This is a genomic window from Allobosea massiliensis (assembly GCF_042655245.1).
Classification (GTDB): Bacteria; Pseudomonadota; Alphaproteobacteria; order Rhizobiales; family Beijerinckiaceae; genus Allobosea; species Allobosea massiliensis.
This window is the reverse complement of the sequence record NZ_JBHSLU010000051.1, coordinates 1,924-56,501: the sequence shown is the minus strand read 5'-3', so window position 1 is coordinate 56,501 and position 54,578 is coordinate 1,924. Positions and strand designations below refer to the sequence as shown.

Genomic DNA, 54,578 nt, shown 5'->3' with positions numbered 1-54,578 from the left:
ATGATGCAGACGAAGATGCCGGCGAAGAGCTTCGCGACCTCCTTGATCGGCCCCCAGGTGAACTCGTTGCCGGCCCGCACAGGGTTTGGCGTCAGTTTCAGCGAAAGGGCTGCCAGGGCCAGAAGCACGATATCCCGCACGACATTCTGAAGCTCGACCTTCGAGCCGAGAATGTCGAAGACGATGCCCGGCTTCCAGCTCGCCGACATCAGGATCGCGGCGATGACGCCACCGAGCAGGATGAAGTTGACCTTGCCATAGAGCTTGATGTCGCGGTCGGGCGTGGGGTCCTTCAGCGGGGGCATGCCTTCTTCGCGGCGATAGAACCAGCTGTCGAGCGCGTAGAACAGCGCCAGCAGGATCGCGACGGCGAGCAGGGTCTCGGGCAGCAGATGGGTCGTGGTCCAGAAGAAGCTCACACCGCGCAGGAAGCCGAGGAAGAGCGGCGGGTCGCCGAGCGGCGTCAGCGAGCCGCCGATGTTCGAGACGAGGAAGATGAAGAAGACCACGACATGGACGTTGTGGCGGCGGCTGTCATTGGCGCGCAGAACGGGCCGGATCATGATGATCGAGGCGCCCGTCGTGCCGACGAAGCTCGCCATCAGCGTGCCGATCGCCAGCAGAGCAGTGTTCGTGGCCGGGTTGCCGTGCAGGTTACCCATGATCAGGATGCCGCCGGCGATCGTGAACAGGGCGAAGAGCAGGATGATGAAGGGGATGTATTCGAGCAGCGCGGTGTGGGCCAGCGCCCCCAGCGCCGGTTCGAAGCCGCGCAACGCAACCAGCGGGATCAGCACCAGCGCCGCCCAGAAAGTTGCGAATTTGCCGTAGTTCAGCTCCCAGAAATGCGGGAACAGGATCGGGCCGAGCGCGATCGACAGCAGCATCCCGGCGAAGGGCAGCGCCCAGAGCACCCCCATCGAAGCGCCGTCGATGCCGGTGGCGGCAAGGGCCGGGCCGGCGGGCAGGCAAAGCAGGATAGCAGCGGCGAGTCCCGCCAGACCGGTGTTCTTGGCCATCCCCCGCCCCGCTCGTCTCATGCCGTCGCCATTGGTTCCGGCACGGTTATACGATGGTCATGCCCCCCGCAACCGGGCCGAAAGTGGCGGATCGGGGTTTGCCTGCCTGGCGATTCGAGAGAATAATCTTCTGCATGCGGCGCTGGCCGCCCGCGATTCGGACCCTCCCATGTGTCGCTTCCTGGCCTATTCCGGCGCCCCGGTCTTCCTCGAGGATCTCGTCGCGGCGCCGTGCCATTCGCTGATCCACCAGTCGCTCCATGCGACCGAGGCCAAGACCGGTACGAATGGCGACGGTTTCGGCGTCGGCTGGTATGGCGACCGGCCCGAGCCCGGCCAGTATCGCGAGGTGCGCCCGGCCTGGTCCGACGAGAACCTGCTCTCGATCGCGCGCCAGGTCCGCTCCCCGCTCTTCTTCGCCCATGTGCGCGCCGCGACCGGCACCGCCACAACGCGGGCGAACTGCCATCCCTTCGCCCATGGCCGGCATCTCTTCATGCACAACGGCCAGATCGGCGGCTATGGGCTGATCCGCCGCCGCCTCGAGGGGCTGATCCCCGATTCGCTCTATGCGGCGCGGGTTGGGACGACCGATTCGGAGGCGTTGTTCCTGCTGGTTTTGGCGCGCATCGAGGCCGGTATGGCGCCGGGCGCCGCATTGGCGGCAGCGCTCGGCGACGCGCTGGCGCTGATGCAGCAGGCGGGCACGTCCGAGCCGCTGCGCTGCGCCGCCGCCCTGTCCGACGGCGAGACGATCCATGCCGTGCGCTGGGCTTCCGACGGCAAACCGCCGAGCCTTTATGTCTGCCAGCGGCCCGACAGCGTCGTGGTCGCGTCGGAGCCGGTCGATGCGGCGCGCGAATGCTGGCAGCCGCTGGCCGGCAGCGCACTGGTGACGGTCAGGGCCGGGACGGTCGCCATCGCGCCGTTCGAGGTCGGCCTCGCCGCGGCCGCCTGATCCGGTCGGTTGTCAACGAGACGGATGAACCCGGAGGGGGGCTCGCGCGATTAAGGAGAGGTCGCTCGCATCGCGGCTGAACACCCCGCCGCCCCGACCTTCCCCTCCCAAAGGCCGTCGGGGCGGCGATCCCGGCCAGCGATTCGCCGCAAGGAGCCAAGGACGGAGCTCAAGCGGCCAAATCGAGGGATGTCGGACGACCGAGAGAGAAGCGACCGGACATGCGATCGCATCCGATCGGCGCGGTGGTGGTCAGGATCGGAACTCTGAGAGGGGAGATGGTGGAGCCAGGCGGAATCGAACCGCCGACCTCTTGAATGCCATTCAAGCGCTCTCCCAACTGAGCTATGGCCCCACTCTCAGCCGGCGGACATGGGGGTCGGCCGGGGTCTTGTTCGGTTCAGGAGCACCGGGCTTTCGCCTCGGACGATCCCGGAACCGGGCGCCGCGTCAGCGGCGAAGCGCTCTATAGGCGGGAGCGGAGGAAGACTCAAGCACCGATTGTCGCTCGATCGTCATTCTTTTTCGCCGCCCCGGCGGGAGGGGTTCAGACGTCCTCGTCGCCCTCGATGTCGCCATCGATCAGGTCGGCGACGTCGTCGTCGCCTTCCTCGTCCTCTTCCAGGAAGGTGTCGTCATCGGGCGCGACGTCGTCCTCGACCTCGATGTCGTCCTCGCTGGTGACGACGGCGTCCTTCTCGGTCGCCTCGGCGTCGGCCTCGTCGAGCGAGACAAGCTCGACCGCGCTGTCGGCGGCCTCGACCTCATCCTCGTCCTCGTCGGGCTTGGCCGCGGCGGCTGCCGCCTTGGCCTGCGGCTCGAACATCGAGCGCGGATAGGACTGTCCCGTGTAAGGCGAGACGATCGGGTCCTTGTTCAGGTCGTAGAATTTGCGCCCCGTCGTCGGGCAAACGCGCTTGGTGCCAAGTTCCGGTTTCGCCACTGCGTCGGACCTTCAATCATTCATGTTCTGAAAAGCAGGCGCGTCCGTTAGTCGGGGTGGCCCGCCCTGTCAAATGCTGATTCGTTCCCGAGGTGCAGGAACGGTGCCGCAGCCGGCAGCACAAGGCTGCCCGTCCCGGACGTGACGCCTGCCGGACAGGCATGCTAGGCCACGCCCTGCCCGATCGACCAGCCTGCAGAAGAACACGCCCGTGGCCCATTCTCACACCCCCGTTCCCGTCACCGCCCGCCGCGGCGGCCCGCTGCGCGGCCGCGTCCGCGTTCCAGGCGACAAGTCGATTTCCCACCGCGCGATGATCTTCGGCCTGCTCGCGATCGGCGAGACGACGGTGACCGGGCTGCTCGAGGGCGAGGATGTGATGCGCACCGCCGCGGCGGCGCGGGCGCTGGGCGCCACCGTCCATCATGACGGGCCGGGCTCCTGGCGCGTGCGCGGCGTCGGCGTCGGCGGGCTGCGCGAGCCGGCCGGCACGCTGGATTTCGGCAATGCCGGTACGGGCTCCCGGCTTATGATGGGTGTCTGCGGCTCGCACCCGATCACCACGACCTTCGACGGCGACGCCTCGCTGCGGAAGCGGCCGATGCGCCGCATCCTCGATCCGCTCGAGCAGATGGGCACGGTCATCGTCTCGCAGGAAGAGGGCGGGCGCGTGCCGCTGACGCTGCGCGGGCCGAAGGAGGCGCTGCCGATCGTCTATCGGACGCCGGTCGCCTCGGCGCAGATCAAATCCGCCGTGCTGCTCGCCGGCCTCGCCGCGCCGGGCGAGACGACGGTGATCGAGACGGAAGCGACGCGCGATCACACCGAGAAGATGCTGACCCATTTCGGCGCGCAGGTGACGGTCTCGCCCGAGGGCGAGCATGGCCGGCGAATCGTGCTGAAGGGCCAGCCGGAGCTGCAGGCGGCGCCGATCGTGGTGCCGGCCGACCCTTCCTCCGCGGCCTTCCCGCTGGTCGCGGCGCTGATCGTGCCGGGCTCGGACGTGCTGATCGAGAGCGTGATGACCAACCCGCTGCGCTCGGGACTTCTGACCACGCTGCGCGAAATGGGCGCCGACATCACGATCGAGAGCGAAGCCAATGAGGGCGGCGAGGCGGTGGCGACGCTGCGGGTCCGCGCCGGATCGCTGAAGGGCGTGACCGTGCCGCCAGAGCGGGCGCCCTCGATGATCGACGAGTATCCGGTGCTGGCGGTGGCCGCCTCCTTCGCGACCGGGACCACGCGGATGCGTGGCCTGCAGGAGCTGCGGGTCAAGGAATCGGACCGCCTCGCGGCGGTCGAAGCCGGGCTGAAGGCGGCGGGCGTGACCTGCGCGATCGAGGGCGACGATCTGGTCGTCGAGGGCTCGGGCGGCTCCGTTGCGGGCGGCGGCACCGTCGCCACCCATCTCGATCACCGCATCGCCATGAGCTTCCTCGTCATGGGGCTGGCGACGGACAAGCCCATGCAGGTCGATGACGGCGCCATGATCGCGACGAGCTTCCCGAGCTTCGTCGCCCTCATGAACGGGCTCGGGGGCGAGATCGGATGAGCGCTTCCCCCGCCGGGCTCGTCATCGCGGTCGATGGGCCCGCCGCCTCCGGCAAGGGCACGCTGGCGCGCCGGCTCTCGGCACATTACGGCCTGCCCTATCTCGACACCGGGCTGCTCTACCGGATGGTGGCGCGCGCCATGCTCGAGGCCGGTCACGACATCCGCGACGCGGCGGCGGCCGGCGAGATCGTTTCCCGCTTCGATCAGGGCGCCTTCGACGAGGACACGCTGCGCGGCCGCGAGATCGGCGAGGCCGCCTCCGTGGTCGCCGCGATGCCGGCCGTGCGCAGCGGGCTGATCGAGCGGCAGCGGCGCTTTGCCGGGCAGCCCGGTGGCGCCGTGCTCGACGGGCGCGACATCGGCACGGTGATCTGCCCGCAGGCGCGGGCCAAGCTCTTCGTCACCGCCACGCCCGAGGTGCGCGCGGCGCGACGCCACAAGGAACTCGCCGGCCGCGGCGAAGAGGCCACCTTCGACAACATCCTCGCCGATATCCGCCGGCGCGACGCGCGCGATTCGGGCCGCAGCGATGCGCCGCTGAAAGCCGCCGACGATGCCGTCATCCTCGACACCTCGGCGCTGACGATCGAGGAAGCGCTGGCGGCCGCGATCGCGATCGTCGATCGGCGGCGGTCCGCACAACCGGAACGTATTCTCACGGAGCGGTGACCGCCCGGTTTTGGGGCTTGGACAGAATCAAAAGCAGGCGCACAGTTTCGTCACGATGGGATGACGGAGGTGGCGATGCGGCGTTGGCTGTACGGTCTCTTGAGTCTGGCGGCCGCGGGATGGTTTTCCGCCGCCGCCCGTGCCCAGCCGGCCGCCGGCCCGCCCGAAGAGGTCGATGTCGCGCTGGTGCTGGCGGTCGATGTCTCCTTCTCGATGGATCTCGACGAGCTCGCGCTGCAGCGCAACGGCTATATCGAGGCCTTCCGGTCCAAACCGCTGCACGACGCCATCGCCAAGGGTGCGATCGGCAAGATCGCCGTGACCTATTTCGAATGGGCGGGCGGGCATTTCCAGCATGTCGTCAAACCCTGGACGATCATCGACACGCCCGCCTCGGCCATCGCCTTCGCGGAAGAACTCGGCGAGGCGCAGACGCGGCGGGGGCGGCGCACCTCGATCTCGGCGGCGATCGACACGGCCGTGCAGCTGCTCGAGCAGGCCAATGTCACGCCGATGCGCAAGGTGATCGATATCTCCGGCGACGGGGCCAACAATGACGGACGGCCCGTGACGGTCGCGCGCGACGAGGCCGCCGCAAAAGGCATCAGCATCAACGGGCTGCCGGTGATGCTGAAGCAGGCGAGCTATTTCGACATCGACAATCTCGACGTCTACTACAAGGACTGCGTCGTCACCGGGCCGGGCGCCTTCGTCATCCCGATCCGCGAGCGCACCCAGTTCGTCGACGCGACGCGCACGAAACTGATCCGCGAAATCGCCGAAATGCCGCGCGAGGGCGAGGCGGTGGTGCAGAAAGCGCAATCGACCGGCAGCAACGCCAGCTGCCTCGCCGGCGAGCGGCAATGGCGCGACCGGATGGGGAATTGAGAGGCCTCAGGCCGTCATGCTCGGGCTTGACCCGAGCATCTCTCCGACCGGCGCCCTTCCTTCGCGAGATTCTCGGGTCTGCGCTTCGCTCCGCCCGAGAATGACGGCCAATCTCTCACGTCCCGCGCGGCTTGGCCCGGGTCGTGGGCGGGGCGGCTGCGGGATCGTCCGGCCAGGGATGGCGGGGGTAGCGGCCTTTCATCTCCGATTTCACGGCCGCCCAGGACCCGCGCCAGAAGCCCGGCAGGTCGCGGGTGATCTGGACCGGCTTGTGGCCGGGCGAGAGCAGTTCCAGCACCAGCGGCACCCGCCCGCCGGCCAGCGCCGGATGCTTCGACAACCCGAACAGTTCCTGCACGCGCACCGAGATCGTCGGGCCGGCCTCGGCGCCGTAGTCGACCGCGAGGCTGGAGCCGGTGGGCGCGGTGAAATGCGTTGGCGCCTCGGCGTCAAGCCGTCGCTTCAGCTCCCAGGGCAGCAGCTCGCTTAGCGCCCCGTCGAGATCGCCAGGCTCGATGGCCGCCAACGATGCCCGGCCGACGAGATGCGGCGCGAGCCATAGCGCAGCATCAGCCGCCAGCCCTTCGTCCGACAGGTCCGGCCAGGCCTCCGTCGCACCGGCCTCCAGCGCGGCCCGCCGCAGAAACCCGACGCGCTCGCGCAACTGCCGCTGCGCCTTCGTCCACGGCAGCAGGCCGATGCCGAGCGCGGCGATGCCCTCCGCCAGAACGGTCGCGTTCGCCAGTGTCGGCTCGGCCGGCAGCGGCCGCTCGGCGAGGCTGAGGGCGCCATAGCGCCGCACCGCCCGCACGCGCAGCGCACGGGCGGTCCGGTCGAAGCTCGTCTCGCTGCGGTCCTCGATCGCGAAGGGCGAGAATCCCTCGGCGACCAGCCAGGCGATGTCGGCCTCGGTAAAGGACGCAGCCGAGAGGATGCGCGCCTGCTGGGCCGCGCCGGTCATCTCCGCGATCACAAGATGGGTCTCGCGGGCGAGCCGCTGGGACGCCTCCAGCGTTGCGCCGCGGCCATTGGCGAGGAGATATTGCCCTGAACCGGCGCTGCGTGCCTTGGCGATGCGCTCGGGATAGGCGAAGGCGAGGAGAAGCCCGACCGAGAGGGCATCGCGGGGTCTGGACGGGCCTGCGGCCCGCTCCGCGGCGCGGGCCCAGCCCTCGGCGAGGCGGCGCATATCGGCGGCGCGGCCACCTCTCTCGCGTTCCAGCCGGTCGAGCCGCTCCGACAGGTCGATCGCGTCACCCCCCAGTCCGCGCTCGACCAGAAGCGCGGCGAGCTGGGCGGCCGGACCAGCCTGTCCGTAGCGCGCCGCGACCACGACCATGCGGGCGAGCCGCGGCGGCAGCGGCAGGGTCTGGAGGGAGCGACCTTCCGGCGTGATGCGGCCATCGTCATCGAGCGCGCCGATGCTGTTCAGAAGGCTGCGCGCCTCCTTCAGGGCCGGCGCCGGGGGCGGATCGAGGAAGGCGAGGCTGGCGGGGTCCGACACGCCCCAGGCGGCACAGTCGAGCAGCAGCGGGGCGAGGTCCGCCGAGAGAATCTCGGGGCGGGCAAAGGCTTCGAGCGCGCCGTTGCCAGCCTCTTCCCAGAGCCGGTAGCAGATGCCCGGCTCGGTGCGCCCGGCGCGGCCACGGCGCTGGTCGCTGGCGGCGCGGCTGGCACGGCGGGTCTCGAGACGCGTCACGCCGAGATCGGGCTCGTAGACTGGCACGCGGGCGAGCCCTGAATCGATCACCACCCTGACGCCCTCGATCGTCAGCGAGGTTTCGGCGATGGCGGTGGCGAGCACGACCTTGCGACGGCCAGGCGGCGCCGGCAGCACGGCGCGGTCCTGCTCGGCCTGGTCGAGCGCGCCATAGAGCGGCGCGATCTCGACATCCCTGTCGCGAATGCGCTCGCGCAGCCGTTCCTCGACCCGCCTGATCTCGCCCTGGCCGGGCAGGAAGACGAGCTGCGAGCCGGGCTGCTCGTTCAGCGCCAGCAGCACCGCATCCGCGACCTGATCCTCGATCCGTTTCAGCGGGTCGCGGCCGAGATAGCGGGTCTCGACCGGGAAGGCGCGGCCCTGGCTCTCGATCACCGGCGCCTCGCCGAGCAACCCGGCGACGCGCGCGCCGTCCAGCGTCGCCGACATCACCAGAATGCGCAGATCCTCGCGCAGGCCTCCCTGCGCATCCAGCGCGAGCGCCAGCCCGAAATCGGCATCGAGCGAACGCTCGTGAAACTCGTCGAAGAGCACGGCGGCAACACCGTCCAGCGCCGGATCGTCGAGGATCATCCGCGCGAAAACGCCTTCGGTGACCACTTCGATGCGCGTCTTGGGGCCGATCTTGGATCCCAACCGGACACGCAGGCCGACCGTCTCGCCGACGCGCTCGCCCAGCGTCTGCGCCATGCGAGAGGCCGCGCCGCGCGCCGCCAGCCGGCGCGGCTCCAGCACGATCAGCTTGCCGCCCTGCACCCAGGGCTCGTCGAGCAAAGCGAGCGGCACGCGCGTGGTCTTGCCGGCGCCCGGCGGCGCGACGAGGACGGCATTGGACCGGTTGCGCAGGGCGGCCGCAAGATCGCCGAGCACGGCGTCGATCGGGAGGGGCGTGTCGAAGGCGCGCATGGAGGCCGGATGTGACCCACGCGCGCCGCGTACGCAAGCGCCCCTGCGCAAGCCTCTCGCCAGTGCGCGCGCGCCATGCTAACCGCTCGGGCCATGACCGATATCCAGACCGCCACCGGCCAGGCTCGCATCCAGGCCCGTTTCCAGGCCTGCGCTGCCGAGGGCCGCGCCGCGCTCGTGACCTTCGTCACCGCCGGCGACCCCGACCTCGCCACCTCGGCCGCGATCCTGACCGCCCTGCCCGCGGCCGGCGCCGACATCATCGAGCTCGGCGTGCCCTTCACCGACCCGATGGCCGACGGCATCCCCGTCCAGCTCGCCGGGCAGCGCGCGCTGAAGGCGGGGCAGACGCTGAAGAAGACGCTGGCGATGGTCGCGGAATTCCGGGGCGCCGGGCACGACACGCCGATCGTGCTGATGGGCTACTACAACCCGATCTATGTCTACGGCGTCGAGCGCTTCCTGCAGGATGCGCGGGAAGCGGGCGTCGACGGTCTCATCGTCGTCGATCTGCCGCCGGAGGAAGACAGCGAGCTCTGCCTGCCGGCGCTGGCGGCGGGCGTGAGCTTCATCCGCCTGGCGACGCCGACGACCGACGACCGGCGCCTGCCCAAGGTGCTGCAGAACACCTCGGGCTTCGTCTACTACGTCTCGATGACCGGCGTGACCGGCGGCGCCATCACCAATTACGACGCGGTCGGCGATGCGGTGGCGCGGATCAAGCGCCATACCGATCTGCCCGTCGCCGTCGGCTTCGGCGTGAAGACGGCGCAGGACGCCGAGACCATCGCGCGGGGCGCCGACGGCGTCGTCGTCGGGTCGGCGCTGGTCGAGCGCGTGCGCCTCTCGCTCGACGCCGAGGGCAAGGCCACGGAAAAGACGGTTTCGGCTGTCACCTCGCTGGTCTCCGAACTGGCGGCGGGCATCCGCTCGGCCGCGAAGGCGGCGGCCTGAGGCCCCCGGCCTCGCCCGTCCTCCGCGCCAGAACCGCAAGGGTCGATCCATGAACTGGATTTCCGAAGTCGTCCGGCCACGCATCAAGACGCTGTTCAAGCGCGAGAGCCCGGAGAATCTCTGGATCAAATGCCCGGATTCCGGGCAGATGGTGTTTCATAAGGATGTCGAGGCCAATGGCTTCGTCATTCCCGGCTCGGACCACCATATGCGCGTCACCGCGCAGGACCGGCTGAAGATGACCTTCGACGAGGGCAAGTGGCTCGACGTGCCGCTGCCCGAGGTCGCCGCCGACCCGCTGAAGTTCCGCGACGAGAAGCGCTATATCGACCGGCTGAAGGATGCCCGCGCCAAGACCGGTGCGAACGATGCCTTCAAGGTCGGCTATGGCCGGGTCAAGGGCTTCGCCCTGACCATCGCGGTGCAGGACTTCCATTTCATGGGCGGCTCGCTCGGCATGGCGGCGGGCGAAGCCTTCATCAAGGGCGCGCAGACCGCGATCGAGAAGAAGACGCCTTATGTCGTCTTCGCCGCCTCGGGCGGGGCGCGCATGCAGGAGGGCATCCTGTCCCTGATGCAGCTGCCGCGGACCACCGTCGCAGTGCGGATGCTGCGCAAGGCCGGCCTGCCCTATATCGTCGTGCTGACCAACCCGACCACCGGCGGCGTCACCGCCTCCTACGCGATGCTGGGCGACATCCACATCGCCGAGCCTGGCGCCCTGATCGGCTTCGCCGGGCCGCGCGTGATCGAGCAGACGATCCGCGAGAAGCTGCCCGAGGGCTTCCAGCGCGCGGAATATCTCAAGGATCACGGCATGGTCGACATGGTGGTCCACCGCCACGATCTGCCGGAGACGCTCGCCCGCCTCGGCCGCCTGCTGACGAAGCAGCCGGCGGCGGGCCAGGACGCCAAGCCTGCGGTGCCCGCCGCGCCGGTCGCCGAAGCCGTCTGAGTCGGCGTTCGGCATCATGGGGTCGTCCGATACGGTTCTGGCGCGCCTGCTGGCGCTGCACCCGAAGCTGATCGACCTCTCGCTCGGGCGCATCCTGACGCTTCTAGAGCGGCTCGGCGACCCACAGAAGCGCCTGCCGCCGGTCATCCATGTCGCCGGTACCAACGGCAAGGGATCGACCATCGCGTTCATGCGGGCGATCCTGGAGGCGGCGGGGCTCTCCGTCCATGTCTACACCTCCCCGCATCTCGTGCGCTTCCACGAGCGCATCCGGCTGGGAGCGCCCGGCGGCGGCCGTTTCGTCGACGAGACGGTCCTGGTCGAGGCGCTGGAGCGCTGCGAGCGGGCCAATGCCGGGGATGCGATCACCTTCTTCGAGATCACGACCGCCGTCGCGCTGCTCCTGTTCGCCGAGCATGAGGCGGATGTGGTTCTGCTCGAGGTCGGCCTCGGCGGGCGCTTCGATGCTACCAATGTCATCGCCAACCCTGCCTGTACGGTGGTGACGCCGGTCTCGCTCGATCATGCCGAATATCTCGGCGACACCGTCACCAAGATCGCGGGCGAGAAGGCCGGCATCTTCAAGCGCGGCGCGCCCGCCGTCATCGCCCCGCAGGAACCCGAGCCGACGGCGGTTCTCGAAGCGACCGCCGAGCGGGTCGGCGCGTCCAAAATCCTGATCGGCGCGCAGGACTTCTCGGTCCACGAGGCCGGCGGCCGGCTGGTCTATGAGGATGGCGACGGGCTGCTCGACCTGCCGCTGCCGAAGCTCGCGGGCCGCCACCAGCACGTCAATGCCGGGACCGCGATCGCCGCCCTGCGCGCGGCCGGCTATGGCGGCCTGCCGAGCTCCGCCTTCGAGCAAGGCATGCTCAATGCCGACTGGCCGGCGCGGCTGCAGCGCATCGCGCGCGGCAAGCTCGCGGAACTGGTGCCGGGCCGGGCCGAACTCTGGCTCGATGGCGGCCACAACCCCGATGGCGGCCGCGTGCTGGCCCAGGCCATGGCCGATCTCGCCGACCGCAATCCGGCGCCGCTGGTGATGATCGCCGGCCTGCTCTCGACCAAGGATGCGGGCGCAACGCTCGGCCATTTCAAGGGGCTGGCGCAGCTGCTGTTTGCCGTCCCGATGCAGAACCAGCTCGCCGCCCGTCCGGCCGAGGAGGTGGCGGAGCTCGCCCGCGCGGCTGGTCTCACCGCCGAGGTCGCGGGCTCGGTCGAGCAGGCGCTGCGCGAGATCGCCGCGCGCGACTGGTCGGCCCCGCCGCGCATCCTGATCTGCGGCTCGCTCTATCTCGCGGGCGAGGTGCTGTCGGCGAACGGAACGCTGCCGGCGTGATCGCGCCTCATGGCGCGTACAGCCACGGGTTGAAGACGGGTACGCCGCAGGCTTCAAAATCCCTGACGTTTCGCGTTGCAACCGTCAGACCATGAACGGATGCCGTCGCCGCTATCATGCTGTCTCGATCCGGCTTCGGATCGGGCACGTGCATTGCAGCACAGCGCAAAGCGACAACGGTATCGAAGGCCAGCACTCGCGCCTCGAACCGGGGCAGGAACTGTTCAGTCATCCATGATCGGAGAGAATTGGCCTGCCGACGATCATGGCGCCCCACGAGGAGAATTCCCTGTTCGATCTCCATCACCGTGACGACCGACACATAGAGGCTTTCGAGGGGAACGGCTTGCGACCACGCGTAGACGTTTGCATCGAACCGGTTCTTGCGACGCAATTCCGAGATCACATTGGTGTCGAGCAGGAACATCACTCGAAATCAGCCGGCTTGAAGCTGAACCCGCGTAGCCTCGGGGGATCGAATTCGAAATCCGCTTCAGGCCTCGGATCGGCAATCGCTTCGGCCAGTGTCATCCCCTTCGACGAGAGCTTGCGGTAATCCTCGATCGACAGCAGCACGTGAGAAGGTCGGCCCCGATCCGTGATGAATACGGGTCCGTCTTGGGCGGCCTTCTTGGCCCGACCCGTGTCGTGATTGAACTCTCGGCTGGACAACGTCGTTGGCATGCTAGCCTCCCGAACATCCCTCATCGCCATGGCGATTGTAGCAATGTTCCTACATTTTGGCCAGCGCCAGCATAGGCTCTTGCTGGGAAAAGGAAGACCGTGATGACACCGTTCGGATCAACTGGCCGCGAAGTGCCCGCCATCGGCCAGGGCAGCTGGTACATCGAGCGGGGCGACCGGGCCGAAGCCGTCGCGGCGCTACGGCGCGGGCTCGATCTCGGCCTGACGCATCTCGACACGGCCGAGATGTATGGCGACGGGCGCTCGGAGGCGATCATCGGCGAGGCCATCGCCGGATGGCGCGAGGAGGTCTTTCTCGTCTCGAAGGTGCTGCCGCACAACGCCTCGAAGGCGGGCGTGCGCGCCGCTTGCGAGCGCTCGCTTCGCCATCTCAAGACCGACCGGCTGGATTGCTATCTGCTGCATTGGCGCGGGCCGCACCCGCTGGCGGAGACCTTCGCCGCCTTCGAAGACCTCAAGGCGCAGGGCAAGATCCTGTCCTGGGGCGTCAGCAATTTCGACGAGGACGATCTCGACGAGGCGCTGGCGGTGGCGGGGCCCGGCAAGATCGCCTGCAACCAGGTACTCTACCATCTGCGCGAGCGCGCGATTGAGCATGCTGTCATCCCCTGGTGCGAGCGCAACGGTGTCGCCGTGACCGCCTACAGCCCGTTCGGGCATGACGGTTTCCCGACCACCGGCAGCCCGGGCGGCCAGGTCCTCGGCGAGATCGCCAGCGCGCATGGCGCGAGCCCGCGGCAGGTCGCGCTCGCCTTCCTGACACGGCGCCCGAGCGTCTTCGCGATCCCGAAGGCCGGGACGCAAGCCCATGTCGAGGACAATGCCGGCGCGCTGCGGCTCAGGCTGACGGAGGGCGACCTCGCGCGGATCGACGCAGCCTTTCCGCTGGGGCGGAAGCCGTCCTCGCTGCCGATGCTCTGACGGCGGCTGCGCTCAGGCGGCGCGCGCCAGCCGCTCCAGCGCGGCGGCCGGGTCGATGCGGCCGTCATAGAGCGCGCGGCCGGTGATGGCCCCTTCCAGGATCGCGGCATCCGGCGCCATCATCCGCTCGATATCGGCCATGGAGGCCAATCCGCCGGACGCAATGACGGGGATGGTCAGCGCCTTCGCCAAGGCGATGGTGCCGTCCCAGTTGATGCCCTGGAGCATGCCATCGCGGGCGATGTCGGTGTAGACGATCGCCGCCACGCCGGCATCCTCGAAGCGCCGCCCGAGATCGGCGGCCGCCAGCGTCGAGGTCTCGGCCCAGCCTTCGACGGCAACATATCCGTCGCGCGCATCGATGCCGACCGCGACCTGCCCCGGAAAGGCCTTCGCCGCCTCGCGGACGAAACCGGGATCGCGCACCGCAGCGGTGCCAATGATGACGCGGCGGATCCCCTTGGAAAGCCAGCCCTCGACGGTCTTCATGTCGCGGATGCCGCCGCCGAGCTGCACCGGGAAGGCGACCCGCGCCAGAATGGCCTCGACCGCCGCCGCATTCATCGGCTTGCCGGCGAAGGCACCGTCGAGATCGACGACATGGAGCCAGCGGAAACCCTGCGACTCGAAGGCGGCGCCCTGTGCAGCCGGATCGTCGTTGAAGACCGTCGCCTGGTCCATGTCGCCCTGTTTCAGGCGCACGCACTGGCCGTTCTTGAGGTCGATGGCGGGAAAGAGGATCACGGCTTCCACCTCAGGAAGTTGGCGAGCAGCCGAAGCCCGAGCGTCTGGCTCTTCTCCGGGTGGAACTGGGTGCCGGCGATATTGTCGCGCCCGACCATGGCCGTGACGGGCCCGCCATGGTCGGTGACGGCGATCACCTCCTCGGCATGGGCCGCCGCCAGAGCGTAGGAGTGGACGAAATAGGCGTGCAGGCCGGTCGGGCCGGTCTCGATGCCGTCCAGAAGCGGGTGAGCGTGGCGCGCCTCCAGCGTGTTCCAGCCCATATGCGGGATCTTGAGACCCTCGCCCTGCGGCACGATCAGCGAGACATCGCCCTCGATCCAGCCGAGGCCTTCGGTGACGGTGTATTCGAGCCCGCGCGAGGCCAGCAGCTGCATGCCGACACAGATGCCGAGGAAAGGGCGCCCCTTGCCCCGCACGACCTCCTCCAGCACCTCGACCATGCCCGGCACGGCATCGAGCCCGCGGCGGCAATCGGCGAAGGCGCCGACGCCGGGCAGGACGATCCGATCCGCCGCGCGGACCGCATCGGTGTCGCTGGTGACGGCGATGGTCGAGGCGATCCCGGATTCGGCCGCCGCACGCTCGAAGGCCTTGGCGGCGGAGTGCAGATTGCCCGAGCCGTAGTCGATGATGACGACCGACTGGCTCATCGACCCTGCGCCTCGGGAAACAGCCCGATCACGGGGACGGGGCTCGTCGGCTGGCTGCGCAGCGGCGTCGCCGGGGCGATGCGCGGCGGCACCGTCTCTCCGGCCAGCGCCCGCTCGAAATAGCGCCGCTCGGCCTCGGACAGATCGCGCGCCTCGACCACATCGGCCAGGCGCCAGCCCTGCCGCGCGAGCTTGCGGGCCAGAAGGTTGTGGCCCTCCAGACCGAGAAAGAGCGCGATCGTCCAGTGGGCGATCAGCATGGCGCCGCTGGTCAGGCCGAACCGGCTGCTCGCATAAAGCAGCGCGCCCCACAGCAGGACATAGAGCAGCGTGGCCAGCCAGAGTCGCTTGCCGAGCAGCCAGAAGCCTCCGAAGACGAAGGCGGGCCAGGCGAAGGTCTCGGGCAGGAGCTGCGCCTGCTCGATCTCGTCACGCGCGCCGCCCGAGCCCGGCGGCGGAATCATCACCGTGTAGAATGCCATGCTGCGATCCTCTCAGAGCGCGCCCTTGGTCGAGGGCACGCGGCCGCCCTCGCGCGGATCGACCTCGAGCGCGTGACGCAGCGCCCGCGCCAGCCCCTTGAAGCAGCTCTCGGCGATGTGATGGGCGTTATCGCCATAGAGCGTCTCGACATGCAGGGTGATGCCGGCGTTCATCGCGAAGGCCTGGAAGAACTCGCGCACCAGCTCGGTGTCGAAGGTGCCGATCTTCTGCGCCTCGAAGCGGGTGCGGAAGACCAGGAAGGGCCGGCCGGAGACATCGACGGCGACGCGCGTCAGCGTCTCATCCATCGGGAGATGGATGTCGGCATAGCGGCGGATGCCCTTCTTGTCGCCGAGCGCCTGCCGCAGGGCTTCGCCCAGCGCGATGCCGGTGTCCTCGACCGAATGGTGGTCGTCGATATGGGTATCGCCCTTCACCGCGACCTTCAGGTCGATCAGGGAATGGCGGGCGAAGAGGTCGAGCATGTGGTCGAAGAAGCCGACGCCCGAGGCGATCTCGGCCTTGCCGGATCCGTCGAGAACGAGCGAGACGGCGATGTCGGTCTCGTTGGTGCGGCGCTTCACTTCGCCAGAACGCATGACGGCCTCGGTTTCCTCACGAAATTCGGCCCCGCTTTAGCAGGAGGGCGGAGCGAAGGCCATCATGGAACAGCCTGGTGCCGAACCTCTGCGTCATTCCGGACAAGCCGCGTCAGCGGCGCCGATCCGGAATCCATCGAAGGACGGCCGGCTCTACGATGGATTCCGGGACTGCGCTTCGCTTGCCCGGAATGACGGCCCAGCTGCTTGAGGGGCGCGACTCCCTGCGACGCTCATATCCCCGCGAGCGCCCGCTCCAGATCGGCGACGAGATCGTCGGCATGCTCCAGGCCGGCGGAGAGGCGTATGAGGCCTTCGGAGATGCCCATGCTGGCCCGGATCTCGGGCGAGAAGCGCTGATGGGTTGTCGTCGCCGGGTGGACGATCAGGCTCTTGGCGTCGCCCAGATTGTTGGAGATGCGGATCAGTTTCAGCCCGTTGAGGAAGCGGAAGGCGGCGTCCTTGCCGCCCTCGACCTCGAAGGCGACCAGCGTCGAGGGGCCCGTCATCTGGCGGGCGATGATCTCGGCCTGGGGATGGTTCTTCGCGCCCGGGAAGATGACGCGCGACAGGCCGGGACGGCTGGCGAGCCATTCGGCAATGATTGCGGCGTGTCGGGCCTGCTGGCGCACGCGCAGCGGCAGGGTCTCCAGCGCCTTCAGCATCACCCAGGCGTTGAAGGGCGAGATCGCCGGGCCGGTCTGGCGCAGGAAGGTCTGGACATGGGTCTCGATGAAATCCTGCGAGGCGAGGATCAGCCCGCCGAGACAGCGGCCCTGCCCGTCGATGTGCTTGGTCGCCGAGTAGACGACGCAATCGGCGCCGAGCTCCAGCGGGCGCTGGAAGAGCGGCGTGGCGAAAACGTTGTCGACGACGAGCGTGGCGCCGACCTCTTTGGCCAGCGCGGCAACGGCGGCGATATCGATGACCTCCAACGTCGGGTTGGAGGGGCTTTCCAGAAAGAAGACCTTCGTCTGCGGCGTGACGGCCGCGCGCCAGGCGGCGATGTCCGTGCCGTCGACCAGCGTCGAGGTCACGCCATAGCGCGGCAGATGCTCCTCGACGACATAGCGGCAGGAGCCGAACAGGGCGCGCGAGGCGACGACATGATCGCCCTGCCGGACCTGGCCCATGATCGCTGCGGTCACGGCGGCCATGCCGGTGGCCGTGGCGCGGCAGGCCTCCGCCCCCTCGAAGGCGGCCATGCGCGCTTCCAGCATCGCCACGGTCGGGTTCGAGAAGCGGGCGTACTGGAAGCCCGGGTCCTTGTTCAGGAAGCGCGCCTCGGCCTGCTCGGCGCTGTCATAGACGTGGCCCTGCGTCAGGAAGAGGGCCTCGGAGGTCTCACCGAACTGCGAACGCAGCGTGCCGGCATGGACGAGACGGGTTTCGGGGTGGAACCCGACCGTCCGCTCGGTTCTGTTGGACATGACGAAAACTCCGAAGCGTTCTTTTTACAGAACCCCGCCTAACATCGGCATCGGCATCGGTAAAGAAAAAGACGACGGAGCCCACCGCTTCGGAGAATGATTTTCTCCGTGCGAGGCAGGAACGTCAGCCCCGCGCCAACGGTGTCAGGAAGCCGGTCAGATCGGAGGTGACATGGTGGACATGGCCGGCCTCGACCGCCGCCTGCTCCCAGGCCTCGCGGAAAGGGTCGGGCGTCTGCGGGATGATCAGCACGGTCTTCATGCCGAGTTCGCTCGGCACAAGGAGGTTCTTCTCGATGTCCTCGAACATCGCGGCGCGGCCGGGATCGACGGCATGCTTGGCGAGGAACAGCTCGTAGGTCGAGCGTTCGGGCTTGGGCGTGAAGCCGGCCGCGACGATGTCGAAGACATCCTCGAAATGGTCGATGATGCCGAGCTTGCCGGCGACGTTGCGTGCATGAGCGACGGAGCCGTTGGTCAGGATCAGCTTGCGCCCCGGCAGCGCCGCAATCGCCGCTCCGAGCGCCGGATCGGGCTCGAGCAGGCTGAGGTCGACATCATGGGCGAAGTCGAGGAAATCGTCCGGCTCCACCCCGTGCTCGGCCATCAGCCCGTTCAGCGTCGTGCCATAGCGATGGTAGTAGTAATTGCGCAGCGCGTGGGAGGAGAGCCCGTCGAGCCCGAACAGCTCCTGCAGGAACAGGGTGATCCGCTGGTTGACCTGCGGCCAGACCTGGCTCTCATGCGAATAGAGCGTGTTGTCGAGGTCGAAGATCCAGTGATCGACATGCGCGAAAGCCTCGATCTGGAGCGGAGGCGTCGCGACGGGTGAAGCGGCGTTCGTGGTCATCGTGGTCTTGCGCCAGGGCGGCTCCGGGATGTGGGGCTGCGAGCCTGACATGCAAGTCCTCACGCTCTCCTTACCAGCCGATCAGCTTGGGCAGCCCCGTCGCGAGACCGGGAATCAGAAAGACGATCAGCACCGCCAGGATCTGCATCCCAACGAAGGGAATGACGCCGCGATAGATATCGGCGGTGCTGACCTCGGTCGGCGCCACGCCGCGCAGATAGAACAGGGCCCAGCCGAAGGGCGGCGTCAGGAACGATGTCTGCAGCATCACGCAGATCAGCGCCGCGATCCAGACCAGGTCCGTTCCCGCGTTCTGGAAGACCGGCAGGAAGAGCGGCACGGCGATGTAGCAGATCTCGATCCACTCGATGAAGAAGCCGAGCACGAAGACGATCGTCAGCATGAACCAGACATCGGCGCTGGTCCCGCCCGGCAGGATCGCGAACAGATCCTCGACCAGCCTTTCGCCGCCCAGCCCGCGAAAGGCGATGGCGAAGATCTGGGCACAGATCAGGATGAACATCATCTGCGCGGTGATCTTGGTGGCATCGTAGACGGCCTCCCTGATGATCTTCAGCGAAAAGCGGCCGCCGATGGCCGTGACGAGCAGGGAACCGAGCGCGCCCATGGAGGCGGCTTCCGTCGGCGCGGCGACGCCGCCGATGATCGAGCCGAGCACGCAGCCGACAAGCCCGAGCGGCGGGAGCGCCACCCGCAGGAGCTTGGTCAGCAATTCGCGCCGGCCCATGGCGTCGCGCTCGGCCTGAGGCACGGGCGGCACCATGTCCGGACGCACCAGCCCGAGCCCGAGGAGATAGGCGATGTAGATGGCTGACAGCAGGAGGCCCGGCAGCACGGCGGCTGCGAACAGCGTGCCGACCGACTCGTTCATGATGTCGGCGAGCAGGATCAGGATCAGGCTCGGCGGAATGATCTGGCCCAAGGTGCCCGAGGCACAGATGACGCCGCAGGCGAGGCCCCTGTCATAGCCGCGCTTCAGCAGGCTCGGCAGGGTCAGCAGCCCAAGCGTGACCACGGTGGCGCCGACGATGCCGGTCGTCGCGCCCATGACGATGCCGACCAGGATGATGCCGACGCCGAGCCCGCCTCGGGTATTGCCGGCCAAATGGCCGACCACCTCCATCAAATCTTCGGCCAGCCGCGATTTTTCCAGCATCACGCCCATGAAGACGAAGAGCGGGATGGCGAGCAGCGTATAGCCCGCGACGACGCCGTAGATCCGGCTCGGCAAGAGATTGAACAGGCCTGCGCCGAAGCCGAGATAGCCAAAGACGAAACCCGACAGCGCCAGCGTCAGAGCGACCGGAAAACCGACCATGAGGAAGCCGAAAAAGGCGACCAGCATCGCGATCGCGTAGATCTCGTTCATCGGCACGGGGAAGGGCTTTCCAGACGGCGGGAGGGTATAGGGTGCCAGGGATGGCCGGTCATCGCCGGCTCAGGCAGCGAGGCGACGCAGTCGCGCTAGATGGCGCAGGCTTTCGGCAAGCATCTGGAGCAGCAGCAGGGCGAAGCCGAGCGGCAACAGGCTCTTCAGCGCCCAGCGATAGGGAATACCGCCCGGATTGGCCGAACCTTCGCCCTGCGCATAGGACTGCCCGACATAGCGCAGACTGAGCCAGATGATGATGCCGGTCAGCGCGGTGAAGGCGAGCGCGCAGCCGAGATCGATCACAGCCTTGGTGCGCTCGCCGAAGCGTGCGTAGAGGATGTCGACCCGGACATGGTCACCATGCAGCAGCGCGAAGGACATACCGAGCAGGCAGATCGGCACGAAGAGGTGCCATTCCAGTTCCTGCGCCCAGACCGAGCCGAGCGAGAATCCGTAGCGGAGCAGGACATTGGCCGCCATCACCAGGACGAGTGCAAACAGGCACCACGCACCGAGGCGACCGCCGACATCGACGACCCGCTCGAGACGGGCCGCCGCCTGTTCCAGCCGGCTCATCAGAGCCTGACCTTGCTGTGGTAGACGCCCTCCGACAGAGCGGTCCAAGGCTCGTATTTCGCCTTGAAGGCGAAGTAGCTGTCATGGACCTTCTTCGCCACCGGGTCCTTGGCGATCGCCTCTTCCAGCACCTTCCCCGTGATGTCGCGCAGCGAAGCGACGACCGCGTCAGGCAGCGGCGCCGCGATGACACCCTGGTTCTTGACGAGGTCCTCGAAGGCTTCGGAGTTGTTCTTCTGGCACCAGGCCTCGCTCACGCCATTACAGGCATCGGCCGCGCTGGTCACGATCGCCTGGAGGTCCTTGGGCAGGCTGTCCCAGGCCTTCTTGTTGATGACGAGTTCGGAGACGGTCGCGGTCTCGTGCCAGCCGGTCGTGTAGTAATATTTCGCGACCTTCTGAAGCCCGAGCTGGCGATCGAGGAAGGGGCCCACGAACTCGGCCGCATCGATGACGCCGCGCTCCAGCGCCGGGAAGATCTCGCCACCGGGCAGCAGGCGCACATCGACGCCGAGCTGCTGGTAGACCCGGCCGGCGAGGCCGGGAATGCGCATCTTCAGCCCCTTGAAATCCTCGATCGTCTGGATCGGCTTGCGGAACCAGCCGGTCATCTGCACGCCCGTGTTGCCGCAGGGCAGCGGCACGAGGCCGAAGCGGTCATAGACCTCGCGCCAGAGCTGGAGACCGCCCCCCTCATAGAGCCAGCCATTCATGCCCTGGAAGTTCAGGCCGAAGGGGACGGCGGTGAAGTACTGCGCGGCGAAGCTCTTGCCGGTCCAGAAATAGGAATTGCCATAGTTCATCTCGACGGTGCCGGCGGAGGCCGCGTCGAAGCCCTCGAAGGCCGGGACGAGTTCGCCTGCGCCGAAGAACTGGATCTTGAGCCGACCGCCGGACATGTCGTCGATGCGCTTGATCAGGTCGGTGGCACTGCCGGGTCCGACGGAATAGAAGGCCGCGCGCGAGCCATAGGCGCTGGTCATCTTCCAGCTGAAACGGCTCTGCGCCCGCGCGACGGCCGGCGCGGCGATCGTGGCGGCCGCGGCCAGCCCACCTGATTTCAGCAATGTCCTGCGGTCCATTCTCGCTCTCCACGCTTTGCGGTTCGCAAGGCGGCCAGCAAGCGCTGTGCCATCGCGAGGCGGCAGCCGGATCACAGATTGGTCAGGGCAGGCGAACGGCAGGCGCGTGTCCAACGAAAAGCCCCGCCTCGATGGGAGGCGGGGCGGGAGCCGGGCGGCTGTGGAAGCTCGCAGTCAGCGGCGGATGATGGTACCCGAGCCGGTGTCGGTGAAGAGCTCGATCAGAGCCGCATGCGGCACCTTGCCGTCGAGGATGACGACGGCCTCGACGCCCTTTTCCAGCGCGTAGATGCAGGTCTCGATCTTCGGGATCATGCCGCCCGAGATCGTGCCGTCGGCGATCAGGCGGCGGCACTCCTCGACCGTCAGCTCCGGGATCAGCTGCTTGTCCTTGTTCAGCACGCCGGGCACGTCGGTCAGCAGCAGCAGACGCTTGGCGTTGAGCGCGCCTGCGATGGCGCCGGCGAAGGTATCGGCATTGACGTTGTAGGTCTGTCCGTCGGCTGCGGCGCAGACCGGGGCCAGCACCGGGATCAGCTCCGCCTTGAGCACGGAATCGAGGACGGAGGTGTCGACGCGATCCGGCTCGCCGACGAAGCCGAGATCGAGGATCTCCTCGATCTTGGAATCCGGATCGACGACGGTGCGGGTCACCTTGCGGGCGGTGACCATGTTGCCGTCCTTGCCGCAGAGGCCGATCGCCTTGCCGCCCTCGCGGGAGATGTAGCCGACGATCTCCTTGTTGACCGATCCGGCGAGAACCATCTCGACGACATCGACGGTCGCCGCGTCAGTGACGCGCAGGCCCTGCTTGAACTCGGATTTGATGCCGAGCTTGTCGAGCATGCGGGCGATCTGCGGGCCGCCGCCATGGCAGACGACCGGCTTCAGGCCGGACTGCTCGAGCAGCACGATGTCCTCGGCGAAATCCTCGGCGGTCGCGGCATCGCCCATGGCGTTGCCGCCATATTTGATCACGATGATCTCCTGATCGTAGCGCTGCATGTGCGGCAGCGCCTGGACGAGCAGGTCGGCGGCCTGCGACGGCGTCAGATGGGCGGCGGGATTGATCATCGGTCGAGGCTCCGCGACGGCGCGCGAGGCATCCGCGCCGGGTGCGGCTTCTAGAGGAAGAAGCTGGCGCAAGGAAGCGGGCAAACGACGCGCATTCAGCTGCGGCGCGCGGCCTTCCGGATCGCCTCGGCCATCCTCGCCCGCCAATCCGCCCCTTCGTTACGATAGGCCTCGATCAGGCTGGGTTCGAGACGCAGCGTCACGACCTGCTTGGCCGCGTCGAGCCGCGGCCGGCCGGGACCGCGCGTGAGCGCGCCCTGGGCCGGACGGATCACCTTATCCCCGATCGCAAACTCGGCGCGGGCGATCTGGTCGTCGGTCCATTCCGGCCCATCATCGGGGTCAACGAAGGGCCGGGAGGACACGCTGTGCTTCGCGTTCATGACAATGCCTCATCGAAATCACATGTCGCGCCTCGCCGCGCGGTGTCCAGACCACCATCACGAGACGGCCGGCAAGGAGTCCGTAAGTCAGGAAGCGCTCTTCGCCATAATCGAACCGATCGTCTTGCAGGGTCAGAATCGGCCCGGCAAAAAGGATCGCCGCATCGGCGAAATCGAGTCCGCGCGCTTCCAATGTCGCGTCACGTTTCGCGTCGTGGAAGGTGATCTTCACAAGAACCGATTATGTGGCCCGGTTGGCGGAAAGTCAATTTCCGTATTACGGAAATAGCATCAGCCGCGCTTTGCAAATAGTGCCGACACCGCCAGCACGAGCCATCCACCCAGCATCCCGAAACCTCCGATCGGAGCGGCGCGAGGAAACAGCGCCTCGCCGGCAAAACCGCGCCGCGACAGGTCGGCTGCGAAGAGCGCCACGCCCGCGACGATCAGCGAGAGCGCAATCCGCGCCATGAGATCGGAGAGGAAGCCGGCCTTGCGAGCAGCGGTCGCGCCGAAGACCAGGGAGGCATGGAACAGCAGCATCTGGCTGGCGGTCTGGACGTTGCTCGTGCCCGTGACATGGGCAGCGGCGGCGAGCAGGCCGACGCCGGCCAACCCCATCAGCGCGGCCAGGACGAGGTGAATCTTCGCTGCGGTCATCCAGGCCCCTGGGCTGCGCGCCGCGACGACGGCACGCAGCCTCGATGCGGGCGGCGGCGGCCCGGCGTCAAGCGCAGCCGGCAGCGGCCCGGTGACGCGCCGCGCGCCTCACTGCGCGTCGAACCAGAGCTTCCATTGCGGCACGGCGGTGGCGAAGGTGCCACGATGGCTGGTGTCGCCGGTCGGCACGGCCTCGACCTTGTCGTTGCCGATCGCCTTTTGATAGGTCATCGGCAACTGCCCGATCTCGATGCGGATCGCCTCGTCGGTGAGCCCGTAATAGGTCCGCACCGGTGTCCTGATCACCCAGCGATAGGCGTTGGTTTCCGCCACGAGCCGACCATAGGCGGACTTGGCGAAAAACTGCGGATCGAAATATTCCGGGCGGATGAGCTTGCGCAGGTCGGTCGGCACGGCGGCCGGATCGAAGGGTTCGCGATAATAGGCCTTGCGCGAGATCTCGAAGGTCTCGTCGGTCAGGAGCGAGCGGGCCAGGCCCGGCATGTTGTGATAGTTCTCGAAGGAGAACACGTTGAGGATGAAGATCGTCGTGATCCAGTTCGCGTCGATCTTGCGCGGGAAGTTCAGGAAGCCGTTGAAGGCGGCGAAGGCGTCCGCCGGCGCACTGGCGGTGGTCGCGGCCTTGACCGGCATTCCGACCGCCTCGAGCTTTTCCAGCATGGCGAGCGTAACGAAGCCGCCCTGCGACCAGCCGCTGAGGAAGAGCTTGCTGTCCGACAGTTTGAGATCGGCGAGCACGGAGCGGCTGGCGAGGACCATGTCGTAGGTCGCCTGCTGGTGGCTGCCCTTGACGAGGTAGCCCTCGGGTTCCTTGGAAGCACCCATGCCGAAATAGTCCGCGCCGATGACGAGATAGCCCTGCCCCGCGAACTGGGCGATCATGAGCTGGGTCTCGGGCGACTGCTCGGGGAAGGACGGGACCTGTTCCTTTCCGTAGACCGTGCCGTGCTGGTAGGAGACCATCGGGAAGACGGTGTCCGCCGTGTCCGGCACGGCGAGGAGCCCTGTCGCCGAGATCGGCCGGTTACCCTGCTCCGGCACCACCGAGGGATAGGTGACGCGGTAGAGCTTCACGGCATTGCGCGCCGGGGTGTAGTTGACGGTGATTCCGGCGAATTTCGGCGTGTCCGTGGTCAGGATCTGGTTCAGCTTCGCCACGTCCCAGCGCCCGATCAGCTCGTACTGGACGCCGGAGGCGACCTTAACCGCCGCGGCCGGAGCAGCCGGTGTCGGCGCCGGTGCGGCCGGCTGGGCCCGAAGCGGCGCGGCGAGGACGAGGGCCGTCGCGAGGGCGGCGACGAACGCGGACAGGCGGATCGAAAACGGCATGATGGCTCCCCAGCCGACCGGTATCGACGGGCCATGATGGTCCGCCGTCGCCCCGGCTCGCGCGCGATCCTGCATAGCGGCTGTAAAGATTTGGTGGCGCTCGCTGTCCGGGAGGCTCAGCCGCGCTCCGCCAGCACCCGTCCGACGGCGGCGCGCAGTTCCGGGATGCCGAGGCCCGTCTCGCTCGAGGTCAGGAGCACCTCGGGGAAGGCGGCCGGGCGACGCTTGATCTCGTCATAGGTCGCTTCCAGCATGAACTGCTGGTCGCTCTTCTTCAGCGCGTCGCCCTTGGTCAGCACGACCTGGTAGGACATCGCCGCCTTGTCGAGCGTCTCGAGGACGGCGTTGTCGACGTCCTTGAGTCCGTGGCGGGCGTCGATCAGCAGATAGACCCGCATCAGATTGGGCCGGCCACGCAGGTAGTTGTGGATCAGGTTGGTCCAGGCGGCGACCTTGGCACGCCCGACCGCGGCATAGCCGTATCCGGGCATGTCGACGATGGTCAGGCGCTCATCGGCGCCGACCTGCCGGAAGAAATTGAGCTGCTGGGTGCGCCCTGGCGTGTGCGAGGTCCGCGCCAGCGCATTGCGGCGCGTCACGGCGTTGATCAGGCTCGATTTGCCGACATTGGAGCGGCCGGCGAAGGCGATCTCCTGGCCGACCATCGGCGGCAGGTCGTCGATATGGGTCGAGGCCCAGACGAAGTCCCACGGGCCCTCGAAGAGCTTGCGGGCGGCCTCGATCTCGTCCTCGGTGAAGGGCGTCGTCATGCTGGTGGTCATGGCGTTACGCCTACACGGCCCGACGCAGCGCGTCGATGTCGGCGCCTGCAATCGCGGCGAGATTGCGGGCGATCTTGTCGGCCTCCCAGTCCCACCAGCGGATCGCCAGCAACTCCGTGACGACGTCGGCGGGAAAGCGCATCCGCATGGCGCGGCCGGGATTGCCGGCGACGACAGCATAGGGCGGCACGTCCTTCACCACCTGTGCGCGGGTGCCGATGATCGCCCCGTCGCCGATGGTGACGCCCGGCATGATCACCGCCTCCCGGCCGATCCAGACATCGTTGCCGATGGTCATGTCGCCGCGGCCGGGCCATTCTGCGCGTGGCGCGGCGCCCTCGACACCGAAGAGGGCGAAGGGATAGGTCGAGAAGCCGCCAGTGGGATGGTTCGCGCCGTTCATGACGAATTGTGCGCCCTGAGCGATCGCGACGAAGCGGCCGATCACCAGCCGGTCGCCGACATCCTCGAAATGGTAGCGCACGCAGCGGGCAACGAAATGCTCGGGGCCGCGGGAGTCGTCATAGTAGCTGTAGTCGCCGACCTCGATCAGCGGGTGATCGACGATCGCCTTCAGGAAGGCGGTGCCCTTCCAGCCGGGGACGGGATGGCGCGTGAGGGGGTCTGGCAGCGGCATCGGCACCAAAGCGAAGGGCGGGGAAATCCCCGCCCTCGCCAGCTCACTTCTTGTTGCTGTTGGCCGGCTTGGCCGGGGCTGTGACGGGCGCCGGCTCGGGCTTCTTGCCGAACATCGCCTTGATGTTGTCGAAGAGCTCGATCTTCACCCCGTGCTTGCGCATGATGTAGCCCTGCTGCAGCACCGAGAGCAGGTTGTTCCAGCTCCAGTAGATCACCAGGCCGGCCGGGAACGAGCCGAGCAGGAAGGTGAAGAACACCGGCATCCAGGTGAACATCATCTTCTGGACCGGATCCGGCGGCTCCGGGTTCATCTTCATCTGCACGAACATCGTGATGCCCATGATGATCGGCCAAAGGCCGAGATGCAGGATCGCGGGCGGCGTGAAGGGCAGCAGGCCGAAGAGGTTGAACAGGTTCGTCGGGTCCGGCGCCGCCAGATCGCGGATCCAGCCGAAGAACGGCGCATGGCGCATCTCGATGGTGATGAACAGGATCTTGTAGAGCGCGAAGAAGATCGGGATCTGCACCAGCACCGGCCAGCAGCCCGCCAGCGGGTTGATCTTCTGCGTCTTGTACAGCTCCATCAGAGCCTGCTGCTGCTTCATCTTGTCGTCGGCGTAACGCTCGCGCAGCGCCAGCATTTCCGGCTGCAGCGCCTTCATCTTCGCCATCGAGGCGTAGGATTTGGACGCGAGCGGGAAGAAGATGCCCTTCAGGATCAGCGTGACGATCAGGATCGCGACGCCGAAGTTGCCGACATGCTTGAAGATCCAGTCGAGCAGGAAGAACATCGGCTTGGTGAAGAAGTAGAACCAGCCCCAGTCGATCATCAGGTCGAAGCGCTTGATGCCGAGATTGGTCTCGTAGCCGCTGATCGCGGCGACTTCCTTGGCGCCGGCGAAGAGGCGCGCCGTGCTGGTGGCGCTGGCGCCGGGGGCGACCGTCACGGCCTCCGACAGGAAGTCGGCCTGATAGGTGCGTGCCGCGCCGGTCTGCACGGAGGAGAAGCGGCCGTCATATTTGCGCGACTGGTCGGGCACGACCGCCGCGGCCCAGTATTTGTCGGTGATGCCGACAAAGCCGCCGACAGCGTCCTTCCAGACGCGGCCATTCGTGCCCGGCGAAAGCAGCGGCTCCTTGTCGACATGGTCATAGGTGAATTCCTGCAGGCCGTGATCGCCGACATAGCCGATCAGGCCTTCGTGCAGGACGTAGTAGCCCAACGTCGCGGGCCGGCCATGGCGCACGACCTGCGCATAGGGGAACAGGCTGACGGGCGCGGCGCCCTTGTTCTCGACCTCGTCGCGGATCTGGAACATGGCGTTGTCGTCGACCGTGACGACGCGGCGGAAGAGCAGGCCCTGGCCGTTGTCCCAGGTCAGGGTCAGCGGCTTGGCCGGCGTCAGCACCTGGGCGTCCGCCGTCCAGACGGTGGTCGCGTTCGGCAGCGAGACGTTCGCCCCCGGCGCGGCGACCCAGCCGAAGTCGGAATAATAGCCGTTGGGACCGCCGAGCGGCGACAGCAGCACGATGATCGGGCTGTTGGGATCGACCGTCTCGCGATAGGCCTTGAGCGAGACGTCGTCGAGGCGCGCGCCCGTCAGGGAAAGGGAGCCGGCGATCTTCGGCGTCTCGATCCGAACGCGCGGGCTCTGGGCCAGGGCCTGGTCGCGGGTCAGGACCGCACCCGTGGCAGGCGCGACAGCGGGGGCAACAGTCTGGCCCGGCGCGGCGCCGGGAACCGGGGCGGCGCCCGGAGCGGGAACCGGCGCCGTCTGGCTCTGGGCCTGCTGGTTCTGCTGCGCGATCTGCTTCTGCTTCTCCATCTGCGGCACGCCGTAGAAGTACTGCCAGCCGAACAGCACGACCACGGAGAGCGTGATCGCGAGAAGCAGGTTGCGGTTGTCTTCTTTCATCATGATCGGGAACAGATCTCGCTGACGCCGCGTCGGGCTTAGGGGATTCAGTCGTTCTGGGGGCCGGGCGGGCGCTCGCCGCCCTTGCCCCGCGTCTTGCCCGCCGCGGGTCCCGGAGCCGGGCGCGGACGGCGCCCCTGGCCCTGCGGGCGGGCGCGCTCGATCGCAACCGACAATTCGCCCACCAGCAGATCGAAGGGCGCCGTCAGCGTCTCCGGACGGGCGACGACGACAATGTCGCAGGGTCGCTGCGCCTGCGGGCCGAGGGCCTCCAGGGCGGCGGCGCGCAGGCGCCGCCGGATGCGGTTGCGGATGACGGCGTTGCCGGCCTTGCGGGAGGCGGTGAGCCCGAGGCGCAGGCCATCCGGCGCCGGGCGGTCGTCCTCGGCGCGCTGCGGGCCGTCGAGGACCTGCACGGTGAAGGCGGACGAACGAAAACGGCGGCCTCGATCGGCCGCCGCCAGAAACTGCTTGCGTTGCGTCAGACGGGCGAGGCGCATGGCGATTGGCCAGTCTTCCGGAAAAAACGCTCGCGGATGCGGCGCGCGGTGATCACGCGCCGGACGCTCAGGCCGAGAGCTTCTTGCGGCCGTGAGCGCGGCGGGCGGCGATGACCTTGCGGCCGCCGGCGGTCGCCATGCGGGCGCGGTAGCCGTGGCGGCGCTTGCGGACCAGCTTGCTGGGTTGATAGGTTCTCTTCATCGTCCGTCTCCGGGGCTCGTCGGCACAGTGGCCGCGGCTTTCCCAGTAGAAAGCGTGGCCGACCGAGCCTGCATGCGAAAGGTTCCGCGCCGCCCCGAGGGTTGCGCAAGTGGCGGGCTTATGACGGATGGCCCGGTTCAAGTCAATGCCGAAGGCGGCTGCTGCGGCGAAGACGCGCGCCGGTTTCGCCGGCTGTTCCGCCCGGCTTGCGCTCGCGGCCCCGATCACCGATATAGCGGGCGGGAGGTTGGCGAGGGACGTCTCACTCGCCAACCGGGTCAGGTCCGGAAGGAAGCAGCCCTAACGAGACCGAACGGGTCTTCGTCCAGCCTCCCACCTCCGCCGGCGGGCGCCCGGCGGCCGGGGTCGCGCCGCCGCCCTTCCGCAGCGCGGGCGGCACCCCGAAACGGGCGTTGACCCCCACGCGGCGAACCGCCAAACCAGACCGATGAGCGACGACACGACCGCAGCGCCTCCGGCCGACGAGCCGGGCTTCGCCGGCTTCGACCCGGCCCCTGCGCCCGCGCCGGCGAGCGCCGCCTCGCCCTATCGCGTGCTCGCCCGCAAGTACCGCCCCGCCCATTTCGGCGACCTGATCGGCCAGGATGCGATGGTGCGGACGCTTACCAATGCCTTCGCCGCGGGGCGCATCCCGCAGGCCTGGATGCTGACGGGCGTGCGCGGCGTCGGCAAAACCACGACCGCGCGCATCCTGGCGCGCGCGCTCAACTACCAGACCGCCGATGGCGGTGGCGGGCCGACGACGAATCTCGAGACCTTCGGCATCCACTGCAAGGAGATCATCGAGGGCCGGCATATCGACGTGCAGGAGATCGACGCGGCCTCCAACAACGGCGTCGACAACATCCGCCAGATCAACGACGCGGTGCGCTACGCGCCGGTCTCGGCCCGCTACAAGGTCTATATCGTCGACGAGGTGCACATGCTCTCGACGGGGGCCTTCAACGCCTTCCTGAAGACGCTGGAGGAGCCGCCACCGCATGCGCGCTACATCTTCGCGACGACGGAGATCCGCAAGGTCCCGGTGACGGTGCTATCGCGCTGCCAGCGCTTCGACCTGCGCCGCGTCGATGCCGGCCTGCTGGTTTCGCATCTCGCCGGCATCTGCCGGACCGAGAACGTCTCCGCCGAGGAGGAGGCGCTGGCGGCGATCGCGCGTGCTGCCGAGGGCTCCGTGCGCGATTCGCTCTCGATCCTCGATCAGGCCATCGCCCATGCCGCCGGCACCATCACGCTGGAGGATGTCCGCTCGATGCTCGGCCTCGCCGACCGGGCGCGCGTCATCGACCTGTTCGAGGCGGTGATGAAGGGCGACATCGCCACGGCGCTGGGTGAGCTGCGCGCGCAATACGATGCCGGCGCCGACCCGGCGGTGGTGCTGTCCGACCTCGCCGAATTCACCCATCTGGTGACGCGGCTCAAGCTCGTGCCCGACGCCGTGAAGGACAACAGCCTCGCCCAGGCGGAGCGCGTGCGCGGCGGCGATTTCGCCCAGCGCCTGTCGATCCGCATCCTGGCACGGACCTGGCAGATGCTGCTCAAGGGTCTCGCTGAGGTGAAGCAGGCCGACCGGCCGATCATGGCCGCCGAGATGGTGCTCGTGCGGCTGGCGCACGCCGCCGACCTGCCGACCCCCGACGAGGCTTTGCGGATGCTGCGCGACGGCTCGGGCGCCGTGGGAGGCCAGGCGACCGCCTCCGCCCCGCGCCCGCCCTCCGGCGGCGGTAACACGGCCCTCGCCGCCCGGCCTATCCTCGCCAGCGCCAATCCGGCGCCGGTGATGGCGCCCGCCCCGCGCGCCCAGGCCCTGCCGGCCGTCAGCGTGGCCTCGCTGGAGGACGTCGTCGCGCTCGCCTCGCAGCATCGCGACATCACGCTGAAGCTGGCGCTGGAGCGCGACGTGCGCCCGGTCCGCTTCGAGCAGGGGCGGATCGAATTCGCGCTGGCGAACGGCAGCTCGCGCACGCTCGCGACGGATCTCTCGCGGCGGCTGAAGGAATGGACCGGCCAGACCTGGATGGTCGCGGTGGTCAATGCCGAGGGTGGCGCGACGCTGCGTGAGCAGGCCGAGGCCGCCAAGGGCCAGCGCGAAAGCGACGCCGCCTCGCACCCGGCCGTCAAGGCGGTGCTGGAACGGTTCCCGGGCGCGCGCATCGTCGATGTGCGCGATCCGCGTGCGGCCGGGCCCGACAGCGCGGCGACGGCTGCGCCGGCCGACGAGTATCTGCCCGACGGGGAGCCGCTCTTCGACGATGCGGAGCCCGATTTCGACGGCATCGATTTCTGACGGAGGAGTTTTCGCGATGCGCGACATCATGGGCCTGATGAAGCAGGCGCAGGAGATGCAGCAGAAGATGGCCAATGTGCAGGCCGAGCTTGACACCATCGAGGTCGAGGGCGCGGCCGGCGGCGGCATGGTCACTGTGACGATGACGGCCAAGGGCGCGGTCAAGGCGGTCAAGATCGACCCCTCCCTGATGGTCGCGGATGAGCGCGAGATTCTCGAGGATCTGGTCGTGGCTGCCTGCGGCGATGCCCGCACCCGCGCCGAGCGGGTGATGCAGGAGCGCATGTCCGAGATCACGAAGGGCCTGCCGATCCCGCCCGGCATGAAGCTGTTTTGATCTGCAGGCCGTCATGCCCAGGCTTGACCCGGGCATCTCTCAGCCGAGAAACATCCTGCAGGAGATGGTCGGGTCAAGCCCGACCATGACGCGAGTGTTACGTCCATGTCCCGCGCCATCGCCGGTCCCGAGATCGAGCGGCTGATCCAGCTGCTCGCCAAGCTGCCGGGGCTCGGGCCCCGCTCGGCCCGGCGTGCGGCGCTGCATCTGGTGAAGAAGCGCGAGGCGCTGCTCGGCCCGCTCGCGGAGGCGATGGCCGTGGCGCGCGAGCGGATCGTGGTCTGCTCGACCTGCGGCAATGTCGACACCAGCGACCCTTGCGGGCTCTGCCGCGATCCGCGCCGCGACGACGGGCTGATCGTCGTCGTCGCCGACATTTCCGATCTCTGGGCGCTGGAGCGCTCCGGCGCGGTTCCGGGGCGCTATCATGTGCTGGGCGGCGTGCTCTCGGCGCTGGACGGGGTCCGGCCCGAGCATCTCTCGCTCGACGCGCTGGTGGCGCGCGCCTCGAATCCGGTGGTGAAGGAGGTCATCCTGGCGCTGAGCGCCACGGTCGATGGCCAGACCACGGCGCATTTCATCACCGATCTGCTAGCGCATCTGCCGCTCAAGGTGACCAGGCTCGCCCATGGCGTGCCCGTCGGCGGCGAGCTCGACTATCTCGACGACGGCACGCTGGCTGCCGCGATCCGCCAGCGCACCGGCTTCTGACGGCAGGCCGCGGTCAGAACTTGTAGGCGACGCTGGCGCGCAGGGTGTGGAAGGTCGGCTCCTGCCGGACCGTCAGCCCCAGCAGCGGGCCGCGCGCCGTCTGACCGACCTTGCCAAAATCGCTGTAGCGGTATTCGGCGCCGAGGATCACATTGTCCGTATAGGCGAAGGCCACGCCCGCGCCAGCCGTCCAGCCGGTCCGCGACCGGTCGAGGCTCTCAGGCGCTGCCGCAGCCGCTCCGGCGAGGTGGTAGCTGAATTCGGTGAAGGCCGCGCCGCCGGTGGCGTAGATCATGAACCGGTCGAGCGCGAAGCCGGCTCGCCCGCGCAGCGAGCCCTGCCAATCGCGCGTGATCCGCGCCGAGATGCCCGGCGCGACCAGCGTCTCGCCGCTGTCGAGCGCCTCGATGTCGCCTTCGATGCCGAAGACGAGGCTGCCCACCTGATAGTTGAAGCCGGCATGGCCTCCGCCGAGCGCGGCATCCGAGCTCTGGCGGAAGGCCGCGCCGTTGAAGGCCCGGCCCAGCGTGTCGGACAGTATCGTCTTCTCCTGGCTCCAGGCGTAGCCGCCCTGAACGCCGAGATAGATGCCGGTCCAGGAATAGAAGGAGGGCAGCGCCGGGGCCGGCGGCAGTTTCCGGGACGAGGGCATGTCGGCCGCCAGAGCGGGAGAGAGCACCAGCCAGGCGCCGCACAGGGCGGCCACGCCGGCGAGAGCCGCTTTCTGGTGCATCGTCATCGCAGCCTCAACGCGTTTACGAAACGGGGAACAGGCCGCGGGGCGAGCGGCTGTCTCGACGATCAGAAAGCATTAAGGTTAACGAGCGGCTAACTCCGGGCGGGTTGGCAGTCCCGGAACCTTCGCGCCGGCCCGCCGTTGCTAGGCGGTGCTGCCGCGAGACCATGCGGCAGTGGAGCGTCCTGCATGTCCCTTCTGAAACGGATCACGGGTGCAGCCGGAGCCGGCGTGGTGCTGGGCTATGCGGCCGAGGCCGTATCGCGCCGGTTGTCGCGCGGCAACCGGGAGGCCGCGCGAGGCCGCATGGCCCGGGTGCCGTGGCAGATGACCTGGCTCGGCTGGAAGGACGTGATGCTGCGCTTCGCGACCAATATCGCGGACAACCGGATTAGCTCGCTCGCGGGCGCGGTCGCCTTCTTCACCTTGCTGTCGATGGTGCCGGCCCTCTCGCTGCTGGTCACGATCTACCGCTATCTCACCGACCCCGCGACGATCGCCGAGCAGCTGGACGCCGTGACGACGGTGTTCCCGCAGGCGGCCCGCGAGCTCATTCACGAGCAGGCGATGCGCCTCGCCGGCCAGAATGTCGAGGCGCTGTCCCTGACCTTCCTGATCAGCTTCGCGGTTGCAGCCTGGTCCGCCAATGCGGCGGTGAAGGCCGTTTTCGACGCGCTCAACATCATCTATCGCGAGCAGGAAAAGCGCAGCTTCATCAAGCTCAACCTCATCTCGCTGGCAACCACCATCAGCGGCGTCATCCTGCTGGTGGCCGCGCTCACGGTCATCGCCAGCCTTCCCGTCGTGACGGCGCTGTTTCCGTTCGCCTTCGAGCTGGAGCGGCTGATCCGGCTGGTGCGCTGGCCCGCCTTCTTCCTGATGGCGACGCTCGCCATCGCAGCGCTCTACTGGATCGGCCCCAGCCGCGAACGGGCCCGCTTCGTCTGGGTGATGCCAGGCGCGGTCGCGGCCGCCCTGCTCTGGGCCGGCGCCTCCTGGGCCTTCTCCTGGTATGTCGGCACGCTCGGCAACTACACGGCGACCTATGGCTCGCTCGCGACCATCGTCGTGTTCATGACCTGGCTCTGGCTCTCGGCGATGATCGTGCTGGCCGGCGCCGAGTTCAACGCAGAGCTCGAACACCAGACCGCCCACGATACGACGACCGGAACGCCGAAGCCGATGGGGCTGAGGGGCGCCCGTATGGCCGACACCCTCGGCCCACCCGCCGCCGGCTAGGGCGACGCCTTCCCGCAGCCTTTTCTCCGCCGGCGCCCGCCGCCGGACACGGAGTGTCACGCCATGCTCGATCCCGACAGCACACGCCACGAAGACCTGCGCAGCGGAGCCAGCCCCTGGCTCTCAGGCCCGCCCCGGCCCACCAGCATCGGCCTTGACTCGGATACACGCTGCGACGTCGCCATCATCGGCGGCGGCATCACCGGAGCGCTGGCGGCCGAGCATCTGACCGGCCTCGGCCATGATGTGATCCTCGTCGATCGCGAGCGCGAGGGCTTCGGCAGCACGGCGGCCAGCACCGCGATGCTGCAATGGGAGATCGACCTGCCGCTGCGCCGGCTGGCCGAACTCTACGGTTTCGAGAAGGCGGCCGACGTCTACCGGCGCAGCTTCAAGGCGGTGGAGGGCCTGATCGAGAGCGTCGCCACGCTCGGGCTGGGCAGCGCGTTCCACCCGCGCGATACGGTCTACCTGGCCGCCGGCGACGTCGGCCCGCCCGAGCTGCGCGAGGAGTGTGCCCTGCGGGTGAAGGCCGGCCTGCCGGGGCAGCTACTGGATCACACCACCTTGCTCAGCCATTACGGCTTCGACCGGGCCGCCGCGATCGTTTCGCCCGGCTCGGCCGAGGGCGATCCGCTCAGTCTCTGCCATGCGCTGCTGCATGTGGCGGCCCAGCGCGGCGCGCGGCTGGTGCGCGGCGAGGCGGTCGCCTTCGACACGACCGCGAGCAGCGCCACGGTGCAGCTCGCCTGCGGCCGCACCATCGAGGCCGGGCATGTCGTGCTGGCAACGGGCTATGTCATGCCCGACTGCGTGCACAGCGAGCTTCACCGCGTCGCCTCCAGCTGGGCGATCGCGACCCTGCCGCAGGCGAGCGAGGTCCTGTGGCCTGGCCCCGCGCTCGTCTGGGAAGCGTCGGAGGACTACATCTACTGCCGCACGACCGTCGACGGGCGCATCATCATCGGTGGCGAGGACGAGGACGACGACGATCCCGAGCGCCGCAAGGCGGCCGGACCGCAAAAGACGGCCGCGCTCCTCGCCAAGCTGCAGGCGCTGGTGCCCGGAGCGGCCCCGACGCTCGGCCATGCCTGGTCGGGTGCCTTCGGACAAACGGAGGACGGGCTTCCGCTGATCGGGCGGGTGCCCGGCCATCCTCGCCTGCTCGCGGCCTATGGCTATGGCGGCAACGGCATCACCTTCAGCTATCTCGCCTCGCGCCTGATGGGAGCATTGATCGGCGGCGTCGAGGCCCCCTGGTTCAGCCATTTCGCGATCGACCGGCCCGACCCCACACGACGCTGATGGGGTCTGGTTGCGACGCTGCAATACAAGGCTTGCAGCGTCGGGAGCAGACAAGCCGCGCCCGAGGCGCCATGTCTCGACTGGCGGCCTATCGGCCGCGATGCGAGAAGGAGGCTGCCATGGCAGCGGTCGCTGATCTGTCGAGACCCACCCTGGAGGCGCTGCAGGCTCCCTACCACATCGGCACGGTGACGCTGCGCGTCAACGATCTGGCGGGGCTCACGGCGTTCTACCGCGACAGCATCGGGCTGCAGGTGATCGCGGAGACGGCCGAGGCGACCGATCTCGGCGTCGATGGCGCGGTGCTGGTGCGGCTCGAACGTGGCGCCACACGGCCGGCCTCGGCGGCGGGCCTGTTTCATCTCGCCCTCCTGCTGCCCTCTCGCGCCGAACTGGCCGACTGGCTCGCGCACGCCGCTACGATCCGGCTCCCGCTGGAAGGCGCCTCGGATCATCTCGTCAGCGAAGCGATCTATCTGTCGGATCCTGAAGGCAACGGCATCGAGATCTATCGCGACCGGCCACGGGCCGACTGGCCGCGGCGCGGCGGTGCAATCCAGATGGCGACACAGCGGCTCGACCTGCAGGCGCTGCTGGCCGAGGCGCGGCCGGGACGCTATGGCGGCATGCCGTCCGGCACCCGCATGGGACACATCCATCTTCGCGTCGGTGACACGGCCGCGGCGGAGGCTTTCTATGCGGGCGCGCTCGGCTTCGAGCTGATGGTCCGCTATCCCGGCGCCAGCTTCCTGGCGAGCGGTGGCTATCATCACCACATCGCCGGCAATGTCTGGAACAGCCGTGGCGCGGGGCCACGCCAGCCGGGCGAGGCCGGGCTTGCCGCCTTCGAGATCGTCGCCCGCGACACGGCCGATTTCGACGCGATGCGCGGGCGCATCCTCTCAGCCGGGGGACGAGAAGCCGAAGCGGGAGCTGTCGCGACAATCGACGACCCCTGGGGCAACCGGCTGGTGCTGGTCGCGGCACAGGGCTGAAAGCGCGAAAAAGCCGCCGGAAACCGGCGGCTCTGCCCTACATGCCGGTCGGTGACCGCTCAGCCCTTGGCGGGCTGGGCCACCGCGGCCGTGACGAAGCTGGTGATTTCGCGCGTCGAGAAGGGTTTGCGCAGAAAACGGACCTTGCGCAGCATCTCGGGGACGTCGCTCGGCGTCGAGCCCGAAACGAAGGCAAAAGGCGTGCCCTTCTGCAGAAGGTTGGCGGCAACGTCGAAGGTCTTGCCGCCGACCACATCGATGTCGAGCAGCGCGCAGGAGATCTTGGCCGCCGTCGCCGCCCGCTGGGCCTGCGACACGGAGTCCACGACGATCAATTCTGCGGCCGGGCCGAATTGCTCGGCCACGGCGGTTTCGATGTCCATCGCAATGAACGGATCATCTTCGACAATCAGGATGCGGATATCAGACATGGACGACCGCTTCCTCCCTTACTCTGCCAACGCTGACGTTACACGAACGACAACGGAATCGCGCTGGCTAATGTTCCGGGATTCCACCCATCCGTCCTCGGGTTGCGCGCCGATCGGCTCAATTTGAGCCTTTACGGTTAGCAAATCGTAACCGCACCGGGCTTGCGATCAGCGTCGGCGGCCGGGGCGGACGAGCGAGAGCTCGAAGCCGGTGACGCCGACCGCGACATTGATGCCACGTGCGCCCTGGAGCGAGAGCGGCTGTAGCGTCACCTCATTGTTGTTGCCGCCGACCAGCAGATTGGCGCTGCCACCGACGCCGGCCGAGGCGCCCGCGGTGGCGCCCGCATAACGACCCGCGAGCACGCCAAGCGGGGCGCGGGCATAGGGGCCGTAGACGCGCCAGGACATGGTGCTTGCGCGCATCCGGCCGAGGTCGAGCCCGAAGTTCCGCACGACGCCGGTATAGCGCTGCACCGGGCCGCGACGCGGCGTGAAGGTGCAGTTCATCGGCCGCTGGGAGGTGACGACGAGGCCGAGCCCCGCTCCGACATTGCAGGCCAGGCGCCCTGCCGGCGGGCCGGACTGCGCGGCCGCAGGAAGGCTCGAAACCACAAGGGCACATGCGGCGACACAAGCAGCGGAGGCCGCCTTGGCAAAAGTGATCATCGAGAAGCTCCTGACATGAAGATGTCCCCCAAACGCCCCACGGCCGGCACAGTTCCGCGCAAGCTGGAACTGGTCAACTCCTGCGGCGTTCCAACGAGCACGAAGCTGAAAGGTTGCACAGCGTGAACCAGCCCCGGCCCGCTCTCTTTCCCTGGTGGCGCGGCGGCGCATCCGGCGCGCAGCCCCCCTTCTGGGAACTCGAATCTCTGCTGCTGCTCGGTTTTGCGCGCGACGCCGCCCTGCAGCGGATCGCGGCCCGACGCGCCCTGACCGATCGGGGCGTCATGGCCGACAGATCGCGGAGCTTTCTTGATCTGACGCGCGCGCACGACGCGGCCCATGGCTGAGAAGAACCACTGCGGCCCGTGACGCTACTGGCAGAAGCGGCTGGACGCGCGCCGCGGCTGGATATCGACGTGGAGATGATCCTGATGGGTGGGGTCCGAGCCCGGGCCGAGCGCGGTCAGGAAGGCACCACAGGCCGAATGCCGCAACCCGGTGAGGAAGGCCTCATGGCCTCCTGGCTTCGCCATCTCAACGGAAAGCCGTTCTGTCCCCGATCCGATCCCGATGGCGAAGACATCGAGGGCCCGACCGGTGGCATGCTCGCTCAGAGGCCCCTCTGACCGACGGTTGCGACGTCGGCATTCATGGCCACCCCCGACGCGTAAAGCTGAGAGATCCAGGCCGTAGTGTCCGCGGGCGAGAGGCTGCAGGCTTGTCTCGATCCACGCCGCGACCGTTGTTGCCATGTCGCAGGCCAATGTCACCGGCGGCTGGAGGTCGACCTTGCGGCGTTCGCCCTGCCTGCCGACGCGGATCGACAGGGCGGAAATCTCGATGGGCTCAACGACGGTGCATCCGGCCTCGACTGCCGGCAGCGTGACGGCCCTCAGATCAGGGCCGTAACGCTGGCGCAGCGATGCCAGGCAGGTTGCAGCCGGAGCAGCGGCCGGTGTCGCTGCGGCGTCGGACGGTGCAGGTTCCGGCGAGGGACTTTCGCGCGCCGGTTCCGGTGGTGCTGTGCGAGGCCACTCAGCCGGCCGCGGCGGCGGACGCGTCTCACCGCTGGCGCCCTGCACCTGCACCAGTGCCGTCAGCAGGACAAGGGCGGCCGAACGACCCATCGACCAAGCGAGCGCGGGCCCGCAGCCTCCACCGCTCTTGTGTCTTCGGAGCCGGATCGCCCTGCTCGTCAGATGTCGAGCGCCGCGGCACTGGCGATGGCGAGAGCCGTGAGACCCGCCATCACCAGGGACAGCACCTCACCCATGATCGAGCCATCGGGTAGGACGCCCCCGAACAGCGCCAAGCCTGCCGATGCGGCACCGATCAGCGCTGCGACGAAGGTCATCGTCATGACACGCACTCCCAGGGCGAGCGGCCGTTCCGTTTCGCCTCGCGGGAGAACGTCACGGGAGCGCGCTTGTTCCGCGCCTCCGCCGGTCGATGGGAGTCGCCAGAAGACAGGAGACCCGCGACTTGTTCGCGTCGCGGGTCTCCGGGATACGACCGGGATGCGCTGAATTAAGCCGCCTTGCGGCCCGCCCGGCGGTCGAAGAACAGCGCCTGGCTGATCGCGGCCTTCACGGCTTCCGGCTGGAAGGGCTTGGTGATCAAGAAGGCCGGCTCCGGACGATCGCCCGTGAGCAGACGCTCCGGATAGGCCGTGATGAAGATCACGGGCACGTCGATCGTGGACAGGATCTCGTTGACCGCGTCGAGGCCGGAGCTGCCATCGGCGAGCTGGATGTCGGCGAGAACGAGGCCAGGGCGCTTCTTTGCGACCAGCGCGATCGCCTCGCGCTGCGTGCGCGCAACGCCGGTGACGGTATGGCCAAGCTCCTCGACCATGGTCTCGATGTCGAGAGCGATGATGGGCTCATCCTCGATGATCAGCACGTCGGTGGCGACCTGTTCGGCGATCTCCTGACCGGCCGTCTGCACCAAGGCGGCAGCGTCGGCCGACGAGACGCCCATGATCGCGCCGACCTCGTCGATCGAGAAGCCCTCGACCGTGCGCAGCAGGAACGCCTGGCGCGGACGCGGGGTCAGCGCCTCGAGGTTGCGCTCGACGGCGTTGGGGTTCAGCGTGACGGGCGCCGTCGGGTCAGCGGTGTTGAGACCGACCGACGACCACAGCTTGAGGAAGGTGCGATAGAGGCCGATGCGGGGGTTGAGATCGCGCGGGAAAGAGGCGGGATCGAGCACGAGCGCCTCGAGCATCGCGACGACATAGGCATCGCCGCCCGTCTGCGTACCGGTCAAGGCGCGGGCGAATCGGCGCAGGTAAGGCAGATGCGGCGCAATTTCCTTGGCGATCGACATAGAGATATCCCCATTAAAACAGGCCGGAAATGAGCACTCAGGCTGCCGCAATGACAAGCGATTTATTTTTCAAAATGAGGGGAACCTTTTACGGCAACACCTGTTAAACGGGACTATCCGTGTCGGAATTCGCCGCGAGGGGGCATCCGACTGACGTTGTCGAGAGGTCGGGACCGGCTGGAAAAGCCGGCCCGGTATTCGCACGAGGGCCGATATGAGCGATGTGAATTCAGCCATGGCCGCGCCGGAAGACGGTGCGGACAGCGAGGTCGAGGTCATGCTTGACCCCAGGGTGCAGGAATCCATCGGACGATCGCTCAAGGCTCATTACGACGACATCGTCAACGCGCCCGTCCCTGACAAGTTTCTGGTGCTGCTCGCTCAGCTCGAGGCAACCGAACGTCGCGCTGACGGAGCATCGACCGATGAGCTCAACTGAATTCAAGGACGGGCTGATCAAGGAGATCCCGAATCTGCGAGCCTTCGCCGCCTCGCTGTCGGGTTCGATCCAGCTCGCCGACGATCTGGTGCAGGATACCCTGCTCAAGGCGTGGGGCAATTCGGAGAAGTTCGAGCCCGGCACCAGCCTGCGGGCCTGGCTCTTCACCATCCTGCGCAACACCTACTACTCGCTCTACCGCAAGCGCGGCCGCGAGGTGCAGGACAGCGAAGGCACCTATGCGGAGCGCATGGCGACCCATGGCAACCAGGAAAGCCATCTCGATCTCGCCGATTTCCGCAAGGCGCTGGCCAAGCTCCCCGAGGAGCAGCGCGAAGTCCTGATCATGGTGGGCGCGACCGGGCTCTCCTACGAGGAAACGGCGGAGATCTGCGGCGTTGCGATCGGGACGATCAAGAGTCGTGTGAACCGCGCCCGCACGAAGCTGGCCGAGCTTTTGTCCATTGGCAGCCTCGACGACCTCGGGCCTGACCGGCAAAGCGCCGCCGCGATTCAAAGGGTCGGTTCCGAAATCGTCGGGCCCTGATGCGCCTCGCGCGCTTCCCCACCGTCCGGGGGCGGCTGCTCGCCCTGCTGGTCGCGATCGCATTTCCGATCGCCTGCCTGACGGCGCTTGCGGCGCTCACCACCTACAACACGGTCATCGCCGCGATCGAGATCGCGCAGGCGCGAACGGCGGACGATTTCGCCGTGCGCACACGGGTCTGGCATCGGGGCGCGCTGCGCGTGCTTCTGAGTTCGGGGGAGCTGATCGCGACCTCTGACGCGACGACGCAGACATGCGGCGCCGAAGCGCGACGCATGCTCGACCGGATCCCCGGCTATCTGGCTGTCCTCTACAGATTGGCCGATGGCCGGACCTGCTTTGCGGCGACGGACCCCGCGCTGACCGAGACCGGCATGACCGAGATTGCGGCAGGGCTGACCCGGATGCCGCGGTCGGTGTCGCGTTCGCAGATCCAGCTTCCCCCGGCCCGATTCGACAAGGTGCGGATCGGCGGCAGCGATCACCTCGTCACGCAGGTTGCTCTCGACGGCGATCCGGTCCTGCGTGACGCGCTGCTCCTCTCCGATCCGGACTTGCTCGATCAGGTTTTCGAGCTCGGCGGCGCCAGCGATGGCGTCAACGTCGCGCTGGTCTCGGGAAAAGACACGGTGGTGATGCATCGCGGTGAGGGACGGCAGGACGATCTGTCTTGGCTGCCTGACGAAAGCACCTTCCCAACCGACGGGCGCCGCTGGGAAGCCCGCAGCCGCGCCGGTCACAAGCGTTCCTATGCGGCGCGTCTGGTCTCGGCGCCCGATCTCTATGTGATCGCGAGCTTCAGCAACGCCCCGGAGCGAGCAGCCCGGATGCAGTTCCTGGCGCTGCTCGTGGCGCCGATCCTGACTCTGATCCTGCTCTGCCTCGTCTATCTGCGTGCCATCGACCAGCATTGTGTCAAATGGCTGCGAGGCATCGAGGCGGCGGCCCGCGCCCGCTCGGGCCAGCCCAATGTCCGAGCCGTCATCGCGGATGACATGCCGAGCGATATCCGCAGCGTGGCGGAGGCCTTCAACACCATGGTCGAGGAACAGGAAGTCCGCCAGCGGCGCCTCCAGACGGCCCTCGACGACAACCGCTTCCTGGTTCGCGAACTGCATCACCGGGTGAAGAACAGCCTCCAGGTGGTGCAGAGCTATATCGGCCTCAAGAAGCGCGACTATCGCGATGAGGCGCGGTTGGCGCTGGCGGACGCCGAGACGCGGGTTCACGTGCTCTCGGCCGCCTATCGCTTCACCCTCGCCGATGGCGAGATGCAGCCGGTGCGCGTCGACCTCTTCATCGAGGATGTGGTGACGATGATCACCAATCTGGTGCGCAACCGCGACCAGTGGGTCAGCAGCCGGCTCGAAACAGAGGCGACGCTCTCGGTCGACCGGATCATCCCGCTCGGCTTTCTGCTGGTGGACATCGCCTCGCGGGTGCTGCGCAGCACGCCGGGTGTCAGCCTGACGATCAACGTGCGGGATATCGATGCGACGACGCTGGAAGTCGCGCTCGAGGCCGACCGGGCGATCCCGGTCAGCGAGCCGCCGAAGATGTTTGCGGGGCTCGTCGCGCAGATCGAGGCGGTGCAGGTCGAGAAACCCGAGGGGCGCAGCCTCGGCAGCTGGCGCATCAGCCACGGCGCGTGACGAGACGCCCGGCCTGCTCAGGCCGGGCGGTCCACGGTCTCGATCGTGACGCCGACGCCGAGGCCAAGAAACGAACCGGTCAGGCCTGTGAAACTGCCGGCGACCGGAGATGCATCCTCCGGTACGCGTGCGACGGCGACGCGAAGCAGCTGCCGGTCGGCGACGAGATCGTTGGTGGGGTCGAACTCGACCCAACCGTCGCCGGGAATGAAGACGTCAGCCCAGGCATGGGTCAGGCCCACTGTGGAGACGAGCCCGGCAGCGTCGGGTGTGCGGTCGTGGATGTAGCCGGTGACGAAGCGGGCTGCGAAGCCCATGCGACGCGCCAGCTCGATGAAGAGCCAGGCATAGTCCCGACAGGAGCCGGCCTGCTGGCGCAGCGTGTCGGCCGGATGCTGGGTGCCCTCGTCATAGCGCACCGCATAGCTCAAGCCGGCATGGATGGCATGGGCAAGGTCGCGCAGCAGATGGCCCGAACCCTGACCGATGCGGGCGCGAAAATCCGTCAGCCAGTGATCGAGCACGCCGTCGGGGTCGGCGGCGGCGAGATCGAGATAGGGCTGGAGCACCGCGCGCTCGCCTTCTGAATAGACGACCCCGGTCACGGCGGCGGAGGGCTCGATTTCGGTGCGCGGCAAGGCGGAGCCGAAGCGCTGCACCACCAGTTCGCTGACGATGTCCAGCGTGTCGGCCGGCTCGTCGAAATTTGCGATGGCGACCGAGTTGCCATAGGCGTCGTGCATCCAGCGAATCCGGGCGCGCGGCGAGATCGTGAGGGCGGTATCGACGACGCGCAGATCAAAGCTGTCGCGCGGCCGCAGCATCAGGCGGTGCGGCCCGAACTGGACCGGGCCGCCATAGCGATAGGTCGTTGAATGCCGGATGCGCAGATACATGGCGAGCCTGCTGGTTCGACGCCGTTTCCAAAAAACAAGCCGCCCGAAGGCGGCTTTGAGTGGGGCACGAGGGATGTGCCTGTCTTCGAACCCGGCTCGACGCAGAATGTTCCGCGGCGCCGGAAGGATTTCTGCTTAACGCAACACACGCGGCTCGCTGCGCTGAACCTGCGCCTGCTGAGTGCCGCCGATGGCGCGCTTGGTCACGCCGACGGTTCGCTGCGAGGGATCGACGGCGGCGAAGCGGGTATCTGTCGGAAGCTGACGCTCGATCTTCATCTGCGCGATGGCCGAGGAGCTGTCGGGATTCGTCTCCTGGAAGCCGGAGCCCATGGTGAGGGCGCCGACGCCCATGGCCATGAAGCCGAAGAACAGACCGGCGCGCCGAATGGGGGCAAAGCTGTTGGTCAACATCTGTCTCTCCCGACGCCAGCACCGACAACAACTGTCGGCTTCCGGGAAGTTAACGTGAGGATGTCAAGCTGGTTCCATCGGCCTGCCTCTAGGGTCATACCTGCCGATCACATCGGCGCGAGGCTCATCCGTCAGCCAACCTCGTCATTGGCGGCGTCGCGCGCTCTGAACAGCCGCCACAACGACTTGCCGAGGCGCCGCGACGTCATATGGGCGCCGGCCCGGCGCTTCTCCAGCGTGATCTTGCGGTCGTGGAAATCCTCGAGCCCCGGGCGGTGCCCGACGCTGATCAGCGTGGCATGGCCAAGCTCGGCCTCGAACAGGCCGAGCAGGTGGTTCTGGCTGTCTTCGTCGAGGGCGGACGTGGCCTCGTCCATGATGATGATGTCGGGCCTGCGGATGACGAGCCGCGCGAAGGCGATGCGCTGGCGCTCGCCGCCGGAGAGGATACGCTCCCATTTGTCGTCGTCGTCGAGACGACGGGCGAGATAGCCCAGTCCGCAGCGCCGCAGCGCCGCGACCAGCACCTCGTCCGGCACGGGATTGTCGGCCTCGGGATAGAGCAGCACGGTGCGCAGATCGCCCATCGGCAGATAGGGTTTCTGCGGAACGAAGGCGATCGACTTGCCCCGGGGGACGGCGATCGAGCCCGAGCCCCAGGGCCACAGACCGGCGAGCGCGCGGATGAGCGTGCTCTTGCCCGTGCCGCTCTCGCCGACGATCAGCACCTTCTCGCCGAGGCCGATCACGACCGAAGCGTCGGTGATCACCGCGCGGCCGTTGCTGTGGGCGATGGAAAGGCGATCGAGATGGATGGCGCCGTCGTCGCTCTCCTGGAGCGAGATCTGGGTGTCGCCTTCCATGACCGTTCCGATATCGACGCCTTCCAGCGCCTCCTGCAATTCATCGACGCGGGTGACGGAGGCGAACCATTCCGCGAGCCGGACAAAATTATCGACGAACCAGATCAGCGCCGCCTGGACGGCGCTGAAAGCCGCCACGACCTGCATCACAGCGCCCAGCGTCACATCACCCGAGAGATATTTGGGTGCGATCAGCAGCAGGGGCACAATCGGGAAGAGGGCGCCGTTGGTGTTGAGAACGAGCGCGATGACGCCCTGCTGGCGAATGACGCGCAGCCATGCGGCGACGACGCGCCCATAGCTCTCGCCGACCGCATCGCGCTCGTCGGAATCGCCGCGGATCAGCGCGATGCTTTCGGCATTTTCGCGCAGCCGCGTCATTTCCGCCCGGAACAGCGCCTCCATCTCGTTTTTGGCGGCGATCCGACCGACCAGAGGCCGACCCGTGACATAGGCGGCGAGAGAGGCCACGACGGCGTAGCCTATGGCCGCCAGCGCCATGTAGCTCGGGATCTCGAACGCGACTCCGCCCAGGGTGAAGCGCGCCGAGCCGGCGACGTGCCAGAGGATGGCGGCGAAGGTCGCGGCCGTGACGAAGGCGCTGATCAGCCCGATGGCGAACTCGACCAGAGGCTCGATGGCGAGACGGACATCCTCGGCAATGCGGTATTCCGGCGCCGCCTGCTCGCGCGCGACGAACTGAAGCCGGTAATAGCGCTGATCGGCGATCCACCAGCCCGCCAGACGGCGGGTAAGGTATTCGCGCCAGCGCATCTGCAGCAACATCCGGCTGATCACCAGCCCGGACAGCGTGAGCGCCGAAACGCCGACCAGCAGCGGCAACCAGGCTGCGATCTGCCAGGCCGCCCCGGCATCGCGCTTTTCCAGCGCGTCGAAAAACAGCCGGTTCCAGGTGTTGACGCCGACAGCGGTGGCGAGCTGGGCCGCGACGAAGACAAGAACGGTGAAGGTCAGGGTCCAGGCGCGCAGACGCGTCGGTCCGCTCCAGAAGGGCAACGCGAGGCCAAAGAAGCGGCGCATGCGCGACCGTTCGGAGGGGCGCGGCAGATCGGTCATTTCAGCGTCTTTCGGGAGTGAAGCAGCCGACGCTTGCCCTTCCGCGCCGGCACGTCCTGTCTTGTCGCCCGCGTCGCGGGCGTAGGCCTTCCCTAACGTCCATACGTCATCGCGGTTCCCCTTGGTGATGACGGGGCGCGTGAGTTCACCTCCCGCCGCCGGCTTGCTATGAGGGATGCGGAGCGCCCCTGCCGGCGCTCCGGGAGATCGAAGAGGACGATGACGGACAGCGCCTATCCCAACGGCCGAAACGGCGTGCCCTGTCTGGCCTGTCCACTGCGGCTGAAGCCGGCCTTCAAGGACAAGACCGATGAGGAGATCCGCTTCATCCAGGCGATCAAGACCGAGCATCGCCATCTGCCGGCCGGGTCCGACATCATCCATCCGGGGCAGCAGGATGCGGAACTCTACACGCTCTTTTCGGGCTGGGCCTTCCGTTACCAGCTTCTGCCCGACGGGCGCCGACAGATCCTGAACTTCCTGCTGCCCGGCGATCTCGTCGGCCTGCAGGCGTCCCTCCTGAGCGCGGCCCAGCACGGCATCGAGGCTCTGACGGAGGTGGAGCTCTGCGTCTTCCCGCGTAAACGGATCTGGGACCTGTTCGTCCACATGCCGAACCTGGCCTATGAGGTGGCGTGGCTCGGTTCACGTGAAGAGAGCCTGATCGACCAGAACCTGACCTCGGTCGGCCAGCGCAATGCGAGCGAGCGCATCGCCGCGCTGGTGATCTCGCTCTATCGCCGGGCGGAGGCGCTCGGCCTCGTCACGGATGGTGGTTTCCGCTTCCCGCTCTCGCAGCAGCAGCTCGCCGACGCGCTCGGATTGTCGCTGGTCCACACCAGCAAGACTTGGTCGCGGCTGCGCAAGGCCGGCCTCTTCGCCATCGCGGAGGGGCGGCTGACCCTGCTGAACCCGCGCCTGACCTCGAGGATGGCCCTGCTTTACGAACGGGAGGTCGCGCCCCGACCACTGATCTGAAACAAAAGGGGCAGCCCGCGCGTCTCTTGGCAGGCACAGCCGAGGAAAGACCTTGGCTCGGCGGTACACTTGACCCCATATGACGCGCAGGTAACGTTCTCGTCCCCCAAAGGTCGCACCGTCGGTCCGACATCAGAGGCCCCATGTCGCTCACCTCCTCACGCCGCCCCGTCCAGGGAGCTTCGCTGGCCGCTCGTCTCGGGCGTTCCCGTGTGGCTGCGCGGCTCGAGGACGAGATGCGTGTCACGGCCGCGGATCTCGTCGACAGCGTCGCCCAAGCGAGGCTCAAGGTCGCGACCGTGCGCTACAAGGTCGAGGACGAGGTGCGCAGCAAGACCGAGAAGCTGCGCTCGCGGGTGAGCGAAGCGCGCACCAAGCTCGGCGACGAGGCCCGCTTCATCAAGTCCTGGATCGACAATCCCGCCCGCACCGGCTCGGTGACGCCGTCGAGCCCGGCGCTGGCCCGGCGGATGGCTTCCTATGTCGATCCCTCACGTCCCGGACCGGTGATCGAGATCGGGCCCGGAACGGGGCCGGTGACGGAAGCGCTGATCGAGCGGGGCATCAGCGAGGATCGGCTGATCCTGGTGGAATACAGCCCCGATTTCTGCAAGCTGCTGCGCGAGCGCTTTCCGCGCGCGACCGTGATCGAGGGCGACGCCTACGCCCTGTCGAAGACGCTCGAGGGCCATTTGCCGGAGAAGGCGATCGCCGTGGTCTCGAGCCTGCCGCTGTTCAACCAGCCGCCGGCCAAGCGCAGCGCGCTGGCCAAGGATGCATTCACTCTCCTCGTCGACGGGGCTCCGCTGATCCAGTTCACCTATTCGGTGGTGTCGCCTGTGCCGCGCAAGGGCTCGGGCCTGAAGGCCAGTGTCTCGGACTGGGTGTTGCGCAACATTCCGCCGGCGCGGGTCTGGATCTATCGCCAGAACGGCTGAGGCAGGCTGTTCCTGCCAAAGACTTCGCTCGGTGGAAATCGGTTCGAACGTTCCCAGAAACATACCGGTTGGTAACGCATCTGCGTTATGAGGCGCCGCACGAGCAGCCGACTGTCCAGGCTGCTGCGGAAGGGCCTGCCGATGGATGGAAAGACGCCGCGATACAGCTTGCCGCGGTGGCGTCCGACCCGGTGGCTGGCAGAGGCCGGACCCGACGTTCCACTCGAGATTCGCCACGCCCTGATCGCGAGCCTCTTCGGAACGCTGCCGATCTTCATCGCGGGCGTTTTCAATACCGTCACCGTGTCGGTGCTCGTGGCCTTGCGGATGCCGAGCTGGCCGTTTCTGCTCTGGTGCGCTTTTGACATCCTGTGCTGCAGCGCGCGGCTGGTCGTGCTGTTGATCGCGCGACGCCGCGCGGCCAGGCACGAACCGACACCAACCGATCTCTACATTCTGCTGGGCCTGGCCTGGGCGGCCGGCATCGGCTTCGGCGCCTTCATCAGCCTTACGAGCGGAGACTGGGTGGCGGCGACCCTGGTCTGCCTGACCGCGACCGCGATGGTCGGCGGCGTCTGCTTCCGCAATTTCGGCGCGCCGCGCATGGTCGGGCTGATGATCGTGCTGACGCTCGGCCCCTGCACCTTCGCCACGATCTTCGTCAACGAGCCGATCCTGCTGATCGGCCTGCTGCAACTGCCCTTCTACATCTACAGCATGTCGCGGGCCGCCTTTGGGCTCAACAGCATGCTGGTTTCGACCATGCAGGCCGAGCGCGAGCATGCGTTCCAGGCGAAACACGATATGCTGACCGGCCTGCCCAACCGGACCGGGCTGACTCAGGCCCTTCAGGCCAGCCTGACGCGCTATGACGGCTCCAAGCCTCTCGCTCTGATCTATCTGGATCTCGACGGCTTCAAGACGGTCAACGACACCCATGGTCACAACACCGGCGACCGGCTTCTGCAGCTGGTTTCGGATCGGCTGAGGCGGCTCGTTCGTGCAGGCGACGTCGTCGCCCGGATCGGCGGCGACGAGTTCATCGTTCTGTCCGAGCAGATCGGCGGCAGCCCGCTGAAGCGCTTCGGCGAGAGGCTGGTGCGCGAGATATCACAGCCCTATCAACTCGATGAGGCCGTCACCGCCACGATCGGCGTTTCGGTCGGCATCGCTCGCGCCCCGGAGCATGGGCTCGACCTCGAAACCTTGATGGCGGCGGCCGATGCCGCGCTCTACCAGGCCAAATCCGAGGGCAAGGCCCGCTGCATCATGGCGGCGACGCGCCTGCGCAGCGCCGGCTCCGCTTCCAACCCGGCCGCAGCCGCGATGACCTCCCTGTCACCGCGGGCTGCTTGACCCCCGTCTTGTCCTCGGGCCTTCTGCGGACGTGGCGGGAGGACGGGCAGAGTGACGGATCTGGCGCGGCTCGTCCGCGAGATCGCCGCGGAGATGGCGGGGATCCCCGAAAGAGGCGAGGTCGCCAGCTATATCGCACCGTTGGCGGCGGTCGATCCAAGTCGCTTCGGGCTCTGCGTCGTCACGGCGGAGGGCGAGGTGCATCTGGCGGGCGATGCGCTGGAGCCCTTTTCGATCCAGAGCATCTCCAAGGTCTTCGCCCTGACCCAGGCGCTCGGCAAGGTCGGCGAGGCGCTGTGGCAGCGTGTCGGGCGAGAGCCGTCGGGGACGGCATTCAACTCCATCGTCCAGCTCGAGCGCGAGCAGGGCATTCCGCGCAATCCCTTCATCAATGCGGGTGCGCTGGTGGTGGCGGACGTCAATCTTGCCGGCCACGCCCCGCGGGTCGCGATCGGTGAATTGCTGCGCTTCGTGAGGCACCTCGCCGATGACGACGGCATCGCCATCGACGAGCCAGTGGCCAGGGCCGAACAAGCCACCGGATTCCGCAACATCGCGCTGGCCAATTACATGAAAGCCTTCGGCAACATCCGCCATCCGCCGGAGCTGACACTCGGCGTCTATTTCCACCAATGCGCCATCGCGATGAACTGCCTGCAGCTCGCCATGGCCGGCCGCTACCTGATGCATGGCGGCCTGCTTCAGCCTGGCGGCGCCCGGATCGTCTCGTCGCGCCGGGCACGCCGCATCAACGCGCTGATGCTGACCTGCGGCCATTACGATGCCTCCGGCGACTTCGCCTTCCGCGTCGGGCTGCCGGGGAAATCGGGGGTGGGCGGCGGTATTCTCGCGATCGCCCCGGGTCGCGCCTCCATCGCCGTCTGGTCGCCGGGCCTCAATGCCAACGGCAATTCGCAGATCGGGACGCTGGCGCTCGAACGCCTGGCCGAAGCGACCGGCTGGTCCGTCTTCGGCGCCGCGTAATCGCCCTGCGCGTCAGTAAGGTTACCCAGATGTCACGCAGAAACAGAGAATCTTAAGCATTCTGACGCAAGCTTCGGGCCAGGATTCCCAGCGATGTCGGAGGCCGATGCCTCGACGACATCGCAGCGACCAGGATGGTGCCCGTGCAACTCTTTCCCGCCTCGATCAAGAACTACCTCGTCGCGACCATGGCATGCCTGTGCATCCCGGGCGTCGGCGCACTGGCTTACATGGCCAGCCAGTCCTTCGGCGATGTGCGGGAAAACATGCGCCTGGCCAATCTGGTCGAGGCGGACAAGGCGCTGCTGATCGCCGGTAACAGCATCCGCGCCAATCGCGGCCAGGCGCAGACCGCGATCCAGGCGGCTGACGACCCAGCGCCGATCATCGCCAAGGTCGAGCAGGCAAACCGCAAGGACCTCGACGAGGCCGTCGCCCGTCTCACCGCCACGTCGCTCCCCAACCGCGCCGCTCTGGCGGAGGCCGTGGCGACGCAGCAGAAGGCGACCGACGCCAAGTTTGCGGATCTGCGCGCCGAGGCCGCCAAGCCCAAGGCCCAGCGCAGCCTGCAGGCGACGATGCCCTGGTACAACGGCGTCGGCGACATCGAGACGGCTCTGGTGAAGGCGGCGGATGCGACCTCTCTCGCCGTCCGTCTCTCGGACCCGATCATGGCCGATCTCCAGAACGTCAAGTCGACCGGCTGGCGTACACGGTCGTCCTACGGCATCCAATGCTCGGTGTTGCGGCCGCATATGGCGTCGGGCAAAGCGCTGGAGCCGGCGCAGATTCGCCGCCTTGGCGAACTGCGCGGCGTGGCCGACTCGAACATGGAGCAGCTGCGCCAGATGACGCAGCGCAGCGGCGTCGGCGCCGAGCTCGTCCGCAAGGTTGGCGTGATGGGCGCCGAGATGGAGGCCGCCAACAAGGCGATGGATACGCTGATGGCCAAACTCGGCCAGGGCAGCGCCCCGCTGATCTCGGCCGAGGACTGGACCAAGCTGTGCAACGGCCCGTTCACCGCCATGCTCTCGGCCATCACGCAGTCGCTCGACGACATGGCGAGCGTCACGCAGGACAAGCTCGACGCCGCCTGGGCACAGCTCGCCGTCATCGGTGCACTGCTGGCGGCCCTGCTGGTCGTCTGCGTCGTCAGCTGGCGCGGCGTGCAGCGCCGGATCGCCAAGCCGGTCGTCGCGCTGAAGTCGGCGCTCGACGTCATGCAGGCCGGCGATTTCTCCCAGCCCATTCCCGCAGCCGCCTCCCCCGACGAGATCGGCGCCCTCAGCGGAGCTCTGGAAGCCTATCGCGAGAACGCGCTGTCGCTCGAAGCGAGCCGGCGTGACCGCGAACTCGCCATGCTGGCCGACAGCCAGCAGGCGGCGAATGTGCAGAAGCTGCTGGGCGAGGTCGCAGGCATCGTGTCGGCGGCCCAGAACGGCGACTTCTCCGGCCATGCCAGCGTCGGCGATGTCGGGGGGCCGCTCGGTGAACTGGTCACCGGGATCAACGAGATCAATGCGGTAGTGAACGGGGCCACGACCGAATTCGCGGCGGCGCTGCAGTCGGTCGCGAATGGCGACCTGACGCATCGGGTCGACACCGCCTATCGCGGCCGCTTCGCCGATCTCAAGAACGCGATCAACGACACGGTCGACCGTCTCTCGGCCACGGTGAAGACGATCCAGGTGACCTCGGCCGATGTCGGCCTGGCCGCCCGCGAGATCAATATGGGCGCGGATGACCTCTCCAAGCGCACGGAAGAACAGGCCTCGTCGCTGGAAGAGACCGCGGCGACGACCGAGCAGCTCGCGGCGTCCGTGAAGGCGACCGCCCAAGCCTCGCGCAACGCCGCCGCCATCGCGACCGAAGCGATGGATGCCGCGCAGAATGGCGGCAGCATCGCAAGTGAGGCCGTCGAGGCCATGGCGCGGATCGAGAGCGCCTCGACCAAGATTTCGGACATCATCCGCGTCATCGACGACATCGCCTTCCAGACCAACCTGCTGGCGCTCAACGCCGCGGTCGAAGCGGCGCGTGCCGGCGATGCCGGCAAGGGCTTCGCGGTGGTGGCATCCGAAGTCCGCACGCTGGCGCAACGATCCAGCGCTGCGGCCAAGGACATCTCGGCGCTGATCTCGTCCTCCAACAATGAAGTCGGCGAGGGTGTGAAGCTGGTGCGGCAGGCCGGCGAGGCGCTGGAACAGATCCTCGGCGCCTCGCAGAAGGTCGCCGCGACCATCGCGGAGATCTCGGCGGCGTCCGGCGAGCAGGCCAGCGGCATCGACGAGATGAGCCAGGCGGTCGCCCATCTCGACGAGATGACCCAGCAGAATGCGGCGCTGTCCGAGCAGAGTGCAGCCTCGGCCGCCTCGCTCTCCAGCCGCATCGGCCAGCTCAACGACCTCGTCGCAGCCTTCAAGACCGGTCCGGATGAGGGCGCGCGACGTGCTGGGTTCGCGCCGGAGCGCCGCGCGGCCTGATCTGAATTGCGCAGGCAGCGGCCAGGGAACCGGGCCCGCGCAGGCATCCACCGACCATCACTCATTACTTCTGGGTCACCGCATCATCCCGCGGCGACCGGCTCCGGGGGGAGTTCATGACGAATCTGGCTGGCAAAGCATCCATCCGAACAATCCTGTTCGGTCTGGTCTGCGCAATGGCTCTGGTGAGCAGCGGACTGGCCCTGCAGGGCATCTGGTCCGCCGTGACGCGGTACGGCGTCGCCCAGCAGGTGGTGCAGCTGGCGGGGCTCAACAAGAATCTCTTCGACGCACTCGGCGCCTTCCGGCTCGAGCGGGCGGCGATGCAGACAGCCGTGCTGATCCCCAGCGAGAAGAACCAGAGTTCCGTTGAAACCTATCTGCACCGGCGCAAGCTCATCGACGACGCCATGGTGCAGGCACAGGCGGCGTTCGCATCGACGGCCCGGCCGGGTCTGGCGACAGCCCGCAGCGAGCTGACAGCCGCCTATGACGAGAACAAGGCCCTGCGCGACATCGTCGACAGAGAGGTCAAGCTGCCGATAGCCGGCCGCGACAAGCAGCTCCCGGATCGCATCCTGGTCGTTGGCGAGAAGCTACTGCAGAAGCTCGACCGCGCCTCGCTCGCCGTTGACAGCGAGTTGCGGACACTCAATCCCAGCCTGACCGAACTGGTCATCGCGCGCGCCCTGGCCTGGGCGACCCGCACCTATGCCGGCACGGCCGGCGTCATGATCAGCAGCATTGCGGCGCAGCAGCGCCCCTTCGACGCGCAGGAGACGCGCACCGTCCTCAAGGCCAACGCCAGCGCCCTCGCGAGCTGGCAGGCCCTGCGCGACCTGACAGACACCGCACAGACCGATCCCGCCATCCGCGCCGCCGTCGCCAAGGGGCATGAGGGCTACTTCGCCGGTCCGATCAAGGACAAGCGCGAGGCGATCGTCACCCTGACGACGACAGGCGGCAAGCCGGACATGTCCGCCGATGAGTGGCGCGCCCTGATCGTGCCGGCTCTCGAGGGTCTCGCGGCCGTCGCCAATGTCGCGCTCGACCGCGCCATCATCGGCGCCAACGAGGCCGCGAGCGACGCTTTCTTCGCGATCGCCCGCTATGCCGGGATCCTGCTCTTCTCACTGATGATCGCCGTCGCGGGCTATGTCGTCGTGCGCTCCCGCGTCACCAATCCGCTGGTCCAGATGACGACCGCGATGACACGGCTCGCGGAGGGCGACCTCGCCACCGCCCTGCCCCGGATCGAGCGGCAGGACGAGATCGGCGCCATGGCCGCGGCGCTTGCGGTGTTCCGCGACAATCTGGTGAAGATGCGCGCTCTGGAAGATCAGGACCGGGCCGCGGCTGCGGCTCGCCTTGCGCGGGCGCAGTCGATGGAAGCTGTTGTCTCCGATGTCGGCGAGGTCGTGGCGGCGGCTGCGGCGGGCGATTTCTCGGCGCGGCTGCAGATCGACGAGGCCGACGCGCAGATGCAGAAGCTCGTCGCGGGCATCAACGAGATCAATGCCGTCGTCGATTCGGCCACCAGTGAATTCGCCCGGACCCTCTCGGCGGTCGCAAGCGGCGACCTGACGGTGCGGGTCGATGCGGCCTATCGCGGCCGCTTCGCCGATCTGAAGGGCGCGATCAACGACACGGTCGATCGCCTGTCCAGCACGGTGAAGACGATCCAGCTGACCTCCTCGGAGGTCGGGCTCGCCGCCCGCGAGATCAACATGGGCGCCGACGATCTGTCCAAGCGCACCGAGGAGCAGGCCTCGAGCCTGGAGGAGACCGCGGCGACGACGGAGCAGCTGGCGGCCTCTGTCAAGGCGACCGCCCAGGCCTCGCGCCAGGCGGCCGCGATCGCGACGGAGGCGATGGAGGCGGCGCAGAACGGCGGCTCGATCGCCGGGCAGGCGGTCGACGCGATGGCGCGCATCGAGAGTGCCTCGCAGAAGATCTCGGACATCATCCGGGTCATCGACGACATCGCCTTCCAGACCAATCTGCTGGCGCTGAATGCCGCGGTCGAAGCCGCCCGCGCCGGCGAC

At 67.8% G+C, this 54,578-nt stretch carries 57 protein-coding genes, 1 tRNA gene and 1 other RNA gene (1 of these 59 running past the window's edge); 25 read left to right on the top strand and 34 right to left on the bottom strand.

Annotated features, from left to right (window positions below; genetic code table 11):
• On the bottom strand, positions 1-1,019 hold the 5' portion of the coding sequence (locus ACFPN9_RS16545) for a sodium:proton antiporter (RefSeq protein WP_066717708.1). 406 nt of this gene lie to the left of the window's left edge; the window shows 1,019 of its 1,425 coding nt (coding positions 1-1,019); it begins with the start codon at positions 1,017-1,019; its stop codon lies off the left edge, out of view.
• A gap of 169 nt (positions 1,020-1,188) precedes the next feature.
• Here ACFPN9_RS16545 and ACFPN9_RS16540 point away from each other — a divergent pair, with 169 nt between their 5' ends.
• The gene (locus tag ACFPN9_RS16540) at positions 1,189-1,977 is read left to right on the top strand and encodes a class II glutamine amidotransferase (RefSeq protein ID WP_066717706.1); all 789 of its coding nucleotides are present in this window, start codon (positions 1,189-1,191) and stop codon (positions 1,975-1,977) included.
• Between the two features lie 279 nt (positions 1,978-2,256).
• Here the strand turns inward: ACFPN9_RS16540 and ACFPN9_RS16535 are convergent.
• A tRNA-Ala gene (locus ACFPN9_RS16535) sits at positions 2,257-2,332 on the bottom strand.
• 192 nt (positions 2,333-2,524) lie between these two features.
• Complete coding sequence (locus ACFPN9_RS16530) at positions 2,525-2,920, bottom strand: TIGR02300 family protein (RefSeq protein WP_067995303.1); 396 nt, start codon at positions 2,918-2,920, stop codon at positions 2,525-2,527.
• 211 nt (positions 2,921-3,131) lie between these two features.
• Here ACFPN9_RS16530 and aroA point away from each other — a divergent pair, with 211 nt between their 5' ends.
• The 3 genes from aroA (at position 3,132) to ACFPN9_RS16515 (ending at position 6,031) form a co-directional block, all read left to right on the top strand.
• Positions 3,132-4,472, top strand: a complete 1,341-nt coding sequence (gene aroA / locus ACFPN9_RS16525; protein ID WP_066717701.1) for a 3-phosphoshikimate 1-carboxyvinyltransferase — start codon at positions 3,132-3,134, stop codon at positions 4,470-4,472.
• The gene (cmk, locus tag ACFPN9_RS16520; RefSeq protein WP_066717698.1) at positions 4,469-5,143 is read left to right on the top strand and encodes a (d)CMP kinase; all 675 of its coding nucleotides are present in this window, start codon (positions 4,469-4,471) and stop codon (positions 5,141-5,143) included. The genes aroA and cmk overlap by 4 nt, the downstream gene beginning before the upstream one ends.
• A gap of 75 nt (positions 5,144-5,218) precedes the next feature.
• Positions 5,219-6,031 (top strand): DUF1194 domain-containing protein, encoded by an 813-nt coding sequence (locus ACFPN9_RS16515; protein ID WP_066717790.1) that lies wholly within the window; start codon positions 5,219-5,221, stop codon positions 6,029-6,031.
• Positions 6,032-6,146: 115 nt separating this feature from the next.
• On the opposite strand, the gene hrpB is transcribed toward ACFPN9_RS16515, so the two are convergent.
• Positions 6,147-8,657, bottom strand: a complete 2,511-nt coding sequence (gene hrpB / locus ACFPN9_RS16510) for an ATP-dependent helicase HrpB (RefSeq protein ID WP_066717696.1) — start codon at positions 8,655-8,657, stop codon at positions 6,147-6,149.
• A gap of 93 nt (positions 8,658-8,750) precedes the next feature.
• Between hrpB and trpA the strand changes: the two genes are divergently transcribed.
• From trpA to ACFPN9_RS16495, 3 genes are read left to right on the top strand one after another with little or no spacing between them, the layout of a single operon-like run.
• Complete coding sequence (gene trpA, locus ACFPN9_RS16505; protein ID WP_066717693.1) at positions 8,751-9,611, top strand: tryptophan synthase subunit alpha; 861 nt, start codon at positions 8,751-8,753, stop codon at positions 9,609-9,611.
• Between the two features lie 49 nt (positions 9,612-9,660).
• Entirely contained in the window at positions 9,661-10,566 is a 906-nt protein-coding gene (gene accD / locus ACFPN9_RS16500) for an acetyl-CoA carboxylase, carboxyltransferase subunit beta (RefSeq protein ID WP_066717691.1), read from the top strand.
• Positions 10,567-10,582: 16 nt separating this feature from the next.
• Positions 10,583-11,905 (top strand): bifunctional folylpolyglutamate synthase/dihydrofolate synthase, encoded by a 1,323-nt coding sequence (locus ACFPN9_RS16495; RefSeq protein WP_066717689.1) that lies wholly within the window; start codon positions 10,583-10,585, stop codon positions 11,903-11,905.
• Between the two features lie 7 nt (positions 11,906-11,912).
• Here the strand turns inward: ACFPN9_RS16495 and ACFPN9_RS16490 are convergent, their stop codons facing one another.
• Entirely contained in the window at positions 11,913-12,332 is a 420-nt protein-coding gene (locus ACFPN9_RS16490) for a type II toxin-antitoxin system VapC family toxin (RefSeq protein ID WP_066717686.1), read from the bottom strand.
• Positions 12,332-12,589 (bottom strand): type II toxin-antitoxin system Phd/YefM family antitoxin, encoded by a 258-nt coding sequence (locus ACFPN9_RS16485; RefSeq protein WP_066717788.1) that lies wholly within the window; start codon positions 12,587-12,589, stop codon positions 12,332-12,334. Before ACFPN9_RS16485 ends, ACFPN9_RS16490 begins: the two co-directional genes overlap by 1 nt.
• A 102-nt stretch (positions 12,590-12,691) precedes the next feature.
• Here ACFPN9_RS16485 and ACFPN9_RS16480 point away from each other — a divergent pair, with 102 nt between their 5' ends.
• Positions 12,692-13,531, top strand: a complete 840-nt coding sequence (locus ACFPN9_RS16480; RefSeq protein WP_066717683.1) for an aldo/keto reductase — start codon at positions 12,692-12,694, stop codon at positions 13,529-13,531.
• A gap of 12 nt (positions 13,532-13,543) precedes the next feature.
• On the opposite strand, the gene hisA is transcribed toward ACFPN9_RS16480, so the two are convergent.
• The 19 genes from hisA to rpmH form a co-directional block, all read right to left on the bottom strand.
• The gene (gene hisA, locus ACFPN9_RS16475) at positions 13,544-14,284 is read right to left on the bottom strand and encodes a 1-(5-phosphoribosyl)-5-[(5-phosphoribosylamino)methylideneamino]imidazole-4-carboxamide isomerase (RefSeq protein WP_156446429.1); all 741 of its coding nucleotides are present in this window, start codon (positions 14,282-14,284) and stop codon (positions 13,544-13,546) included.
• Complete coding sequence (gene hisH / locus ACFPN9_RS16470; RefSeq protein WP_066717677.1) at positions 14,272-14,928, bottom strand: imidazole glycerol phosphate synthase subunit HisH; 657 nt, start codon at positions 14,926-14,928, stop codon at positions 14,272-14,274. The genes hisA and hisH overlap by 13 nt, the downstream gene beginning before the upstream one ends.
• Positions 14,925-15,410: a DUF2628 domain-containing protein gene (locus ACFPN9_RS16465; RefSeq protein WP_066717674.1), complete on the bottom strand. Its 486-nt coding sequence runs from the start codon at positions 15,408-15,410 to the stop codon at positions 14,925-14,927. The genes hisH and ACFPN9_RS16465 overlap by 4 nt, the downstream gene beginning before the upstream one ends.
• A gap of 12 nt (positions 15,411-15,422) precedes the next feature.
• On the bottom strand, positions 15,423-16,010 hold the full coding sequence (gene hisB, locus ACFPN9_RS16460; RefSeq protein ID WP_066717671.1) for an imidazoleglycerol-phosphate dehydratase HisB: 588 nt from the start codon (positions 16,008-16,010) through the stop codon (positions 15,423-15,425).
• 233 nt (positions 16,011-16,243) lie between these two features.
• Positions 16,244-17,440, bottom strand: coding sequence for an O-succinylhomoserine sulfhydrylase (locus ACFPN9_RS16455; protein WP_377817259.1), 1,197 nt, complete (start codon positions 17,438-17,440; stop codon positions 16,244-16,246).
• Positions 17,441-17,564: 124 nt separating this feature from the next.
• Positions 17,565-18,290: a pyrimidine 5'-nucleotidase gene (locus ACFPN9_RS16450; RefSeq protein WP_067253711.1), complete on the bottom strand. Its 726-nt coding sequence runs from the start codon at positions 18,288-18,290 to the stop codon at positions 17,565-17,567.
• 70 nt (positions 18,291-18,360) lie between these two features.
• Positions 18,361-19,680: a TRAP transporter large permease subunit gene (locus tag ACFPN9_RS16445; RefSeq protein WP_067253689.1), complete on the bottom strand. Its 1,320-nt coding sequence runs from the start codon at positions 19,678-19,680 to the stop codon at positions 18,361-18,363.
• Positions 19,681-19,749: 69 nt separating this feature from the next.
• Entirely contained in the window at positions 19,750-20,259 is a 510-nt protein-coding gene (locus tag ACFPN9_RS16440) for a TRAP transporter small permease subunit (RefSeq protein ID WP_067253686.1), read from the bottom strand.
• On the bottom strand, positions 20,259-21,341 hold the full coding sequence (locus ACFPN9_RS16435; RefSeq protein ID WP_067253682.1) for a TRAP transporter substrate-binding protein: 1,083 nt from the start codon (positions 21,339-21,341) through the stop codon (positions 20,259-20,261). The genes ACFPN9_RS16440 and ACFPN9_RS16435 overlap by 1 nt, the downstream gene beginning before the upstream one ends.
• 174 nt (positions 21,342-21,515) lie before the next feature.
• On the bottom strand, positions 21,516-22,415 hold the full coding sequence (gene argB / locus ACFPN9_RS16430; protein WP_067253679.1) for an acetylglutamate kinase: 900 nt from the start codon (positions 22,413-22,415) through the stop codon (positions 21,516-21,518).
• Positions 22,416-22,510: 95 nt separating this feature from the next.
• Positions 22,511-22,798, bottom strand: coding sequence for a BrnA antitoxin family protein (locus ACFPN9_RS16425; protein ID WP_067253676.1), 288 nt, complete (start codon positions 22,796-22,798; stop codon positions 22,511-22,513).
• Complete coding sequence (locus ACFPN9_RS16420) at positions 22,758-23,030, bottom strand: BrnT family toxin (RefSeq protein WP_068075419.1); 273 nt, start codon at positions 23,028-23,030, stop codon at positions 22,758-22,760. The genes ACFPN9_RS16425 and ACFPN9_RS16420 overlap by 41 nt, the downstream gene beginning before the upstream one ends.
• Before the next feature lie 59 nt (positions 23,031-23,089).
• Positions 23,090-23,458, bottom strand: coding sequence for a DUF423 domain-containing protein (locus ACFPN9_RS16415; RefSeq protein ID WP_067253673.1), 369 nt, complete (start codon positions 23,456-23,458; stop codon positions 23,090-23,092).
• Positions 23,459-23,566: 108 nt separating this feature from the next.
• Positions 23,567-24,808, bottom strand: a complete 1,242-nt coding sequence (locus tag ACFPN9_RS16410) for an alpha/beta hydrolase family protein (RefSeq protein ID WP_067253709.1) — start codon at positions 24,806-24,808, stop codon at positions 23,567-23,569.
• A 116-nt stretch (positions 24,809-24,924) separates the two neighbouring features.
• On the bottom strand, positions 24,925-25,590 hold the full coding sequence (gene yihA / locus ACFPN9_RS16405) for a ribosome biogenesis GTP-binding protein YihA/YsxC (protein ID WP_197432791.1): 666 nt from the start codon (positions 25,588-25,590) through the stop codon (positions 24,925-24,927).
• Between the two features lie 10 nt (positions 25,591-25,600).
• Complete coding sequence (locus ACFPN9_RS16400; RefSeq protein WP_067253670.1) at positions 25,601-26,227, bottom strand: CatB-related O-acetyltransferase; 627 nt, start codon at positions 26,225-26,227, stop codon at positions 25,601-25,603.
• 43 nt (positions 26,228-26,270) lie between these two features.
• Positions 26,271-28,145: a membrane protein insertase YidC gene (gene yidC / locus ACFPN9_RS16395; RefSeq protein ID WP_067253703.1), complete on the bottom strand. Its 1,875-nt coding sequence runs from the start codon at positions 28,143-28,145 to the stop codon at positions 26,271-26,273.
• 47 nt (positions 28,146-28,192) lie between these two features.
• Positions 28,193-28,645, bottom strand: a complete 453-nt coding sequence (rnpA, locus tag ACFPN9_RS16390) for a ribonuclease P protein component (RefSeq protein ID WP_067253667.1) — start codon at positions 28,643-28,645, stop codon at positions 28,193-28,195.
• A 67-nt stretch (positions 28,646-28,712) separates the two neighbouring features.
• Positions 28,713-28,847: a 50S ribosomal protein L34 gene (gene rpmH, locus ACFPN9_RS16385; protein ID WP_067253664.1), complete on the bottom strand. Its 135-nt coding sequence runs from the start codon at positions 28,845-28,847 to the stop codon at positions 28,713-28,715.
• Between the two features lie 241 nt (positions 28,848-29,088).
• Here rpmH and ffs point away from each other — a divergent pair.
• The 4 genes from ffs (at position 29,089) to recR (ending at position 32,203) form a co-directional block, all read left to right on the top strand.
• An RNA gene (gene ffs / locus ACFPN9_RS16380) (signal recognition particle sRNA small type) lies at positions 29,089-29,185 on the top strand.
• Positions 29,186-29,295: 110 nt separating this feature from the next.
• Entirely contained in the window at positions 29,296-31,155 is a 1,860-nt protein-coding gene (locus ACFPN9_RS16375; RefSeq protein WP_377817258.1) for a DNA polymerase III subunit gamma/tau, read from the top strand.
• Between the two features lie 16 nt (positions 31,156-31,171).
• On the top strand, positions 31,172-31,492 hold the full coding sequence (locus tag ACFPN9_RS16370) for a YbaB/EbfC family nucleoid-associated protein (protein ID WP_067253657.1): 321 nt from the start codon (positions 31,172-31,174) through the stop codon (positions 31,490-31,492).
• A gap of 105 nt (positions 31,493-31,597) precedes the next feature.
• Positions 31,598-32,203: a recombination mediator RecR gene (recR, locus tag ACFPN9_RS16365; RefSeq protein WP_067253653.1), complete on the top strand. Its 606-nt coding sequence runs from the start codon at positions 31,598-31,600 to the stop codon at positions 32,201-32,203.
• A 13-nt stretch (positions 32,204-32,216) separates the two neighbouring features.
• Here the strand turns inward: recR and ACFPN9_RS16360 are convergent, their stop codons facing one another.
• Positions 32,217-32,942 carry an outer membrane protein gene (locus ACFPN9_RS16360; RefSeq protein WP_067253649.1) on the bottom strand — a complete coding sequence of 242 codons (726 nt, stop codon included), beginning with the start codon at positions 32,940-32,942 and terminating at the stop codon, positions 32,217-32,219.
• A gap of 186 nt (positions 32,943-33,128) precedes the next feature.
• Between ACFPN9_RS16360 and ACFPN9_RS16355 the strand changes: the two genes are divergently transcribed.
• The 3 genes from ACFPN9_RS16355 to ACFPN9_RS16345 all read left to right on the top strand — a co-directional run bounded on the left by ACFPN9_RS16355 (position 33,129) and on the right by ACFPN9_RS16345 (position 36,478).
• The gene (locus ACFPN9_RS16355; protein WP_067253646.1) at positions 33,129-34,178 is read left to right on the top strand and encodes a YihY/virulence factor BrkB family protein; all 1,050 of its coding nucleotides are present in this window, start codon (positions 33,129-33,131) and stop codon (positions 34,176-34,178) included.
• Positions 34,179-34,241: 63 nt separating this feature from the next.
• Positions 34,242-35,483 carry an NAD(P)/FAD-dependent oxidoreductase gene (locus tag ACFPN9_RS16350; RefSeq protein WP_377817257.1) on the top strand — a complete coding sequence of 414 codons (1,242 nt, stop codon included), beginning with the start codon at positions 34,242-34,244 and terminating at the stop codon, positions 35,481-35,483.
• Positions 35,484-35,602: 119 nt separating this feature from the next.
• Complete coding sequence (locus ACFPN9_RS16345) at positions 35,603-36,478, top strand: VOC family protein (RefSeq protein WP_067253642.1); 876 nt, start codon at positions 35,603-35,605, stop codon at positions 36,476-36,478.
• Positions 36,479-36,537: 59 nt separating this feature from the next.
• On the opposite strand, the gene ACFPN9_RS16340 is transcribed toward ACFPN9_RS16345, so the two are convergent.
• Both ACFPN9_RS16340 and ACFPN9_RS16335 read right to left on the bottom strand, forming a co-directional pair.
• The gene (locus ACFPN9_RS16340; RefSeq protein WP_067253639.1) at positions 36,538-36,909 is read right to left on the bottom strand and encodes a response regulator; all 372 of its coding nucleotides are present in this window, start codon (positions 36,907-36,909) and stop codon (positions 36,538-36,540) included.
• A gap of 168 nt (positions 36,910-37,077) precedes the next feature.
• A complete protein-coding gene (locus tag ACFPN9_RS16335) occupies positions 37,078-37,578 on the bottom strand; it encodes a DUF992 domain-containing protein (protein ID WP_067997907.1) in 501 nt (166 codons plus the stop codon).
• Positions 37,579-37,700: 122 nt separating this feature from the next.
• Here ACFPN9_RS16335 and ACFPN9_RS16330 point away from each other — a divergent pair, with 122 nt between their 5' ends.
• Positions 37,701-37,925 carry a hypothetical protein gene (locus ACFPN9_RS16330; protein WP_067253634.1) on the top strand — a complete coding sequence of 75 codons (225 nt, stop codon included), beginning with the start codon at positions 37,701-37,703 and terminating at the stop codon, positions 37,923-37,925.
• Between the two features lie 24 nt (positions 37,926-37,949).
• Here the strand turns inward: ACFPN9_RS16330 and ACFPN9_RS16325 are convergent, their stop codons facing one another.
• From ACFPN9_RS16325 to ACFPN9_RS16315, 3 genes are all read right to left on the bottom strand, one after another.
• Positions 37,950-38,705 carry an extensin-like domain-containing protein gene (locus ACFPN9_RS16325; RefSeq protein WP_068078776.1) on the bottom strand — a complete coding sequence of 252 codons (756 nt, stop codon included), beginning with the start codon at positions 38,703-38,705 and terminating at the stop codon, positions 37,950-37,952.
• A 68-nt stretch (positions 38,706-38,773) separates the two neighbouring features.
• Positions 38,774-38,938, bottom strand: coding sequence for a hypothetical protein (locus ACFPN9_RS16320; RefSeq protein ID WP_156449947.1), 165 nt, complete (start codon positions 38,936-38,938; stop codon positions 38,774-38,776).
• 167 nt (positions 38,939-39,105) lie between these two features.
• A complete protein-coding gene (locus tag ACFPN9_RS16315; protein ID WP_067253631.1) occupies positions 39,106-39,906 on the bottom strand; it encodes a response regulator in 801 nt (266 codons plus the stop codon).
• 214 nt (positions 39,907-40,120) lie between these two features.
• Between ACFPN9_RS16315 and ACFPN9_RS16310 the strand changes: the two genes are divergently transcribed.
• From ACFPN9_RS16310 to ACFPN9_RS16300, 3 genes are read left to right on the top strand one after another with little or no spacing between them, the layout of a single operon-like run.
• Positions 40,121-40,345, top strand: a complete 225-nt coding sequence (locus ACFPN9_RS16310; protein WP_067253628.1) for a NepR family anti-sigma factor — start codon at positions 40,121-40,123, stop codon at positions 40,343-40,345.
• Positions 40,332-40,892, top strand: a complete 561-nt coding sequence (locus ACFPN9_RS16305) for a sigma-70 family RNA polymerase sigma factor (RefSeq protein WP_067253624.1) — start codon at positions 40,332-40,334, stop codon at positions 40,890-40,892. The genes ACFPN9_RS16310 and ACFPN9_RS16305 overlap by 14 nt, the downstream gene beginning before the upstream one ends.
• Positions 40,892-42,544 (top strand): histidine kinase dimerization/phosphoacceptor domain -containing protein, encoded by a 1,653-nt coding sequence (locus tag ACFPN9_RS16300; RefSeq protein ID WP_067253621.1) that lies wholly within the window; start codon positions 40,892-40,894, stop codon positions 42,542-42,544. Before ACFPN9_RS16305 ends, ACFPN9_RS16300 begins: the two co-directional genes overlap by 1 nt.
• 17 nt (positions 42,545-42,561) lie before the next feature.
• On the opposite strand, the gene ACFPN9_RS16295 is transcribed toward ACFPN9_RS16300, so the two are convergent.
• From ACFPN9_RS16295 to ACFPN9_RS16285, 3 genes are all read right to left on the bottom strand, one after another.
• Positions 42,562-43,440, bottom strand: a complete 879-nt coding sequence (locus ACFPN9_RS16295) for a transglutaminase family protein (RefSeq protein ID WP_082735276.1) — start codon at positions 43,438-43,440, stop codon at positions 42,562-42,564.
• Between the two features lie 135 nt (positions 43,441-43,575).
• Positions 43,576-43,854: a hypothetical protein gene (locus ACFPN9_RS16290; RefSeq protein ID WP_067253617.1), complete on the bottom strand. Its 279-nt coding sequence runs from the start codon at positions 43,852-43,854 to the stop codon at positions 43,576-43,578.
• Between the two features lie 131 nt (positions 43,855-43,985).
• Positions 43,986-45,794, bottom strand: coding sequence for an ABC transporter ATP-binding protein/permease (locus ACFPN9_RS16285; RefSeq protein WP_067253614.1), 1,809 nt, complete (start codon positions 45,792-45,794; stop codon positions 43,986-43,988).
• 219 nt (positions 45,795-46,013) lie between these two features.
• Here ACFPN9_RS16285 and ACFPN9_RS16280 point away from each other — a divergent pair, with 219 nt between their 5' ends.
• From ACFPN9_RS16280 to ACFPN9_RS16255, 6 genes are all read left to right on the top strand, one after another.
• Complete coding sequence (locus ACFPN9_RS16280) at positions 46,014-46,772, top strand: Crp/Fnr family transcriptional regulator (protein ID WP_082733332.1); 759 nt, start codon at positions 46,014-46,016, stop codon at positions 46,770-46,772.
• Between the two features lie 143 nt (positions 46,773-46,915).
• The gene (locus ACFPN9_RS16275) at positions 46,916-47,710 is read left to right on the top strand and encodes a class I SAM-dependent methyltransferase (protein WP_348626267.1); all 795 of its coding nucleotides are present in this window, start codon (positions 46,916-46,918) and stop codon (positions 47,708-47,710) included.
• A 168-nt stretch (positions 47,711-47,878) separates the two neighbouring features.
• The gene (locus ACFPN9_RS16270; protein ID WP_245282306.1) at positions 47,879-49,066 is read left to right on the top strand and encodes a GGDEF domain-containing protein; all 1,188 of its coding nucleotides are present in this window, start codon (positions 47,879-47,881) and stop codon (positions 49,064-49,066) included.
• A gap of 51 nt (positions 49,067-49,117) precedes the next feature.
• The gene (locus ACFPN9_RS16265; RefSeq protein WP_197432790.1) at positions 49,118-50,050 is read left to right on the top strand and encodes a glutaminase; all 933 of its coding nucleotides are present in this window, start codon (positions 49,118-49,120) and stop codon (positions 50,048-50,050) included.
• A 143-nt stretch (positions 50,051-50,193) separates the two neighbouring features.
• Positions 50,194-52,533, top strand: coding sequence for a methyl-accepting chemotaxis protein (locus ACFPN9_RS16260; protein WP_377817256.1), 2,340 nt, complete (start codon positions 50,194-50,196; stop codon positions 52,531-52,533).
• Between the two features lie 116 nt (positions 52,534-52,649).
• Positions 52,650-54,578, top strand: a 1,929-nt coding sequence (locus ACFPN9_RS16255) for a methyl-accepting chemotaxis protein (RefSeq protein ID WP_377817255.1), incomplete at its 3' end; no start/stop codon positions are given.

Bases quoted from the DNA above. Each gene is read 5' to 3' on its own strand.
- ACFPN9_RS16540 (WP_066717706.1), top strand. From the start codon at position 1,189: ATGTGTCGCTTCCTGGCCTATTCCGGCGCCCCGGTCTTCCTCGAGGAT.
- cmk (WP_066717698.1), top strand. From the start codon at position 4,469: ATGAGCGCTTCCCCCGCCGGGCTCGTCATCGCGGTCGATGGGCCCGCC.
- ACFPN9_RS16515 (WP_066717790.1), top strand. From the start codon at position 5,219: ATGCGGCGTTGGCTGTACGGTCTCTTGAGTCTGGCGGCCGCGGGATGG.
- hrpB (WP_066717696.1), bottom strand. From the start codon at position 8,657: ATGCGCGCCTTCGACACGCCCCTCCCGATCGACGCCGTGCTCGGCGAT.
- trpA (WP_066717693.1), top strand. From the start codon at position 8,751: ATGACCGATATCCAGACCGCCACCGGCCAGGCTCGCATCCAGGCCCGT.
- accD (WP_066717691.1), top strand. From the start codon at position 9,661: ATGAACTGGATTTCCGAAGTCGTCCGGCCACGCATCAAGACGCTGTTC.
- ACFPN9_RS16495 (WP_066717689.1), top strand. From the start codon at position 10,583: ATGGGGTCGTCCGATACGGTTCTGGCGCGCCTGCTGGCGCTGCACCCG.
- ACFPN9_RS16490 (WP_066717686.1), bottom strand. From the start codon at position 12,332: ATGTTCCTGCTCGACACCAATGTGATCTCGGAATTGCGTCGCAAGAAC.
- ACFPN9_RS16485 (WP_066717788.1), bottom strand. From the start codon at position 12,589: ATGCCAACGACGTTGTCCAGCCGAGAGTTCAATCACGACACGGGTCGG.
- ACFPN9_RS16480 (WP_066717683.1), top strand. From the start codon at position 12,692: ATGACACCGTTCGGATCAACTGGCCGCGAAGTGCCCGCCATCGGCCAG.
- hisH (WP_066717677.1), bottom strand. From the start codon at position 14,928: ATGAGCCAGTCGGTCGTCATCATCGACTACGGCTCGGGCAATCTGCAC.
- ACFPN9_RS16465 (WP_066717674.1), bottom strand. From the start codon at position 15,410: ATGGCATTCTACACGGTGATGATTCCGCCGCCGGGCTCGGGCGGCGCG.
- hisB (WP_066717671.1), bottom strand. From the start codon at position 16,010: ATGCGTTCTGGCGAAGTGAAGCGCCGCACCAACGAGACCGACATCGCC.
- ACFPN9_RS16455 (WP_377817259.1), bottom strand. From the start codon at position 17,440: ATGTCCAACAGAACCGAGCGGACGGTCGGGTTCCACCCCGAAACCCGT.
- ACFPN9_RS16450 (WP_067253711.1), bottom strand. From the start codon at position 18,290: ATGACCACGAACGCCGCTTCACCCGTCGCGACGCCTCCGCTCCAGATC.
- ACFPN9_RS16445 (WP_067253689.1), bottom strand. From the start codon at position 19,680: ATGAACGAGATCTACGCGATCGCGATGCTGGTCGCCTTTTTCGGCTTC.
- ACFPN9_RS16440 (WP_067253686.1), bottom strand. From the start codon at position 20,259: ATGAGCCGGCTGGAACAGGCGGCGGCCCGTCTCGAGCGGGTCGTCGAT.
- ACFPN9_RS16435 (WP_067253682.1), bottom strand. From the start codon at position 21,341: ATGGACCGCAGGACATTGCTGAAATCAGGTGGGCTGGCCGCGGCCGCC.
- argB (WP_067253679.1), bottom strand. From the start codon at position 22,415: ATGATCAATCCCGCCGCCCATCTGACGCCGTCGCAGGCCGCCGACCTG.
- ACFPN9_RS16425 (WP_067253676.1), bottom strand. From the start codon at position 22,798: ATGAACGCGAAGCACAGCGTGTCCTCCCGGCCCTTCGTTGACCCCGAT.
- ACFPN9_RS16415 (WP_067253673.1), bottom strand. From the start codon at position 23,458: ATGACCGCAGCGAAGATTCACCTCGTCCTGGCCGCGCTGATGGGGTTG.
- ACFPN9_RS16410 (WP_067253709.1), bottom strand. From the start codon at position 24,808: ATGCCGTTTTCGATCCGCCTGTCCGCGTTCGTCGCCGCCCTCGCGACG.
- yihA (WP_197432791.1), bottom strand. From the start codon at position 25,590: ATGACCACCAGCATGACGACGCCCTTCACCGAGGACGAGATCGAGGCC.
- ACFPN9_RS16400 (WP_067253670.1), bottom strand. From the start codon at position 26,227: ATGCCGCTGCCAGACCCCCTCACGCGCCATCCCGTCCCCGGCTGGAAG.
- yidC (WP_067253703.1), bottom strand. From the start codon at position 28,145: ATGAAAGAAGACAACCGCAACCTGCTTCTCGCGATCACGCTCTCCGTG.
- rnpA (WP_067253667.1), bottom strand. From the start codon at position 28,645: ATGCGCCTCGCCCGTCTGACGCAACGCAAGCAGTTTCTGGCGGCGGCC.
- rpmH (WP_067253664.1), bottom strand. From the start codon at position 28,847: ATGAAGAGAACCTATCAACCCAGCAAGCTGGTCCGCAAGCGCCGCCAC.
- ACFPN9_RS16375 (WP_377817258.1), top strand. From the start codon at position 29,296: ATGAGCGACGACACGACCGCAGCGCCTCCGGCCGACGAGCCGGGCTTC.
- ACFPN9_RS16370 (WP_067253657.1), top strand. From the start codon at position 31,172: ATGCGCGACATCATGGGCCTGATGAAGCAGGCGCAGGAGATGCAGCAG.
- recR (WP_067253653.1), top strand. From the start codon at position 31,598: ATGTCCCGCGCCATCGCCGGTCCCGAGATCGAGCGGCTGATCCAGCTG.
- ACFPN9_RS16360 (WP_067253649.1), bottom strand. From the start codon at position 32,942: ATGACGATGCACCAGAAAGCGGCTCTCGCCGGCGTGGCCGCCCTGTGC.
- ACFPN9_RS16355 (WP_067253646.1), top strand. From the start codon at position 33,129: ATGTCCCTTCTGAAACGGATCACGGGTGCAGCCGGAGCCGGCGTGGTG.
- ACFPN9_RS16350 (WP_377817257.1), top strand. From the start codon at position 34,242: ATGCTCGATCCCGACAGCACACGCCACGAAGACCTGCGCAGCGGAGCC.
- ACFPN9_RS16345 (WP_067253642.1), top strand. From the start codon at position 35,603: ATGGCAGCGGTCGCTGATCTGTCGAGACCCACCCTGGAGGCGCTGCAG.
- ACFPN9_RS16340 (WP_067253639.1), bottom strand. From the start codon at position 36,909: ATGTCTGATATCCGCATCCTGATTGTCGAAGATGATCCGTTCATTGCG.
- ACFPN9_RS16335 (WP_067997907.1), bottom strand. From the start codon at position 37,578: ATGATCACTTTTGCCAAGGCGGCCTCCGCTGCTTGTGTCGCCGCATGT.
- ACFPN9_RS16325 (WP_068078776.1), bottom strand. From the start codon at position 38,705: ATGGGTCGTTCGGCCGCCCTTGTCCTGCTGACGGCACTGGTGCAGGTG.
- ACFPN9_RS16320 (WP_156449947.1), bottom strand. From the start codon at position 38,938: ATGACGATGACCTTCGTCGCAGCGCTGATCGGTGCCGCATCGGCAGGC.
- ACFPN9_RS16315 (WP_067253631.1), bottom strand. From the start codon at position 39,906: ATGTCGATCGCCAAGGAAATTGCGCCGCATCTGCCTTACCTGCGCCGA.
- ACFPN9_RS16310 (WP_067253628.1), top strand. From the start codon at position 40,121: ATGAGCGATGTGAATTCAGCCATGGCCGCGCCGGAAGACGGTGCGGAC.
- ACFPN9_RS16305 (WP_067253624.1), top strand. From the start codon at position 40,332: ATGAGCTCAACTGAATTCAAGGACGGGCTGATCAAGGAGATCCCGAAT.
- ACFPN9_RS16300 (WP_067253621.1), top strand. From the start codon at position 40,892: ATGCGCCTCGCGCGCTTCCCCACCGTCCGGGGGCGGCTGCTCGCCCTG.
- ACFPN9_RS16295 (WP_082735276.1), bottom strand. From the start codon at position 43,440: ATGTATCTGCGCATCCGGCATTCAACGACCTATCGCTATGGCGGCCCG.
- ACFPN9_RS16290 (WP_067253617.1), bottom strand. From the start codon at position 43,854: ATGTTGACCAACAGCTTTGCCCCCATTCGGCGCGCCGGTCTGTTCTTC.
- ACFPN9_RS16285 (WP_067253614.1), bottom strand. From the start codon at position 45,794: ATGACCGATCTGCCGCGCCCCTCCGAACGGTCGCGCATGCGCCGCTTC.
- ACFPN9_RS16280 (WP_082733332.1), top strand. From the start codon at position 46,014: ATGACGGACAGCGCCTATCCCAACGGCCGAAACGGCGTGCCCTGTCTG.
- ACFPN9_RS16275 (WP_348626267.1), top strand. From the start codon at position 46,916: ATGTCGCTCACCTCCTCACGCCGCCCCGTCCAGGGAGCTTCGCTGGCC.